49 protein-coding genes, 9 tRNA genes, 3 pseudogenes and 1 riboswitch (2 of these 62 cut by a window edge) are annotated in these 57,671 nt (G+C 43.7%); of the genes and pseudogenes, 39 read left to right on the top strand and 22 right to left on the bottom strand.

The window, feature by feature from the left end; all coding sequences use genetic code 11:
- Positions 1–689, bottom strand: partial view of a PDDEXK-like family protein gene (locus tag Xish_RS02745; RefSeq protein WP_099116599.1) — the 5' portion only. It extends 427 nt beyond the left edge of the window; 689 of the gene's 1,116 nt are visible here — the first part of the coding sequence; its start codon is at positions 687–689; its stop codon lies off the left edge, out of view.
- A 129-nt stretch (positions 690–818) separates the two neighbouring features.
- On the opposite strand from Xish_RS02745, the gene Xish_RS02740 reads away from it, so the two are divergent.
- Positions 819–1,166: a transposase gene (locus Xish_RS02740; RefSeq protein WP_099116598.1), complete on the top strand. Its 348-nt coding sequence runs from the start codon at positions 819–821 to the stop codon at positions 1,164–1,166.
- Here Xish_RS02740 and Xish_RS02735 read toward each other — a convergent pair.
- The 6 genes and pseudogenes from Xish_RS02735 to cysZ form a co-directional block, all read right to left on the bottom strand.
- Positions 1,121–1,324 (bottom strand): annotated as a pseudogene (locus Xish_RS02735) (IS982 family transposase); the annotation flags it as partial. The gene Xish_RS02740 and the pseudogene Xish_RS02735 overlap by 46 nt on opposite strands.
- 123 nt (positions 1,325–1,447) lie before the next feature.
- Positions 1,448–1,957 (bottom strand): PTS glucose transporter subunit IIA, encoded by a 510-nt coding sequence (gene crr / locus Xish_RS02730; RefSeq protein ID WP_099116597.1) that lies wholly within the window; start codon positions 1,955–1,957, stop codon positions 1,448–1,450.
- Positions 1,958–2,002: 45 nt separating this feature from the next.
- Positions 2,003–3,730, bottom strand: a complete 1,728-nt coding sequence (gene ptsI / locus Xish_RS02725; RefSeq protein ID WP_099116596.1) for a phosphoenolpyruvate-protein phosphotransferase PtsI — start codon at positions 3,728–3,730, stop codon at positions 2,003–2,005.
- A 124-nt stretch (positions 3,731–3,854) separates the two neighbouring features.
- Positions 3,855–4,112: a phosphocarrier protein Hpr gene (gene ptsH, locus Xish_RS02720; protein ID WP_099116595.1), complete on the bottom strand. Its 258-nt coding sequence runs from the start codon at positions 4,110–4,112 to the stop codon at positions 3,855–3,857.
- A 442-nt stretch (positions 4,113–4,554) separates the two neighbouring features.
- Entirely contained in the window at positions 4,555–5,508 is a 954-nt protein-coding gene (gene cysK / locus Xish_RS02715) for a cysteine synthase A (protein ID WP_099116594.1), read from the bottom strand.
- A gap of 230 nt (positions 5,509–5,738) precedes the next feature.
- Entirely contained in the window at positions 5,739–6,506 is a 768-nt protein-coding gene (gene cysZ, locus Xish_RS02710) for a sulfate transporter CysZ (protein ID WP_099116593.1), read from the bottom strand.
- Between the two features lie 220 nt (positions 6,507–6,726).
- Between cysZ and zipA the strand changes: the two genes are divergently transcribed.
- From zipA to Xish_RS02690, 4 genes and pseudogenes are all read left to right on the top strand, one after another.
- Positions 6,727–7,662: a cell division protein ZipA gene (gene zipA, locus Xish_RS02705; protein ID WP_208614802.1), complete on the top strand. Its 936-nt coding sequence runs from the start codon at positions 6,727–6,729 to the stop codon at positions 7,660–7,662.
- Positions 7,663–7,723: 61 nt separating this feature from the next.
- Entirely contained in the window at positions 7,724–9,742 is a 2,019-nt protein-coding gene (gene ligA, locus Xish_RS02700; protein ID WP_099116592.1) for an NAD-dependent DNA ligase LigA, read from the top strand.
- A 171-nt stretch (positions 9,743–9,913) separates the two neighbouring features.
- Complete coding sequence (locus Xish_RS02695) at positions 9,914–11,104, top strand: NupC/NupG family nucleoside CNT transporter (protein WP_099118642.1); 1,191 nt, start codon at positions 9,914–9,916, stop codon at positions 11,102–11,104.
- 70 nt (positions 11,105–11,174) lie between these two features.
- A pseudogene (locus tag Xish_RS02690) lies at positions 11,175–11,350 on the top strand (putative quorum-sensing-regulated virulence factor).
- A 51-nt stretch (positions 11,351–11,401) separates the two neighbouring features.
- Here the strand turns inward: Xish_RS02690 and Xish_RS02685 are convergent.
- The 3 genes from Xish_RS02685 to gltX all read right to left on the bottom strand — a co-directional run bounded on the left by Xish_RS02685 (position 11,402) and on the right by gltX (position 13,236).
- A tRNA-Ala gene (locus Xish_RS02685) sits at positions 11,402–11,477 on the bottom strand.
- Between the two features lie 62 nt (positions 11,478–11,539).
- Positions 11,540–11,615 (bottom strand) — tRNA-Ala (locus Xish_RS02680).
- Positions 11,616–11,823: 208 nt separating this feature from the next.
- Complete coding sequence (gene gltX, locus Xish_RS02675) at positions 11,824–13,236, bottom strand: glutamate--tRNA ligase (RefSeq protein ID WP_099116591.1); 1,413 nt, start codon at positions 13,234–13,236, stop codon at positions 11,824–11,826.
- Positions 13,237–13,516: 280 nt separating this feature from the next.
- Between gltX and Xish_RS02670 the strand changes: the two genes are divergently transcribed.
- From Xish_RS02670 to Xish_RS02640, 7 genes are all read left to right on the top strand, one after another.
- Positions 13,517–13,592, top strand: a tRNA-Val gene (locus Xish_RS02670).
- 35 nt (positions 13,593–13,627) lie between these two features.
- Positions 13,628–13,703: transfer RNA gene (locus Xish_RS02665), tRNA-Val, on the top strand.
- 45 nt (positions 13,704–13,748) lie between these two features.
- A tRNA-Val gene (locus Xish_RS02660) sits at positions 13,749–13,824 on the top strand.
- Positions 13,825–13,870: 46 nt separating this feature from the next.
- Positions 13,871–13,946, top strand: a tRNA-Lys gene (locus tag Xish_RS02655).
- A 30-nt stretch (positions 13,947–13,976) separates the two neighbouring features.
- A tRNA-Lys gene (locus tag Xish_RS02650) sits at positions 13,977–14,052 on the top strand.
- A 30-nt stretch (positions 14,053–14,082) separates the two neighbouring features.
- A tRNA-Lys gene (locus tag Xish_RS02645) sits at positions 14,083–14,158 on the top strand.
- Between the two features lie 22 nt (positions 14,159–14,180).
- Positions 14,181–14,256 (top strand) — tRNA-Val (locus Xish_RS02640).
- A 112-nt stretch (positions 14,257–14,368) separates the two neighbouring features.
- On the opposite strand, the gene Xish_RS02635 is transcribed toward Xish_RS02640, so the two are convergent.
- Positions 14,369–14,740 carry a YkgJ family cysteine cluster protein gene (locus Xish_RS02635; RefSeq protein WP_099116590.1) on the bottom strand — a complete coding sequence of 124 codons (372 nt, stop codon included), beginning with the start codon at positions 14,738–14,740 and terminating at the stop codon, positions 14,369–14,371.
- A 614-nt stretch (positions 14,741–15,354) separates the two neighbouring features.
- Here Xish_RS02635 and Xish_RS02630 point away from each other — a divergent pair.
- The 7 genes from Xish_RS02630 to Xish_RS02600 are packed head-to-tail and all read left to right on the top strand — an operon-like array spanning position 15,355 to position 21,294.
- Positions 15,355–16,650 (top strand): D-tagatose-bisphosphate aldolase, class II, non-catalytic subunit, encoded by a 1,296-nt coding sequence (locus Xish_RS02630; protein ID WP_099116589.1) that lies wholly within the window; start codon positions 15,355–15,357, stop codon positions 16,648–16,650.
- On the top strand, positions 16,647–17,807 hold the full coding sequence (locus Xish_RS02625; RefSeq protein ID WP_099116588.1) for an SIS domain-containing protein: 1,161 nt from the start codon (positions 16,647–16,649) through the stop codon (positions 17,805–17,807). The genes Xish_RS02630 and Xish_RS02625 overlap by 4 nt, the downstream gene beginning before the upstream one ends.
- Positions 17,808–17,830: 23 nt before the next feature.
- The gene (agaV, locus tag Xish_RS02620) at positions 17,831–18,313 is read left to right on the top strand and encodes a PTS N-acetylgalactosamine transporter subunit IIB (RefSeq protein ID WP_099116587.1); all 483 of its coding nucleotides are present in this window, start codon (positions 17,831–17,833) and stop codon (positions 18,311–18,313) included.
- A 10-nt stretch (positions 18,314–18,323) separates the two neighbouring features.
- A complete protein-coding gene (agaW, locus tag Xish_RS02615) occupies positions 18,324–19,103 on the top strand; it encodes a PTS N-acetylgalactosamine transporter subunit IIC (RefSeq protein WP_099116586.1) in 780 nt (259 codons plus the stop codon).
- The gene (locus tag Xish_RS02610) at positions 19,093–19,986 is read left to right on the top strand and encodes a PTS system mannose/fructose/sorbose family transporter subunit IID (RefSeq protein WP_099116585.1); all 894 of its coding nucleotides are present in this window, start codon (positions 19,093–19,095) and stop codon (positions 19,984–19,986) included. The genes agaW and Xish_RS02610 overlap by 11 nt, the downstream gene beginning before the upstream one ends.
- A 9-nt stretch (positions 19,987–19,995) precedes the next feature.
- Positions 19,996–20,430, top strand: coding sequence for a PTS galactosamine/N-acetylgalactosamine transporter subunit IIA (agaF, locus tag Xish_RS02605; RefSeq protein WP_099116584.1), 435 nt, complete (start codon positions 19,996–19,998; stop codon positions 20,428–20,430).
- A gap of 9 nt (positions 20,431–20,439) precedes the next feature.
- Positions 20,440–21,294 (top strand): tagatose bisphosphate family class II aldolase, encoded by an 855-nt coding sequence (locus Xish_RS02600; protein ID WP_099116583.1) that lies wholly within the window; start codon positions 20,440–20,442, stop codon positions 21,292–21,294.
- A 225-nt stretch (positions 21,295–21,519) separates the two neighbouring features.
- Here the strand turns inward: Xish_RS02600 and modE are convergent, their stop codons facing one another.
- A complete protein-coding gene (gene modE, locus Xish_RS02595) occupies positions 21,520–22,311 on the bottom strand; it encodes a molybdenum-dependent transcriptional regulator (RefSeq protein WP_099116582.1) in 792 nt (263 codons plus the stop codon).
- A 177-nt stretch (positions 22,312–22,488) separates the two neighbouring features.
- Between modE and Xish_RS02590 the strand changes: the two genes are divergently transcribed.
- From Xish_RS02590 to modC, 4 genes are all read left to right on the top strand, one after another.
- Entirely contained in the window at positions 22,489–22,623 is a 135-nt protein-coding gene (locus tag Xish_RS02590; RefSeq protein WP_099116581.1) for an AcrZ family multidrug efflux pump-associated protein, read from the top strand.
- Between the two features lie 220 nt (positions 22,624–22,843).
- Entirely contained in the window at positions 22,844–23,614 is a 771-nt protein-coding gene (gene modA, locus Xish_RS02585; RefSeq protein ID WP_099116580.1) for a molybdate ABC transporter substrate-binding protein, read from the top strand.
- Positions 23,615–23,630: 16 nt separating this feature from the next.
- The gene (modB, locus tag Xish_RS02580; RefSeq protein WP_099118641.1) at positions 23,631–24,323 is read left to right on the top strand and encodes a molybdate ABC transporter permease subunit; all 693 of its coding nucleotides are present in this window, start codon (positions 23,631–23,633) and stop codon (positions 24,321–24,323) included.
- Positions 24,317–25,381 carry a molybdenum ABC transporter ATP-binding protein ModC gene (modC, locus tag Xish_RS02575; protein WP_167383279.1) on the top strand — a complete coding sequence of 355 codons (1,065 nt, stop codon included), beginning with the start codon at positions 24,317–24,319 and terminating at the stop codon, positions 25,379–25,381. Before modB ends, modC begins: the two co-directional genes overlap by 7 nt.
- A 93-nt stretch (positions 25,382–25,474) precedes the next feature.
- Here modC and Xish_RS02570 read toward each other — a convergent pair whose 3' ends face one another.
- Positions 25,475–26,290 (bottom strand): pyridoxal phosphatase, encoded by an 816-nt coding sequence (locus Xish_RS02570; RefSeq protein ID WP_099116578.1) that lies wholly within the window; start codon positions 26,288–26,290, stop codon positions 25,475–25,477.
- Positions 26,291–26,438: 148 nt separating this feature from the next.
- Here Xish_RS02570 and pgl point away from each other — a divergent pair, with 148 nt between their 5' ends.
- Positions 26,439–27,425, top strand: a complete 987-nt coding sequence (gene pgl / locus Xish_RS02565) for a 6-phosphogluconolactonase (protein ID WP_099116577.1) — start codon at positions 26,439–26,441, stop codon at positions 27,423–27,425.
- Positions 27,426–27,544: 119 nt separating this feature from the next.
- On the opposite strand, the gene Xish_RS02560 is transcribed toward pgl, so the two are convergent.
- A complete protein-coding gene (locus Xish_RS02560; protein ID WP_099116576.1) occupies positions 27,545–28,117 on the bottom strand; it encodes a hypothetical protein in 573 nt (190 codons plus the stop codon).
- Positions 28,118–28,332: 215 nt separating this feature from the next.
- Positions 28,333–29,601 (bottom strand): adenosylmethionine--8-amino-7-oxononanoate transaminase, encoded by a 1,269-nt coding sequence (gene bioA / locus Xish_RS02555; RefSeq protein ID WP_099116575.1) that lies wholly within the window; start codon positions 29,599–29,601, stop codon positions 28,333–28,335.
- 95 nt (positions 29,602–29,696) lie between these two features.
- On the opposite strand from bioA, the gene bioB reads away from it, so the two are divergent.
- The 5 genes from bioB to uvrB all read left to right on the top strand — a co-directional run bounded on the left by bioB (position 29,697) and on the right by uvrB (position 35,931).
- Positions 29,697–30,737: a biotin synthase BioB gene (gene bioB, locus Xish_RS02550; RefSeq protein WP_099116574.1), complete on the top strand. Its 1,041-nt coding sequence runs from the start codon at positions 29,697–29,699 to the stop codon at positions 30,735–30,737.
- The gene (bioF, locus tag Xish_RS02545; RefSeq protein ID WP_099116573.1) at positions 30,737–31,888 is read left to right on the top strand and encodes an 8-amino-7-oxononanoate synthase; all 1,152 of its coding nucleotides are present in this window, start codon (positions 30,737–30,739) and stop codon (positions 31,886–31,888) included. Before bioB ends, bioF begins: the two co-directional genes overlap by 1 nt.
- Positions 31,872–32,645, top strand: a complete 774-nt coding sequence (gene bioC, locus Xish_RS02540; RefSeq protein WP_099116572.1) for a malonyl-ACP O-methyltransferase BioC — start codon at positions 31,872–31,874, stop codon at positions 32,643–32,645. Before bioF ends, bioC begins: the two co-directional genes overlap by 17 nt.
- Positions 32,635–33,318 carry a dethiobiotin synthase gene (gene bioD, locus Xish_RS02535; RefSeq protein ID WP_099116571.1) on the top strand — a complete coding sequence of 228 codons (684 nt, stop codon included), beginning with the start codon at positions 32,635–32,637 and terminating at the stop codon, positions 33,316–33,318. The genes bioC and bioD overlap by 11 nt, the downstream gene beginning before the upstream one ends.
- Before the next feature lie 585 nt (positions 33,319–33,903).
- Entirely contained in the window at positions 33,904–35,931 is a 2,028-nt protein-coding gene (gene uvrB / locus Xish_RS02530) for an excinuclease ABC subunit UvrB (protein WP_099116570.1), read from the top strand.
- A 137-nt stretch (positions 35,932–36,068) separates the two neighbouring features.
- Here uvrB and Xish_RS02525 read toward each other — a convergent pair whose 3' ends face one another.
- Complete coding sequence (locus Xish_RS02525; RefSeq protein ID WP_099116569.1) at positions 36,069–36,977, bottom strand: gluconeogenesis factor YvcK family protein; 909 nt, start codon at positions 36,975–36,977, stop codon at positions 36,069–36,071.
- A gap of 220 nt (positions 36,978–37,197) precedes the next feature.
- On the opposite strand from Xish_RS02525, the gene Xish_RS02520 reads away from it, so the two are divergent.
- From Xish_RS02520 to Xish_RS02495, 6 genes and pseudogenes are all read left to right on the top strand, one after another.
- Entirely contained in the window at positions 37,198–38,082 is an 885-nt protein-coding gene (locus Xish_RS02520) for an IS982 family transposase (RefSeq protein WP_099116568.1), read from the top strand.
- A gap of 171 nt (positions 38,083–38,253) precedes the next feature.
- A riboswitch (molybdenum cofactor riboswitch) is annotated at positions 38,254–38,410 on the top strand.
- Positions 38,400–39,379 (top strand): annotated as a pseudogene (moaA, locus tag Xish_RS02515) (GTP 3',8-cyclase MoaA). (Overlaps the previous riboswitch by 11 nt.)
- A 33-nt stretch (positions 39,380–39,412) precedes the next feature.
- Complete coding sequence (gene moaC, locus Xish_RS02510; protein ID WP_099116567.1) at positions 39,413–39,892, top strand: cyclic pyranopterin monophosphate synthase MoaC; 480 nt, start codon at positions 39,413–39,415, stop codon at positions 39,890–39,892.
- Complete coding sequence (gene moaD, locus Xish_RS02505; protein WP_099116566.1) at positions 39,889–40,134, top strand: molybdopterin synthase sulfur carrier subunit; 246 nt, start codon at positions 39,889–39,891, stop codon at positions 40,132–40,134. Before moaC ends, moaD begins: the two co-directional genes overlap by 4 nt.
- A gap of 2 nt (positions 40,135–40,136) precedes the next feature.
- The gene (moaE, locus tag Xish_RS02500) at positions 40,137–40,595 is read left to right on the top strand and encodes a molybdopterin synthase catalytic subunit MoaE (RefSeq protein WP_099116565.1); all 459 of its coding nucleotides are present in this window, start codon (positions 40,137–40,139) and stop codon (positions 40,593–40,595) included.
- Between the two features lie 205 nt (positions 40,596–40,800).
- Positions 40,801–41,511, top strand: coding sequence for a Bax inhibitor-1/YccA family protein (locus tag Xish_RS02495; RefSeq protein ID WP_099116564.1), 711 nt, complete (start codon positions 40,801–40,803; stop codon positions 41,509–41,511).
- Between the two features lie 94 nt (positions 41,512–41,605).
- Here the strand turns inward: Xish_RS02495 and Xish_RS02490 are convergent, their stop codons facing one another.
- The 5 genes from Xish_RS02490 to Xish_RS02470 form a co-directional block, all read right to left on the bottom strand.
- A complete protein-coding gene (locus tag Xish_RS02490) occupies positions 41,606–42,712 on the bottom strand; it encodes an ABC transporter permease (RefSeq protein WP_099116563.1) in 1,107 nt (368 codons plus the stop codon).
- A gap of 12 nt (positions 42,713–42,724) precedes the next feature.
- Positions 42,725–43,885, bottom strand: a complete 1,161-nt coding sequence (locus tag Xish_RS02485) for an ABC transporter permease (RefSeq protein WP_099116562.1) — start codon at positions 43,883–43,885, stop codon at positions 42,725–42,727.
- On the bottom strand, positions 43,882–45,618 hold the full coding sequence (locus Xish_RS02480; protein WP_099116561.1) for an ATP-binding cassette domain-containing protein: 1,737 nt from the start codon (positions 45,616–45,618) through the stop codon (positions 43,882–43,884). Before Xish_RS02480 ends, Xish_RS02485 begins: the two co-directional genes overlap by 4 nt.
- Positions 45,619–45,627: 9 nt before the next feature.
- Positions 45,628–46,620 carry a secretion protein HlyD gene (gene hlyD, locus Xish_RS02475; RefSeq protein WP_099116560.1) on the bottom strand — a complete coding sequence of 331 codons (993 nt, stop codon included), beginning with the start codon at positions 46,618–46,620 and terminating at the stop codon, positions 45,628–45,630.
- A gap of 168 nt (positions 46,621–46,788) precedes the next feature.
- Positions 46,789–47,475, bottom strand: a complete 687-nt coding sequence (locus Xish_RS02470; protein ID WP_099118640.1) for a transcriptional regulator — start codon at positions 47,473–47,475, stop codon at positions 46,789–46,791.
- A 363-nt stretch (positions 47,476–47,838) separates the two neighbouring features.
- Between Xish_RS02470 and rhlE the strand changes: the two genes are divergently transcribed.
- From rhlE to Xish_RS02450, 4 genes are all read left to right on the top strand, one after another.
- Positions 47,839–49,254 (top strand): ATP-dependent RNA helicase RhlE, encoded by a 1,416-nt coding sequence (gene rhlE / locus Xish_RS02465; RefSeq protein ID WP_099116559.1) that lies wholly within the window; start codon positions 47,839–47,841, stop codon positions 49,252–49,254.
- A 3-nt stretch (positions 49,255–49,257) separates the two neighbouring features.
- Positions 49,258–50,241: a tRNA dihydrouridine(16) synthase DusC gene (gene dusC, locus Xish_RS02460; protein ID WP_099116558.1), complete on the top strand. Its 984-nt coding sequence runs from the start codon at positions 49,258–49,260 to the stop codon at positions 50,239–50,241.
- Positions 50,242–50,963: 722 nt separating this feature from the next.
- A complete protein-coding gene (locus tag Xish_RS02455) occupies positions 50,964–52,028 on the top strand; it encodes a hypothetical protein (protein ID WP_099116557.1) in 1,065 nt (354 codons plus the stop codon).
- Between the two features lie 154 nt (positions 52,029–52,182).
- On the top strand, positions 52,183–57,264 hold the full coding sequence (locus Xish_RS02450) for an RHS repeat domain-containing protein (protein WP_099116556.1): 5,082 nt from the start codon (positions 52,183–52,185) through the stop codon (positions 57,262–57,264).
- A gap of 202 nt (positions 57,265–57,466) precedes the next feature.
- Here the strand turns inward: Xish_RS02450 and sseA are convergent, their stop codons facing one another.
- On the bottom strand, positions 57,467–57,671 hold the 3' end of the coding sequence (sseA, locus tag Xish_RS02445) for a 3-mercaptopyruvate sulfurtransferase (protein ID WP_099116555.1). 635 nt of this gene lie beyond the right edge of the window; the window shows 205 of its 840 coding nt (coding positions 636–840); its start codon lies off the right edge, out of view; the stop codon is at positions 57,467–57,469.

The raw sequence follows: 57,671 nt of genomic DNA, 5'->3' as shown, positions 1-57,671 counted from the left end.
GTTTCGAATTCTTTGAGCAAGTCTCTGGCTTTCAGCAGAAGGTTAAAATGTTCCTTAACAAAATTCTGGTTTTCCGTGTTCATTACCATTGTGTTATTCATCCCGCTTAGTTCATGCAAATGATTGAGAAATTCAGTGTAAAAAATGTTCCATTTACTGAATGGATCATGCACCTGATCTTTACCCAGACGATTTCTGGCTGTTGTAACCAACTGTGAATAATTGATTAATGGCCATTTATCTACTGGTAAGCTGGAAAGCTTGTCGGGAGCAAGGATACAGCGGTACACTATCTGATTGTTATCTATGAGGCTATTTAGGTGTTTATCGTAGCTTTCAAAGGGATTATTGATGGCTGAAATTGTTTTGTGTTCAATGCCGATGATGAAATCCTGATGCGAAATCAGTATATCCAGGTATTTTCCATCAGATGTTCTTGCTTCTCTGATCACTTCCAAAGAGGTAATATCCAATTCGTCGATATCGCAGTCTACGTTAAGGCATTGCATCAATGCTTTGAGTAACCAAGGCGGAACACCTAGCTCGTTTCCCATAAATAATGCTATCAAATCTGAAGTAGGATTTTCAAGATAGCCTGAGCCGCCCGACGCAAAGAAATTTATTTCTTTTTCCTCATGAGGTGTGATTTTTTTTAATTTATGAAAGAAATCACCCATTAATTTATTCATAACTGCAACATCCCAGAATGAGTTGAACTTCTATTATTGTCCACGCATTATAATACCTCTAGCAGTGTAGTGATATAAGATCTCGGACACCTCAAAAGCCTGCTAATGTTATTAACATGACAATGAGGTATGACAATGAAATTGAAACCGACCAAACGCCACTATTCCGTTGAATTTAAGCTGGAAGCGGTTCAGCAGGTTGTTCTCCATCATCAACGGGTTATTGATATCGCCCGTTCACTGGCCGTTGATGCCAGTACCTTGAGAAAATGGATCCGCCAGTATAAGGCCGAAATACAGGGGGTAACGCCTGCCGGTAAAGCCTTAACGCCCGAACAACGCCAGATACAGGCGTTAGAAAAACAGGTCAGGCGTCTGGAAGTGGAAAAAGAAATTTTAAAGCAGGCGGCCGTGTTGATGAGCGAGATACGCAGTGGTGCTAAAACCGAAGGCGCGATACTGACGAAACGGGTATAACTGAGTAAGGAGGGAAAATCGTTATGATGATTTTTCCAGATTCATTCCAAGTAGAAAGCTTTAAAGTTACGGCAATGTGACATGTGAAAGAAGATTAAAATGGTCATGATTTCACTGGGACACATATGACCTTGTCTGCGACGCAGATGGTAACCGGAAGGGGTTTGATACATATTAGGTTTACCGGCTTATAAAAAAACCGCCTTGTTTTATCAGATATTCTTATCTTTACCTGATAAAACAGAGGCGATCCACATACAGCTCATCAGTGATGTATTCAGCTACTTCTTGATACGCATAATAACAGACTCACCGACGACTACGGAGCCATTTACTTTAGATAACTCTTTAATTTCGTCCATGTTAGAAATAACAACAGGAGTTAAGGTTGATTTAGCTCTTTCTTCCAGAAATGCCAGATCAAACTCTAAAACTAAATCACCTTTTTGTACTCGTTGACCTTCTTCGGCAATGCGTTTAAAACCTTCACCTTTCAGTTCAACGGTATCAATACCAAAATGAACGAATAGCTCAATACCACTATCAGATTCGATAGAAAAAGCATGATTAGTTTCGAAGATCTTACCAATGGTGCCATCAACAGGAGCGACAATTTTGTTGCCGGTTGGTTTAATAGCGATACCATCACCAACGATTTTTTCAGCAAAAACAACATCTGGAACATCTTCGATGTTGACTATCTCACCTGACAATGGTGCGATAATTTCAATACTGCCACTATTTTTTTTATCGTCTGAAACCAGAGATTTCAATTTATCAAGCAGACCCATGAATCTTCTCCTAATTGTTTAATGGGACCGTATTCTGGCTAATTTTTAGCAGAGTGTTTTTTCTCTGGTAAAGGTGTCAACCAAATCCATCAATTCCTTTGCTGTTGGCTGAGTTAAAGCCTGCTCTGCCAGAGCTTTTGCATCATCATAATTAGTATTACGGATGATCTTTTTAATGCGTGGAATTGATATTGCACTCATGCTGAACTCATCCAACCCCATGCCCAAGAGCAACAGCGTGGCGCGCTCATCACCGGCCAGCTCTCCACACATGCCAGTCCATTTACCTTCTGCGTGTGAGGCATCAATAACTTGCTTGATTAGGCTCAACACTGCTGGTGACATTGGGTTGTAAAGATGAGAAATCAGCTCATTACCACGGTCTACAGCAAGAGTATACTGAGTTAGATCGTTTGTCCCAATACTAAAAAAGTCAACTTCTTTTGCAAGATGATGAGCAATGGTTGCAGCAGCAGGTGTTTCCACCATGATGCCAACTTCAATCGATTCATCAAATGCTTTGTTTTCACTGCGTAATTGCTCTTTGAGTAACGCCAGCTCAGCTTTCAATTCCCTGATTTCTTCAACTGAAATAATCATTGGGAACATAATGCGAAGTTTACCAAATGCAGAAGCTCTTAAGATAGCACGTAATTGAGAATGTAAAATCTCTTTACGGTCAAGGCAAATACGGATTGCGCGCCAGCCAAGGAATGGGTTCTCTTCTTTTGGCAGATTCATGTAAGGTAAGTCTTTATCGCCACCAATGTCCATTGTACGAATAATAACAGCTTGATTACCGACAGCTTCTGCAACTGCTTTATAGGCCTCAAATTGTTCGTCTTCGGTTGGCAGAGAATCGCGATCCATAAACAGGAATTCAGTACGGTATAAACCAACACCTTCGGCACCATTGCGCTCAGCGCCAGCAATGTCGCGTACTGTACCGATATTGGCGCAAACTTCAACTTGATGACCATCCAATGTGATGGCAGGTAAGTCTTTCAGCTTCGCCAGTTCGGTTTTTTCTGTCAGATACTCGCTTTTCGCTGTTTTCAGTTTCTCGATTTCGGTATCAGATGGGTTCACATAAATGTGATTATTGACGGCATCCAGAATCAGGTAGCTACCATTTTGGATTTGTTTGGTCGCATTGGTTGTACCAACAATCGCTGGTAATTCCAATGAGCGAGCCATAATGGAAGTGTGAGAAGTCCGGCCACCAAGATCAGTGATGAAACCTAATACCTTGTCCAGATTGAGTTGTGCGGTTTCTGATGGCGTCAGATCACTGGCAACCAAGATGACTTCTTCTTCAATGGAACCCAAGTCGATAATTGGCATATCCAGAATATTTTTCAGTAAGCGCTTACCAATATCACGAACATCGGCGGCTCGCTCTTTCAAATACTCATCATCCAGCTCTTCCAGTGCCTTAGCCTGATCTTCAATAACGGAATGAACGGCTGCATCTGCTGTTAACAGATTTTTTTTAATAAGCGTGATAATTTCCTGCTCTAGCTCTTCATCTTCCAGCAACATAATATGGCCTTCGAAGATTTCGGCCTTTTCTGCGCCCAGGTTTTTTTCGGCTGTTTCTCTAATTATCTCTAATTGTGCGGAAGATTTGTTACGGCCTTGCTTAAAGCGGGAAATTTCTTGTTCGACGTGTTCAGGAGTAGTTTTTTTATGATTGATAATGATGGGATCTTCTTTCAGTAATAACGCTTTACCGAAAGCAATTCCTGGTGATACTAAGATGCCTGAAATCATATTATATGACCTTACTGCGGGTGATTATCTTTCATTAAGACTTAGGAGATACCCTAAATATCCCCGGATTTTATTGGTCCGGGGATAAGCTGAATGAAATAGATTGGCTTGATTGAGCGGACGATTATTCCAATTCACCCATCAATTTAACTAAATGTTCAACAGCCTGTTGTTCATCCTCGCCTTCAGCAGAAATCGTTACGACTGTACCTTGAGTCAACCCTAGCGTTTGTAATTTGAACAGACTTTTTGCGCTGGCAGACTTGCCCCCAGAAATCAGGGTGATGTCAGAAGCAAAACCTTTTGCTTCTTTGACAAATTGTGCCGCAGGGCGAGTGTGGAGACCGTTTGGTGCAGTAATAGTAACTTCTTGCTGGAACATAGTATTTCCTCAATAACTTAAATATTTATTGGTAAACCAAGAGAACTCTATTGGATATAGCTGAATTCACTCCGGCTTATACAACCGTTAAAATGATAATGAAGTAAAGCGTGTTCCCTTCGCCTTTCAAGTTATTGCTCTGTTAATTTTAACTTGAAATTTAGTGGGATTATAATAATCATTATCAAAAAATTAACATACTTGATGCGCTCAATTGTTGATTTGGTGTTAATACACGCTATCCGAAGAATGGTTTAATTGAATAACCTTTTTTTGCCGCCTGATTGGCGATTAATTTTGCGCATCAAAATAATTACTGGTTAAATACTAAAGCTACTTGAATAAATCACCTAGGAAAGCTTTAAACTTTGATCTGATGCACAAAAAAGCACCCTGTAGATGCTTCTTTGTCAATATAGTGGAAAATTCTATAGAGTGATTTTTACTCACTGAGTAAGTCAGCAAACAGTCCTGTACTGAGATAACGTTCCGCTGACGAAGGCAAAATCACCACGATATTTTTATCCTTGTATGCATCTTCTTGCGCTATTTTGATGGCTGCCGCAACCGCCGCACCCGAAGAAATTCCGGCAAGAATTCCTTCTTTTTCAGTGATTTCACGTGCTATTTGCATCGCTTCTTCGTTGCTGATCTTAAATACGCGGTCAACTAATGTTAAATCTAAGTTATCAGGAATGAAACCCGCGCCAATTCCCTGAATTTTATGTGGGCCTGGTTTAAGTTCTTCACCCGCCAATTTTTGGCTGATAACAGGTGAACCTTCTGGTTCTACCGCAACGATGGTAACTTGTTTGCCCTGCGTATTTTTTAAGTAACGAGCAACCCCCGTGATTGTACCGCCAGTTCCTACGCCAGCAACAAAAACGTCTACATTACCGCCAGTATCTTCCCAAATTTCAGGGCCAGTGGTTTTTTCATGAATTTCAGGGTTGGCGGGATTACTGAATTGTTGCAGAAGAATATAACGATCAGGGTTACTTTCACGGATTTCGTTAGCTTTCTCAATGGCACCTTTCATGCCTTTTGCACCTTCGGTCAACACCAAGTTTGCGCCTAGTGCTTTCAGCAGTTTACGTCGTTCAAGGCTCATTGTTTCAGGCATGGTCAAGGTTAGTTTATAACCACGAGCCGCTGCGACATAGGCAAGTGCAATCCCTGTATTACCGCTGGTTGGTTCGATAAGTTCTTTATCTTTGGTCAGAATGCCACGTTTTTCAGCATCCCAAATCATATTGGCACCAATGCGGCATTTTACACTGAAGCTGGGGTTACGGGATTCTATTTTCGCCAGGATACGACCATTTGCGAAATTTTTTAAACGTACTAGCGGAGTGTGACCAATAGTCAATGAATTATCTTCATAAATTTTGCTCATTATTCGATTACCCCTAACATACCGTAAATACTGATTAACCATACGCTAACATCATATTTATGGAAATAAGGTTTCAGTCTATTCTTATTATATAAAAGAATAATTGATGGTCATTTTATATTCTTTGGATTATTTAAGGCTAGCATAATTTTTTAACAAAGCCCCCTGACATACTTGTCATTTGTCAGGGGCTTTGTTGCTGTAATAGGCAGAGGATAGTAAGCAGAAAATTAGTTTGATGATGTGCGATTCAGGGCGTGTTGAGCACGGTAGCGATCAACCCACATTGCAGTGGCTCCACAAACAGCAACGGGCATGATAAACAGATTCACGATCGGGATCATAGTCAGTATGCTTACTGCTGCGCCAAATTGCAGGTTATCTATTTTGTTTTGGCGCAAGGTATTACGCATAGTGGTAAAACTGACTTTATGGTTATCAAACGGATAATCACAATATTGGATTGCTAGCATCCAGGCGCTAAAAATAAACCAAAGGAGAGGTGCGATGGTTTGGCCTATTCCTGGAATGAAATAAAGTAACAAGAGGATCAGTGCTCGTGGAATATAGTAAAGAATTTTCACTACTTCGCGTTTCAAAATACGTGGCGTATCTTTGAGCAGGTCGATAACGCCAGTATCTGGTGCTGGAATACCTGTTAAGTCAGCCTCCAGTTTTTCCGCCAGCAAGCCATTAAATGGTGAAGCGATAAAATTAGCGAGTGTGCTGAAAAAATAAGTAAAAAACAATAAGATAGAAATAACGGCAAGTGGCCAAATTAAATAGCTTAACCATTGCATCCAGTCTGGTATTTTATCGAGGGTCCATTGTATCCAGTCATCCAGTTTATGATATAGCCACCAAAATGAACCGCCTAGTAATAAAATATTAGCCAATAAAGGTAATAGAACGAATCTCTTAATGCCAGGACGGGTTATTAGTTGCCAACCTTGGACAATATAGTGAAATCCACTCGCATGTTTTGTCGAATTCGTCATATTTTCTTATTCTCTCTTAGATGATTGAGGCGGTATGATATAGGCAGGATTTTCCACTGACCAGTCGTTTTATGAGTAAAAAACATCCGAAAAAACAGAGGAAATCTCTCATTATGGTAAGAAAAGTATGTAGAGACTTGCACTTGTCCTATTTGACAAATACTCTTATCTAAAGAATATTCCGCCGTAGTGGCAATTAATTTAAACAACAGAGATAGCAATGATGCAGGATTTGCGTCTGATATTAATCGTTGTTGGTGCGATAGCCATAATAGCTCTGCTATTACATGGGCTGTGGACCAGCCGTAAAGAGCGTTCATCACTCTTTCGTGATCGCCCAGTTAAACGTCATAAACAGGGGCATCAGGAAGAGCCAAAGGATGATGATGGTGATGAATTGTTTGATAATACGTCAAAATCGAATGTTCAGGAGTCGGCGAAACCGCATACTGAACATCGTGCTGAGCCGGTTATCGAACGTCATGCGTCTGAGTCGTTAGCCGTAGTGCCTGATGATGGTACAGATCCTTTACTTGCAAGGCATCAATCTGATGTTTCTGCAATCAAGGTGAACGCTGCTGATGATCAACAGGAAGAACCACAACTTGGGTTGTTCGATCCGATTGAATCTGTCGAATCGAAAGAAGCCAGGATAACAGAGTCAGATTCTGAAATTGTGGAAGGGCAGTCAAAGGCAGCGAAAAATGAAGCATTGTCTAAATCTGAACAGACTAAAAAAGAGACTGTGTTGGTATTGCATGTTGCCGCTCACCATGGGCAAGAACTGAATGGTGAAGTATTGTTCCAAAGCATTTTACAGGCAGGCTTCCGGTTTGGTGAGATGAATATTTTTCATCGCCATCTAAACCCATCGGGTAGTGGTGCTGTATTGTTCAGTTTAGCTAACATGGTAAAACCTGGCTCATTTGATCCTGACCAAATGGTAGATTTCACTACCCCTGGCATTTCCATATTTATGCTTGTGCCTTCATATGGTGATTCCAATCAGAATTTTAAACTGATGTTGCAGGCGGCACAGCGCATCGCTGCTGATGTAGGGGGCGTAGTTCTGGATGGTGAGCGCAAAATGCTGACACCACAGATGATAGAACTCTATAAAGCGCGTATCCGTGATACACTCAATGTCGGTGAATAACCCCCTTTTTTTAGTATCAAACCCCCGCTAGTCGGGGGTTTTTCATCTCTGGTGAGAAGTCATGGAAAATATTATCCAAAAAATTAATGAATTAAGAACAACATTACGTCATCACGAATATTTGTATCATGTTATGGATGCACCAGAGATCCCTGATGCAGAATATGATCGTTTGATGCGAGAATTAAAAACATTGGAAGAACAGCATCCAGAATTGGTTACTGCGGATTCTCCTACCCAGCGTGTGGGAGCGGCACCGTTAACGGCGTTTGAACAGGTACGCCATGAGATCCCTATGTTATCTCTGGATAATGTATTTGATGAAGAGAGCTATCTGGCATTTGATAAACGCGTTCGTGATCGTCTGAAAGACAATCAGGATTTGGTGTTTTGTTGTGAGCTAAAACTTGATGGTTTGGCGGTCAGCTTGCTGTATGAAAATGGGGAATTGGTACAGGCTGCGACCCGTGGTGATGGGACAACGGGGGAAAATATTACCGCCAACGTCCGTACCATTCGTGCTATTCCCTTACGTTTGAAAGGCGACAATATTCCCGCCCGCATTGAAATCCGTGGTGAGGTCTTTATGAAGCAGGCTGGATTTGAAAAATTCAACGAAGAAGCGCGCCGCACAGGCAATAAAGTATTCGCTAATCCCCGTAATGCGGCTGCCGGATCATTACGCCAGCTTGACCCTCGTATTACTGCCAAACGCCCACTGACTTTCTATTGCTACGGTGTTGGTATTCTGGAAGGTGGGGAGTTGCCAGCAAGTCACTACGAGCGCCTGATGCAATTCAAACGGTGGGGACTGCCTGTCCATGACAAGGTGAAGTTATGTCAGGGAACTCAGCGGGTGATGGATTTCTACCATGACATTGAGCAGAAGCGGCCGACACTGGGCTTTGATATTGATGGAATTGTAGTTAAGGTCGATTCCCTCGAATTACAAGAAAGGTTGGGTTTTGTTGCCAGAGCACCACGTTGGGCGACAGCTTTCAAGTTTCCGGCTCAAGAGCAGATGACTATCATCCGTGATGTCGAATTTCAGGTAGGGCGTACTGGTGCCATTACTCCGGTTGCTCGTTTGGAACCTGTATTGGTGGCAGGTGTTACGGTTAGTAATGCCACACTGCACAATGCAGATGAAATTGAACGTCTGGGGCTGCGTATTGGTGATACGGTGATTATTCGTCGTGCCGGAGATGTTATCCCGCAAGTAGTGGGAGTTGTTCATGAAAACAGGACAGCAGAAACTCAGGAAGTGATTTTTCCCGCTCATTGTCCAGTTTGTGGCTCAGATATAGAGCGTGTTGAAGGTGAAGCGGTCGCTCGTTGTACCGGAGGGTTATTTTGCGGTGCGCAGCGCAAAGAAGCATTGAAACATTTTGTTTCCCGTCGTGCTATGGATGTTGATGGCATGGGCGAGAAAATCATTGAGCAGCTTGTGGATAAAGAGTATGTCAAAACGCCGGCTGATCTTTTCCGGCTGACTGCCGGAAAATTAACTGGCCTTGAGCGCATGGGACCCAAGTCTGCGCAAAATGTTATTAATGCCTTGGAAAAATCGAAAAAAACTACCTTAGCTCGCTTTATTTACTCTTTAGGTATTCGAGAAGTTGGCGAAGCGACAGCCGTTAATCTGGTTTCTCATTTTGGCACATTAGAAAAATTACGAGCAGCGGATATTGACGCTCTGATTGCAGTACCGGATGTAGGAGGTGTTGTTGCTCGTCATGTCGTGAATTTCTTTAATGAGCCACATAATCAGGCAGTGATTGACGATCTGGTTGACAATATTGGTATCCATTGGGAATTGGCTGATAGCCTGAGCGTGGATGAGATCGATAGCCCCTTTACCGGCAAGACAATCGTATTAACTGGCTCATTGAATCGTTTGTCACGAGACGAAGCCAAAGATAAGTTGACAGCTTTAGGGGCAAAAGTGACAGGAAGTGTGTCTAAGAAGACAGATTTGGTCATTGCCGGTGAAGCCGCTGGCTCCAAATTAGCGAAAGCCAATGAATTGGGAATTCCTGTTATCGATGAGGAAGAAATGCTTCGTTTATTGGGTGAATAATTCGTATTCCACTTTAAGGATGTGATGATTAAAGTGTGATCAGATTGGCTAAATGGGAAGTAATTATTCTAATAATAAAATTATGTGATAATAATCAAACTTTACTATTGTGCGTTACATAGAATACAGACATAAATTTGCACAGAATCGTGTTTGGAGCTCTTCTTTATGATGTCTCATATTTTTCATTTTATCCTCGCGTTGGTCGTGATTGGCGGCCTGGCTATTTTGGCTAGTAACAGCCGGAAGAATATTAAGTTCCGCTATATAATTCAGTTGCTTATAATCGAACTCTTTCTGGCATGGTTCTTCCTGAACTCTAATGTGGGTTTGGGGATAGTGAAAGGATTTGATAATTTATTTATCCATCTTTTGTCTTATGCAGCAAAAGGCACCAGCTTTGTTTTCGGTGGCATGATAGAAGCGAACCTGGCTTTTTTCTTCCTGAATGTCTTGTGTCCTATTATCTTTATCTCCGCCCTGATTGGGATTTTGCAGCATATCAAAGTGCTGCCAATTGTCATTCGTGTGATCGGTACAGTACTGTCTAAAATCAATGGCATGGGGAAGCTGGAATCATTTAATGCGGTGAGTTCATTGATTCTGGGGCAATCAGAGAACTTTATTGCTTATAAAAATGTGTTGGACAAAATGTCTGAACGCCGGATGTATACGATGGCGGCAACGGCAATGTCTACGGTATCTATGTCTATTGTCGGCGCTTACATGACGATGCTGGATGCAAAATATGTGGTTGCTGCATTGATCCTCAATATGTTCAGCACGTTTATCATCTTGTCTCTCATCAATCCTTATTCTGTTGAGAATGAAGAAGAAATCCGTATGAGCAACCTCCATGAAGGGCAGAGTTTCTTTGAAATGCTGGGTGAATACATTCTGGCGGGTTTCAAAGTTGCCTTGATTGTCACTGCGATGTTGATAGGTTTTATTGCTTTGATTGCGGGAATTAACGCAATTTTCCATCTGATATTTGGGATTACCTTCCAAGAGTGCATGGGATATGTGTTTTATCCGTTTGCATGGATCATCGGTATTCCAAGTGATGAAGCGCTGAAAGTAGGCAGTATCATGGCAACCAAGTTGGTTTCCAACGAATTTGTGGCGATGCAGAGCCTGCAAGAGATCTCTGCTCAGCTAAGTGAACATTCGAAAGGTATTCTGTCCGTGTTTTTAGTCTCTTTCGCGAACTTCGGCTCCATCGGAATTGTTTCTGGTGCTATTAAAGGGCTGGATGAAAAACAGGGTAATACTGTTGCGCGTTTTGGAATGAAATTGTTGTTTGGCTCAACGCTGGTGAGTTTCCTCTCCGCAGCAATTACCGGATTGATTTTGAGCGTCTAATCTATTAACCGAAAGTGGCGTCTTGGCAGGCGCCATTTTTTTATATTTGTCGGAAATAGCGAATACAGCTATGCCATCTGGTAAATATAAGGACGAATGTTAATTGATTTGCCGGAAGAGTATCTACTTTGGTTTGCTCGCAAGGGGGAGTTCCCACAGGGAAAGCTGGGCGAGTTGATGGAAATGACGTTAATATCTTACGTGAATAGTCATCCAATGAAACGTATGCAAGTAGATAAACAGTAGCATAAAAGCAAAAAATCCCTGAAAATTTTCATTTTCAGGGATTCAGAATTTTGGTGGAGCTAAGCGGGATCGAACCGCTGACCTCTTGCATGCCATGCAAGCGCTCTCCCAGCTGAGCTATAGCCCCACAAATGTGGTTCAGGTTTTGAATACCAAATACTGATTACCTTGATGAGTAAGATAAATATTTGGTGGAGCTAAGCGGGATCGAACCGCTGACCTCTTGCATGCCATGCAAGCGCTCTCCCAGCTGAGCTATAGCCCCAAATCAAAATCCTGTGGAACGGGGCGGATCATATGAAACCCAGAGAATTCTGTCAATGAATTCATTAATGTTCTCTGTGTAAACGCTGAAAAAGCCGCCAAAAACCAAGTTTGGAGAGCAAATTAAAGGCACTGCATAAATTGAGTGCCTTTATTATTCACATTATTTACGCCACTGTATTGACGCAACATCGGTAAATGACGATTTATTATGCTTCACGCTGAGCAATATAATCCAGGGCCTTATCAATACGCGCTAATGAACGTGCTTGGTTAATCGCGTGGATTGTTACATCAACACTCGGCGACTGGCCAGCACCGGTTACAGCAACACGCAGTGGCATACCAACTTTACCCATACCTACTTCCAGTTCGTCAGCCGTCGCCTGAATAGCGTGATGGATATTCTCAGGTGTCCATTCAGTAATCGCTGCCAGTTTCGTACGGGCAACTTCTAATGGCTGGCGAGCTACCGGGCGAAGATGTTTTTTCGCAGCATCCGCATCAAATTCGGCAAACTCTTCATAGAAGTAACGGCAAGATTCAGCCATTTCTTTTAGTGTCTTGCAGCGTTCACCCAACAGTTTGATCAAATCAACCAGTTCTGGACCTGTGCGAGTATCAATACCTTGCTGTTCAATATGCCATGCTAAATGTACAGCAACTTTTTCTGCTGGCAGGGTATTGATGTAATGATGGTTCAACCATTGCAATTTTTCTGTATTGAATGCACTGGCGGATTTGCTGATAGCATCGAGGCTAAACAGTTCAGTCATTTCTTCGACGCTGAAAATCTCCTGATCGCCATGTGACCAGCCCAGACGTACCAGATAGTTCAACAGCGCTTCTGGCAGATAACCATCATCACGGTATTGCATTACGCTGACTGCACCGTGGCGTTTGGACAGTTTTTTACCATCATCGCCGAGGATCATAGAAACATGGGCATATTCTGGAACAGGGGCACCGAGTGCTTTCAGGATATTGATCTGACGTGGGGTATTGTTGATATGGTCTTCACCACGAATAACATGGGTGATTTCCATATCCCAATCATCAATTACCACACAGAAGTTATAAGTTGGTGAACCGTCGGTACGGCGAATGATCAAATCGTCCAGTTCTTGGTTACTGAATTCAATCGGACCACGGATGCTATCATTAAAAATAACAGAACCTTCTTGTGGATTGCGGAAACGTACAACGTGTGGCTCATCGTGACTATGCTGGCACTCGCTATCACGGCATTTCCCGTCATAGCGAGGTTTTTCACCATTCGCCATCTGAGTTTCACGCAATTGTTCCAAATGCTCTTTAGAACAATAGCAACGGTAAGCAGTACCTTGATCCAACATTTCATCAATAACTTGGTTGTAACGGTCGAAACGTTTGGTCTGATAATAAGGGCCTTCATCCCAATTCAGATTTAACCAGTTCATTCCGTCCATAATTGCGTCGATGGCTTCTTGAGTAGAACGTTCCAGATCGGTATCTTCGATGCGAAGAACAAATTCACCTTTATTGTGGCGACTGTATAACCAGGAATAAAGAGCAGTACGCGCACCACCAACATGCAGATAGCCAGTAGGACTTGGTGCAAAACGGGTTTTAATTTTACTCATCAGGAATTGCCTTAATTACGTTTCTCTATTAGAGAGCGTGTTGGATGATTGATGTAACAATTGAAGTAACAACAGTGGGGGTTATTTTATCACTGCACCTTAATTCCTCAATGGCGTTAACGGTAGGTTATTGAGAAAAGCTAAAATAAGCAGCTTAAATGATACCATTGCGTGATTATAATTGTTTCATTCTGTTTAATTTTACGACGAACGATTGTTTTAGTGATAAAAAGCGTTGACTCACTTCGAACTATCCCTATAATGCGACTCCATCACGACGGGGCGATTAGCTCAGTTGGTAGAGCATCTCCCTTACAAGGAGGGGGTCATCAGTTCGAATCTGGTATCGCCCACCATATCTCTCGTAGTGATAAAAAATGATTTTATGATTGGGCGATTAGCTCAGTTGGTAGAGCATCTCCCTTACAAGGAGGGGGTCATCAGTTCGAATCTGGTATCGCCCACCAATCATAAATCAGTGGTATTGATGTCGTTAATAGTCATCGTGAAGTGGGCGATTAGCTCAGTTGGTAGAGCATCTCCCTTACAAGGAGGGGGTCATCAGTTCGAATCTGGTATCGCCCACCACTTCATCGGGTTGTTTCGTATCTAGTATCACACTGATATTTAGAATGGGTCGTTAGCTCAGTCGGTAGAGCAGTTGACTTTTAATCAATTGGTCGCAGGTTCGAATCCTGCACGACCCACCATTCAAATATCAAAATCAAAATTATCTAATTGGGTCGTTAGCTCAGTCGGTAGAGCAGTTGACTTTTAATCAATTGGTCGCAGGTTCGAATCCTGCACGACCCACCATTTAGATATCAAAATCAGAATTACCTAATTGGGTCGTTAGCTCAGTCGGTAGAGCAGTTGACTTTTAATCAATTGGTCGCAGGTTCGAATCCTGCACGACCCACCATTTAGGTATCAAGATATGAAGTGGGCGATTAGCTCAGTTGGTAGAGCATCTCCCTTACAAGGAGGGGGTCATCAGTTCGAATCTGGTATCGCCCACCACTTCACTCCAAAATTTCTTATCAAACTCCGCTTACCTTAGAACAATATCTCCTGAATACTATCTGAGTGAAATATTCTGTTTTTTATTCGACTACTATCAAACGAGTATCAACTATGTTTGAGGTTTTGGCAGAGGGGGAAGGCCATAAGCAGCTCTGGCACGATCACAACTTTCATTATAATTTTCCCTTTCCCAGGCTTGGGGAAATTCTCTGCAAGGAGAAGGTCTTTTATCATAGATAGAACAGGAAACCGATTTACCAATTTCACCGCATAAATTGATACATCGGGGATGAGCTTCGTTTGTGCCTTTCATGCAGCGCATGAAATCATTTAATTTTTCGGTCATAGATACGGGAACTGTACCGCCACCATCCTCAGCTTCAGCCCAATAAAATGAAACACGAAAATATGCACAGCAAGCACCGCAGTTAATACAGGGATTGTCTTGTAACTTAGATTGAAAAATTAACGTTTTACCCATACCAGAGTCACTATCTGATGTTTAAAATATATACTTAGGTAAAATAACCTTTCCTCAAAAGCCCACTTTCCAATGGAAAGCAAGCCTCCTTAAAAATAAATTATGTTGTCAAATCATATCTATTTTCAAGATAAATTTATATCTTTTGGATGCAATAGAAGTTATTGAATAGATTACTCCTTTAGCAAAGAAAATATAGCTGGATAAACTTTACCTAAAGTGATCTCAGTCACTTCATATGTGAATCCAAGTGTTATTTCTATATTTATTCCTGCATCTTCCACTTGTTAATTCCTTTAATTCCAGTTCCTGACCGTCTTTAAGTATAAAAATGAATAAGCTGAATGAAAGGCCATACTTTCAATTTGAATGAAAATGAAATGATTTTCGGAATAATTTTTCTTTAAAAATGAATTTTAATAAGGATCACATTTTCAGTATCCCTACTCTGCTGTAATTGTTTCCTAGGGAAATAGTTTTGACTTTGAAGCTGGGGTTATCGTCGGATACTGATTGTCTTTGGTGGCGACGTTATTGTGGTTGATGAATAGGAAATATCTATTTTAATTAAAAACGTAACGTTTTTAACCATATCTAAATAGACTGGAGATATTATGCAGCCACTATTACAGTTGATCCGTCGCCACAAATCAGGCGAGAACGTTGGGATTTACTCTGTTTGTTCGGCTCATCCTTGGGTGCTGGAAAGTGCAATTCGCCTTGCCAAAGAGCGAAATTCCTCGGTACTTATTGAAGCAACTTCTAATCAAGTTAATCAGTTCGGTGGATATACCGGAATGCAACCGGCAGATTTCCGTGCAATGGTCTGGAAAATTGCTGACAAAATAGAGCTTTCCCGCGAAAGAGTCTGGCTCGGTGGTGATCATCTGGGACCTAATGCATGGCAAAACCGTAGTGCACAAGAGGCTATGCAGCTCTCTGAAACACTGATTTACGATTATGTTGCGGCAGGTTTCAAGAAAATTCACCTCGATTGTTCAATGCCCTGTGCTGATGATGCGGTACCGCTTAGTGATGAAATCGTGGCATCCCGTGCAGCGAAGTTGTGTCAGGTTGCCGAGCGCAGTTGGAGCGAGCATGGTGGTGAACGACCTGTTTATGTGATTGGCACTGAAGTTCCTGTACCGGGAGGTGCCAGGGAGTCAATGGAAGGGATGCAGATCACTTCACCTCAGGCAGCAGAAACGACGCTGAAAGTTCATCAACACGCGTGGCAAGAACACGGTTTAGCGGATGTCTGGCCGCGGGTTATTGGCTTGGTGGTTCAGCCTGGCGTCGAGTTTGATCATCATCATGTTGAACATTACAACTCAGCGAAAGCACAAACATTAAGCCAGTTTATCGAAACTGTCCCCCATTTGGTCTATGAAGCTCATTCTACAGATTATCAGACTCCGCGTGCTTACCGTGAATTGGTGCGTGACCACTTTGCCATTCTAAAGGTAGGGCCTGCGCTGACGTTTGCCCTGCGTGAGGGGTTGTTTGCTCTCGATAAGCTAGACCGTGAATGGAATGGTGAGCTGAATGCAGCTCACCTGCACAGTACGCTGGAGCAAATCATGTATGAACAGCCTCAGCATTGGAGTCCTTATTACAAAGGCAGTGCGCATCAGCGATATATCGACCGCCAATATAGTCTTAGTGACCGCATCCGTTACTATTGGGCAGAGCCAGAGGCAGAAACAGCAGTCAGTAAGCTTTTGAATAACCTGCGTACTAATCCAATACCTCTGTCGATGCTGAGCCAATATTTGCCTGAACAGGCCAAAGCTGTAAAAGAAGGGCGTCTGGAACATGATCCGAAAGTGTGGGTGATGGATAAAGTAAGAAGCGTTTTGCTTCAGTACGCGCTAGCGTGCGAAGAACTGAATGAAGGGGCTGTGGCATGAGGACAATACTGTCATATTCACAATCATGGCTGGAAAAGCACAATGCACTTTTTACCGCAGAGGAGATAGTCCATCAACCTCGTTTATGGCGTGAACTCTATCGTGAACTAGAGTCCAGCGCGGTACAGTGGCAGCCTTTTTTGTCTTCCTTGTTAGTTAAGCCTGATTTACAGATTATCCTCTGTGGTGCCGGTTCTTCCGCTTTTGTCGGTAAGGCGATGGCTCCGTGGTTACGTGAACATTGTGGGTTGAATGTCTGTGCCTATGCGTCAACGGATATTGTGCCGGCACCGTGGCAGTATCTTGAAAAACAGCGGCCGACCTTACTGGTTTCCTATGCTCGTTCTGGTAACAGCCCTGAAAGTGTTGGTGCAATTGAGCTGGTGGATCAGTTGGCAGATGATGTTTATCACTTGATACTGACCTGTAATCCCGATGGTGCGCTTGCCCATTATGCAAAGGTCAAGCACGCAGAGGGCAAAAACAATGCCTGTTCGCTGATTATGCCTAAAGGTTCTCATGATCGTAGCTTTGCAATGACATCCAGCTTTAGTTGCATGATGTTGGCGACATTGCTACTGCTTGGCAAACTGGATTTTGCACGAGCCGGTAAGTTAGTCGAAAAGATGGCAACTCTTTGTGAAAAGTGTTTTTCAGAGTGGCTACCGCTGGTTCAGAAAGTATCACAGTCCGGTTTCAGCAGAATGGTAGCATTGGGTTCCGGCTGTTTTACCGGTATCGCGGAAGAAGGTGCCCTGAAGATGCTCGAACTGACAGCCGGTAAAGTGGCAACCCGTTTTGACTCTACACTCGGTGTACGTCACGGGCCTAAATTCATGATCGATGAAAATACCTTAGTTGTCGTGATGCTGTCGGCTGAAACGTATTGCCGCCGTTATGATATCGATCTGCTCAATGAACTGAAACATGATGAACGGGCAAAACAGATTATTCCGCTTAGCAGCCTGCCATTATCGGGAGCAGTTGAACTAAATGGCGAACTTTCTGATATTTGGCTAATGTTTCCATATCTTATCTTTTTCCAGTTGTTGGCCTTCAATACTTCGTTGTCACATAACTTATCACCCGATAATCCTTGCCCGACAGGGGAAGTTAATCGGGTTGTAAAAGGTGTCCAATTATACCCTTACCAATAGACTAAATGATAATAGGAGTGAGTATGTCTGCCCCAAACATATTAATGACCCGAATCGATAATCGTTTGATTCATGGTCAGGTTGGCGTGACCTGGACAAATTCACTGGATGCGAATTTGGTTGTGGTGGCAAATGATGAAGCAGCCGCTGACCCTGTTGCCCAATCTTTAATGGATATGGTGGTCTCTGACGGTGTGCAAACCCGCTATTTCACATTGCAGAAAACAATCGATGTAATCCATAAAGCGGCGGACAGGCAGAAAATTTTTATTGTCTGCAAAACACCTCAGGATGTACTGACTCTGGTTAAAGGAGGTGTTCCTATCAAGTTTGTCAATGTCGGAAATATGCATTTCTCGGAAGGAAAAAAACAGATCCACAAAACGGTCTCTGTTGATGATGCTGATGTCAATGCATTCCGTGAGCTGGATAAATTGGGCGTCATTTGCGAAATCCGTCGGGTGCCGGATGAAACGGGTGAAGTCGTCTCTAAGCTGATTAGCTGAGGAGGTCAGTATGCTTACTGACGCATTGTTTATAGCCTTATTGGCAGGGATCGCAGGTGTTGATCTGTTCAACGGATTGACTCACATTCACCGTCCCGTGGTGATTGGTCCTTTGGTTGGCCTGATTTTAGGGGATGTACAGACCGGTCTGCTAGTTGGCGGAACGCTGGAACTGGTCTGGATGGGACTGGTGCCGCTGGCCGGAGCACAGCCGCCTAATGTGGTTATTGGCGGAATAATTGGGACAACGTTTGCGATCATGACCCATGCCGATCCGAAAGTAGCGATAGGGATAGCTGTGCCATTTTCGATAGCCGTACAGGGTTGTATCACACTGCTGTTTACTGTCTATTCGCCTATGATGCACAAGTGCGATGAAATGGTGAAAAAACTGAACTGGCGTGGTGTCGAATGGGTTAACTATTTCGGTATGCTCATTCTGTTCTTTTTCTACTTTATTGTTGCTTTCCTGCCTATCTATTTCGGTGCAGATGCGGCAAGTACAATGGTTCAGAAAGCGCCACAATGGTTACTTGATGGCCTTGCGGTAGCAGGGGGAATGATGCCTGCGATCGGTTTCTCATTACTGATGAAGTTCATGATGAAAAAAACCTATGTGGCTTACTTCATCCTGGGTTTTATTTCTGTGACTTTCCTGAATATGCCGATTATTGCAGTAGCACTCGGCGCATTCGCAATCGCACTGATTGATTTCTTTAATCGTACCCGCAACGACAATCAGAGTGTTGGCTCTCAGACCACCACACAGGAGATGAACGATGGCATTTAATGACTCAGATGAAGCGCTGGCGGCAAAAGCGGAACAGAAAGTGGCTCATGCCATAGCAACCAGCCAGGTTGATCGGGATGACTATATTGATAGTGAGTCCAGTCCCGAACTGACAAACCGCGATATTAACGTAATGGCGCTGCGCTCACTACTATTACAGGCATCGTTTAACTATGAACGTATGCAGGCAGGGGGTTGGCTATATACCCTGATACCCGCACTGCGTAAGATCCATAAAAACCCACAGGACTTATCCAACTCCATGAAAATGCATATGGAGTTTATCAATGTCCATCCCTTTGACGTCACTTTTTTGTCTGGGCTTGTACTGGCGATGGAAAGGAGCAAAGAGAAGGTGTCTACCATCCGTGCTGTGAAAGTTGCATTGATGGGACCTTTAGGCGGAATTGGTGATGCTTTATTCTGGTTAACACTACTACCTATTTGTGCCGGTATTGGTGCCTCTCTGGCACTACAGGGCAGTTTATTCGGACCCATTATTTTTTTGCTGATGTTCAACATCGTACATTTTGCCCTGCGTTTCGGACTCGCGCATTACGGTTACCGGACGGGAATCAAAGCGATTGCTATGCTAAAAGCGCACACCAAGAACATCTCTCATGCGGCATCAATTGTCGGTATGACAGTAATAGGTGCGCTGGTGGCTTCCTACGTTCATCTTTCCACCCCGTTAGTTTTAAAAGCTGGTGAGGCAAAGCTCGCTCTACAGACGGATGTACTGGATAAAGTGATGCCTAATTTGCTGCCTCTGGCTTTTACTTTGTTGGTTTACTGGCTGATGAAGAAGGGAGCATCACCTGTGAAATTGATTGGTATCACAGTGGTATTCGGGCTTGTTGGTAAGTTAGTCGGTTTTCTATAAGGAGCGCAGATGTTAGGTGTAGTGATAACCGGACATGGCGGTTTTGCCAGCGGTTTGTTGCAGGCAGTAGAGCAGGTTATTGGCCCGCAAATGCAGTGCGTAGCGGTGGATTTTCCAGAAGGCATGTGTACTGAGACACTGAAAAAAGCACTGGAAGCTGCGTGCTGCCAATGTGATCAGGGTGAAGGGTTGGTTTTTCTCACTGACTTACTCGGCGGCTCTCCGTTCAGACAGGCTGCGCAGATGGCATTAAATCATCCTGCATATCAGGTCATTACTGGCACCAATATGCAAATGGCTGCGGAAATGATGCTTGAGCGTGATGGTATGACAGCCACTGAGTTTCGTGACATGGCACTGGAATGCGGACATCGTGGGCTGACTAGCCTGTGGCATGAGCAGCAGCGTGAAAGACAGGCATCACAGGGTATTGATGGTATCTGAGGAGATAGCATGTATCTGATTTCTAACCGGGAAATGCTGAAAAAAGCGCAGCGGGGCGGATATGCTGTACCTGCCTTTAATGTCCATAACCTTGAAACAGTGCAGGTGGTGGTAGAAACCGCCGCCGCACTGTCATCACCGGTGATATTGGCGGGAACACCCGGCACCTTTACCTACGCAGGGTTGGAATATATGGTGTCTATCTGTCGTGAAGCGGCGCATATTAACCATCTGCCGGTAGCACTGCATCTGGATCACCATGAAGAGTATGATGATATCTGTCATAAGGTGCAGTCCGGTATCCGTTCTGTAATGATTGATGGTTCACATTTGCCTTTTGAGCAAAATATCGAGGTGGTATCCCGTGTGGTTCGGTTTTGTCAGAACTACGATGTTAGTGTTGAGGCAGAATTAGGCAGGCTCGGTGGGCAGGAGGATGACTTAGCTGTTGATAGCAAAGATAGCTTCTATACTGATCCTATAGTTGCGAAAGAGTATGTTGCCCGTACAGGTATTGATTCACTGGCGGTTGCGATAGGTTCAGCGCATGGCCTATATCACGGAGAGCCACACCTCGATTTTGATCGTCTGGCCGCTATCAGGCAGCAGGTTGATATTCCTCTGGTACTGCATGGCGCATCGGGTATTCCTGAAGAGATGGTTCGGCGTGCGATTAATTTCGGGATCTGTAAGGTGAATGTGGCGACAGATCTGAAAATTGCTTTTGCTGACGCGGTTAAAGCGTACTTTGCTGAACACCCGGATGCAAACGATCCGCGCAAATATATCACACCGGGTAAAGAGGCAATGCGCAAGGTGGTTGAAACTAAAATTCGCATTTGCGGTAGCGCAGGAATGATGTAATCACAAATTAGGGGAGCCGCCCTTTATACTTTGATGACGATTTTTGTGGTGGGTATAAGGGGCACCCTTTATGGAGCCTGTATGAATAGAATATAGGTATTAATTATTTGATTCTGGCAACGCATTACATGATGAACGAGTACACTGACGTAATCGTGCTAGATTAATTGCTGATGCCAGGGAGGGACAAACGGCACTTTAGTTCCCTTCTTAGATTTAATCGAGTTAACATAAGGTGGCAATAATCACCTTGTCGGCATTGAAAAGAGCCGTAACAGGATCGTGGGGCTGGAGCTGCAAACGCGCCACGTCTTGGTTAGATAACGTAACACAAAGGGACTCACCGCCATCAAGTGTCAGAATAATTTCACTGTATTCTGTTCCTGTTTCAATATGTCTAACCTGGCTGGACAGGATATTTTCGCATGAAACAGCAGGAGCCAGATCTTTGGTTAAAGTTATCCACGGCGCTTTAATCAATACCAACACTTCTTTTCCGGTGACTAAATTCAGCCGATTGGCACTTTGTTCCGTTACAGCCGCATAGATTGATGTTTTACCATCTGCCAGCAAAACCCGAACATGTTGTTGAATATTGGCGTGGCTACGTCCAGTGATCGTACCAAAAAATTGATTGCGGGCGCTGGTTTGTAATGAAAAACGAGATATAGCCGCGAGCAAGCTGTCTAAGGGCAGAGAATCCTCTTTCAGGACATCAAACGCTTTTTGTTGAATTTTCTCCAATAAGTCATAAAGTTGCAACAGACGTTCACCATAATGGGTCAGTTGGGCACCACCACCGCCTTTTCCACCCGTTGCGCGTTCCACTAAAATCTCATCGGCGAGTTGGTTCATTTCATTGATGGCATCCCAGGCACTCTTGTAGCTAATCCCAGCCTGTTTTGCACCTTGGCTAATAGAACCAGTGACTTTAATGAGTTTAAGCAACTTAATGCGCCGGGGATCAGCGAACAGACGTTGTTGCAATTTCAGTGTTAACAATATTTGGGCTTGCATAGTGATTTATTTAGGGCAACTATTTGAAAGTTTTTTACAACATAATCATAAGAATCGCACGTTTCGGCGGTTACTGTTACTGTTTTATTGTCTAGAATAACGAAATTAATGTCTGTGTTGTGTCAGTTTCAGATATGACTCAGTTAATTTGTTAGTCACTCAGGATATGAGGTTAACATGTTTGAATTGCTTAAAAGTATGGGGTTTGCACTGATCATGGTTCCCGTAGTGATGGCTGCTATTTTGGCATTGATTTACGTGCTTGGGGGATTATTCAATAGGATCTCCAAAACAGAAAATACCAGTCAATAGTCTCAATCTTTACAATTTCTATTACCCGGTTATCCGGGTAATCATCAATTCCTACCTTCTCTTCATATCTAACTTTTCATATGTAATTGTTGCATTGAGATCAATATAAAAGCTAAAACTGGCTCACAACTTGCCGATTAATCTAAGAATAGCGTTTTCATTTAACGTTGTATCTTGTTATATACAACGCACCATATTGATTAACTTAGGTGAGTATAAAATGAAGAATAAAGTTTATCAGTTGCTGGCAGGAATAGTGGTCACTTTTGCGTTTGCCGGAAATGGTTGGGCAGCAGATAAAGTGACGGTGTTTGCGGCGGCTTCTTTAACTAATGCGTTGGATGAGATTGCTGTACAGTATAAAAAAGAGAAACATGGCGATATTGTTGCCTCCTATGCTTCATCGTCGACATTGGCGCGCCAGATAGAACAGGGAGCACCTGCGGATATTTTTATTTCTGCCGATCAACAATGGATGAATTATGCGTCTGGTAAACAATTAATTGTCGGAAATACTCGTCATACTTTATTGGGTAACCGGCTTGTCCTGATTGCGCCTAAAGAGAGTCACTTGAATCAAGTGGAGATCAACCAAAAAACAAAATGGAAATCTTTGCTGGCAGGCGGGCGGTTAGCGGTTGGCGATCCTGATCATGTGCCCGTTGGTATTTATGCTAAAGAATCGCTGCAATATTTGAATGCATGGGATACGGTTAATCCACTGATAGCACGTACTAACAATGTGCGCAGCGGTATGGCGTTGGTAGAACGAGCCGAAGTTCCGCTGGGCATTGTTTATGGTTCTGATGCAGTTGCCAGCAATAAAGTGAAAGTTGTGGGTGTTTTCCCACCAGAAAGCCATAAATCGGTGGAATATCCGATAGCAATAATCAAAGGCCATGAAAAGCAGGCTGTTCGTGATTTTTATGATTACCTTAAAACCCCTGAAGCTGCTGCGATTTTTAAACGTTACGGTTTTAATCCACTGTAGGAACTGAACTTTGGAGATATTAAGTGAATATGAATGGCAGGCAATTTTACTGAGCTTAAAAATCTCAGGGATTGCGGTGTTATTCAGTTTGCCATTCGGGATATTAATGGCATGGATACTGGCTCGTTGCCAGTTTTTTGGGAAATCCCTGCTTGACAGCATGATCCATCTGCCACTGGTATTACCACCAGTGGTGGTAGGGTATTTGTTGCTCATTAGTATGGGGAGACGTGGAGTCATTGGTGAATACCTTTATGACTGGTTTGGCGTCAGTTTCGCATTTAGTTGGACAGGTGCGGCATTGGCGTCGGCTGTGGTGGCTTTTCCGCTGATGGTCAGGGCTATTCGGTTATCACTGGAGAGTGTCGATCGGCGCCTGGAGCAGGCGGCACGTACATTGGGAGCAGGTGCATTTAAAGTCTTTTTCACCATTACTCTGCCGTTGTCACTACCCGGCATCATTGTTGGTGCGGTATTAGCGTTCGCACGGTCACTGGGGGAATTTGGTGCCACCATTACCTTTGTTTCAAATATTCCGGCGGAGACGCGAACCATTCCTCTTGCCATGTATACATTGCTAGAAATGCCAGGTGCTGAAACAGCCGCTGCTCGTCTGTGCGTAATTGCAATTGCATTGGCACTGATTTCATTGATGCTTTCCGAATGGCTGACACGTTGGGGCAGAAAACGTTTGGGGGCAGCATGTTAGAACTGGATTTTGAGCAGCGTTTGGGTGAGCTGCACATGCAGGTTAACACCACTTTACCAACAGACAGCATTACCGCCATATTTGGGCTTTCAGGGGCAGGAAAAACCTCATTGATCAATGTGATTGCGGGGTTAAATCATCCACAAAAAGGTCGCATTGTTTTAAACGGCTCTACCTTAGTGGATACCGAACAAAATATCTTTTTGCCACCAGAAAAGCGCCGGATTGGTTACGTTTTTCAGGATGCACGCCTTTTCCCGCATTATCGCGTGCAAGGAAACTTACAATATGGCATGGCATCTGAGATGAAACCGCAGTTTGACAGCATCATTGGCCTGCTAGGGATTGAACATTTATTGTCACGTTTTCCCATTACGTTATCTGGCGGAGAAAAACAGCGGGTAGCCATTGGCCGTGCATTACTAACTGCCCCTGAAATCCTGCTGATGGATGAACCATTGGCATCATTGGATTTACCACGTAAGCGTGAGTTATTGCCTTATCTGGAAAAGTTGTCCGAAGATGTCAAAATTCCGATCCTCTATGTGAGTCACAGTTTGGATGAAATTTTACGGCTGGCAGAGAATGTCATTGTCATGGACAAAGGAAAAATCAGGGCAACAGGAACCCTGGAAGAGGTTTGGTCGAGTAGTGCCCTGCGCCCGTGGCTGCAAAAGGAGAGTCTGGGTAGCATACTGAAAGTTTCTGTTATGGAACATCATCAACGTTATCAAATGACCGCAGTAGCCGTGGCTGACAAGCTCCTTTGGTTGCCACAAATTAATGCTGCTCCGGGGACTGATCTACATATCCGCGTTGATGCATCAGACGTTTCCTTAGTTTTGGAACCGCCAAAAACCAGCAGCATCCGTAACACCTTGCAAGTAAAAGTCATGGAGTATTTTGAAGATAATAATGGCCAGGTTGATGTTAAATTAGCACTAAGTGAACATAGCTTGTGGGCGAGAATTACGCCTTGGGCGCGGGAAGAGCTTAATCTGCGGGCAGGGCAATGGCTATATGCACAGATAAAGAGTGTTTCGTTGGATCGTCACTGATAAATATGTAGGAAGCAGGGAGCACAGCAGTGAACTGATTTGCTCCCAGTGAATGGATGCCAAAAGGTAATTACACAAACTGATGTACAAGCTCTACAGTACGTATTTTCTCAGGACTTCAGCGATACCGGGTTGGGTATTATCCCGCGTGACAATATCTGCCCGCTCTTTGACGGCATCAACCCCATTACCCATAGCGACGCCCAGTCCGGCGCTTTCCAGCATACTGAGATCGTTATAATTATCACCAAAGGCAATCACATCTTTCATGCTCATGCCTTGCGATTCCACCCATTGTTGTAACCGCATGCCTTTACTATTGCCTTTTTTGGCGATATCGACCTGATCAAACCATGACCATTCACACTCAAGGCCAACATTTTCCTCAATTTGTTCACTAATCTCACGCAATTTCGCTAAATTGGGTGAGCTGGTGGCAAATTTCCAAATCGCACTGACATTGTGGATTGCGTCTTGAAAACTCCCTGTTTGCTGGAGATTCGGACGCTGATGCTCAGGCAGAGAATCCGACCATGCAAGGGTTCGGACTACAGTGTGAGGAAATTGATATAAAATGGCATCATCAACATACATCAGATGCTGAATTTCTGTATCTTGCAGATAGGAAAGTGCTTGAGAGGCTTCATGGATGGAAAGTGGGTTAGAAGCCAAAATTTTCTTTGCATGATAATCATAGGAATAAGTTCCATTGCAACAGATGGCAGGTGTATCAAGTCGCAGCGCTTGATAGAAAGGATGGATGGCAACATGATGACGTCCGGTTACAATCAAAACTTTGATACCTGACTGGCGGGCTTCATTTAGGGCAGCCAATGATTCTGGCAGAATACGTTTTTGTGGATCGAGCAGTGTTCCATCGAGATCCAGCGCGATAACGCGATATGACATGGGTTAGCCTCAGATTGTTTATGATATAAACAAAATATTATACGTTAGTTGAATATAGTTAAACCGTTGTACAGGCAGTTTAGCAGTTAAAGTTTTTCCATAATCGTTACAGATCAATGAAATGGCAATGAAGTATTAAGGAGAGAACATGAAACAGGTGGTTTATACAGCCAGCCCAAACAGCCGACAAATTCACGTATGGTCGCTTAATGTGACAGGGGAGCTTTCGCTTCTCCAGACCGTAAATGTACCAGGTGAAGTACAGCCAATGGTTGTCAACCCTGATGGCAAACACTTATATGTGGGAATTCGTCCTCAATTTAGTATCGTAACTTATGCTATTGGGGAAGATGGCAGCCTTGAACAGCAAGCCATTGCACCATTGACGGGTAGCCCGACCCATATATCTACTGACAGAACAGGGCGTTTTTTATTTTCTGCCTCTTACAGCTTCAATAACTTAAGCGTTCATCCTATTGATGAAAATGGGATCGTTAAAGCCTCAAGCCAAATTGTAGAAGGTCTGCAAGCGCCACACTCTGCTAATATTGATCGGGAAAATCGTCAACTGCTGGTTCCCTGTTTGAAAGAAGATCATATTCGTATTTTCAATTTGGATGAGCAAGGTTATCTGACAGAAAGCCGGACAGATGAAATTACGACAGCAGCAGGTGCAGGCCCGCGCCACATGGCATTCCATCCGAAAAAACAGGCCATCTATTGCATTAATGAATTGGATTCAACCGTTGATGTTCTGCGCCAATGGGAAAAATATCGCATTGTGCAATCAATTGATTCGTTGCCAACAGATTTTTCCAACGTTCGTTGGTCAGCGGATATTCACATTACACCGGATGGCCGACACCTTTATACCAGCGAGCGTTCAGAAAGCCTGATCAGCCATTTCCGCGTTTCAGAAGATGGTTATCACCTGACATTAGTCGGGCATTATTCGACAGAGACCCAACCGCGTGGTTTCGCCATTGATCATAGTGGTCATTTCCTGATTGCATCGGGGCAGAAATCGGATCATATTTCAGTATCACGTATTGAACCATATTCAGGGGAATTGACCCAACTGGCGTGCTATCCAGTTGGTGAAGGTCCGATGTGGGTGACAATATTGGCAATATAGGCATAGCAATATTTGCGAATATAAACCGTGATCACGCCAGCCATATAGTTTGGCTATGTGACTGGCGAAAATACTTATTTGCCAAAAATAAGATAAAAAATTAACGCGATTAATTGATATTAAATCAAATTAAACGTCCCTACACCCGGTAAAACAATAGGATATGTGATTAATATGTGATTCTGTTGTACAGAATATAAATCCCCCAAATAAACATTTCCTTTTAAAAGACGTAAGATAATATTTCTTGGATAAATATAAAGTTGAATGTTTAATGGTGTATTAATAATGGAGTAAGGATATTTGACTACGCCTCCAAGATGAATATTATTAAAATTCAATATTGGTGTGTTATATACACCATTAATATAGCCATTGAAATTCGTCTTTTTTCCTATATTGGGATCGTGCCCAATAATCGTGGAGTTAGAAGATATTTGGGTAAAGGGTAAACCGCCATATTGATAATATGTGTTAATGTTAAAATACCCACTAACAAATTCTGTTTGGTTCAGAGTTGGGCTGGTTAATGAATCTGGTTGGGTATTTTCAACAAACAGGTGAGCTAATTCAGGTTTTTCTTTTACCAAAGCTTCATAATGCGAAATTTCTTGCTCATAACTATTTTGAGATAGTTCAAAGACATCTTGTGTTTCATTATTGGGGGATGTGAAAAAATTTTCTCTATTCATGTTGTTTTCCTCTTTGTTTAAATAAGCGTGGTTTCATCATGAATATATCAAATAATTTATTTTTAGGTGATGTAATAGCCCCTGTTTTAGTAATTAATATTTGTCAGGGATTGACGTTTGGTAATGCATTTAATATGATTTGTTTTTTGTTAGAAATATAATGAATCTATTTGTTTCAGTCATATAAATGGATATATGACTGAATATATTCTTCTTTAATTTATTGCACCCGCAATGGCATTTGTCAGCCTCGTTAACTGTTCTGGTTGAATAATATAAGGTGGCATCAGATAAATTAATCGACCAAATGGTCTGATCCATACCCCTTGTTGAACAAAATGGCGTTGCAATGAAGCGACATTGACGGGTTGTTTCATTTCAACCACGCCTATCGCGCCCAAAACCCGAACATCTTTGACTAAACTGTATGACTTGAACGGAAATAATTCCGCTTTTAATTGATTTTCAATTGATTGAATACGTTGTTGCCATGGGCTGTCAGCAAGTAATTTCAGGCTGGCACTGGCGACGGCACAAGCCAGAGGATTTCCCATAAAAGTTGGGCCATGCATAAAACAGCCTGCTTCACCTTGGCTGATAGTTTCGGCAACGTGGCGGGTAGTCAGTGTTGCGGATAATGTCATATATCCTCCCGTCAATGCCTTGCCTAAGCACAATATATCCGGCTCGATTTGCGCGTGTTCACAGGCAAATAGCTTGCCAGTCCGTCCAAATCCGGTCGCAATCTCATCTGCAATTAACAAGATCTGATATTCATTACAAAGCTGGCGAACCTGTCGCAGATACTCAGGATGGTAAATCCGCATCCCGCCGGCACCCTGAACAATAGGTTCTAAAATGACAGCGGCGATTTCATCATGATATTGCAACAATAATCGTTGCAAAGAATTGATATCTTCTGCTTGCCACTTATCACCAAAATGGCATTGCGGGGCATCGGCAAACAGATGATTGGGGAGATAGCCTTTGTACAAATTATGCATAGAGTTGTCTGGATCGCAGACAGACATGGCTCCGAAAGTGTCACCATGATAACCGTGGCGCAGGGTCAGGAAACGATGGCGTTTTTTCCCTTTGGCTTGCCAATATTGCAATGCCATTTTCAGGGCGACTTCTACGGCGACAGAGCCAGAATCCGCCAAAAAAACACACTCTAAAGAATCAGGTGTTATTGCCACCAATTGCTTGCACAGTTCAATTGCAGGAGGGTGAGTTATGCCGCCGAACATAACATGGGACATCTTATCGATTTGTGATTTTGCTGCCTCATTGAGGGCAGGATGATGATAACCGTGGATAGCGGCCCACCATGAAGACATACCATCAATCAATGTACGCCCGTCTGATAAAACCAGCTCCACACCGGTGGCTGATACGACAGGATAGGCAGGAAGTGGGTCTGTCATTGAGGTATACGGATGCCAAATATGGCGCTGGTCGAATTCAAGATCTGAAGGAGTCATAACAACTTTAATGTAAACCTTTTATCATTCATTTTGGTTGACATGATAATGGTGTTATTTAAACTGACAACATTTTTTACATCGGAGATGTTATTGTGAGCGAGCGTCAACAATGGACAATCAGTCAAGCACAGAAATTGTTTGATAAACCTTTTTTCGAATTATTATTTCAGGCACAACAAGTACACCGCGAATATTTTGATCCACAACAAGTACAGGTCAGTACACTGCTTTCGATAAAAACAGGGGCTTGTCCAGAGGATTGCAAATACTGCCCACAAAGTTCCCGCTATAAAACTGGCCTGGAAAAAGAGCGGTTGATGGAAGTGGAAAAAGTCATTGAATCAGCGCGCAAAGCGAAAAATGCGGGTTCAACCCGTTTCTGCATGGGGGCGGCCTGGAAAAACCCACATGAGCGTGATATGCCGTATTTGGAAAAAATGGTTAACGAAGTCAAATCACTAGGGATGGAAACCTGTATGACGTTAGGCATGTTGAATCAATCTCAGGCACAGCGTTTGGCGCAGGCAGGCCTGGATTATTACAACCATAATCTGGACACTTCGCCAGAATTTTACGGCAATATCATCACCACTCGTAGTTATCAGGACAGACTGGACACTTTAGGTAATGTCCGAAATGCAGGGATTAAAGTCTGCTCTGGCGGTATCGTTGGTTTGGGTGAACAAATTCGCGATCGGGCAGCATTATTGGTGCAATTGGCAAACCTGCCTAAGCCGCCGGAAAGTGTACCGATTAATATGCTGGTAAAAGTCAAAGGAACGCCATTGGAAGACAATGAAGATGTCGATCCTTTTGACTTTATTCGCACCATCGCTGTAGCACGGATCATGATGCCAAAATCTCACGTCCGCTTATCCGCAGGACGTGAACAGATGAATGAACAAACTCAGGCACTGTGCTTTATGGCAGGGGCTAATTCCATTTTCTACGGCTGTAAATTGCTAACCACACCAAACCCGAATGAAGATAAAGATCTGCAACTGTTCCGCCGCTTGGGTATCAATCCTCAACAGACAAAGACGGCATTTGGTGACAATCAACAACAGCAGAACTTGACGGAAGCCATTATTCATAATGCTGATAACGAACAATTCTATAATGCGGCAATATGATGAGCTGGTCAGACTTTCTTTCCCTGCGTTTGGCCGAACGTCGGGGCACCCCGCTATGGCGTAACAGGCAAATCCATCACGGCGCTGATGGGCGTTTATTATCCACTGCGGATGGCCAATATCTTAATTTTTCCAGTAACGATTATCTTGGCTTGAGCCAACATCCCCAGATTATTGCTGCCTGGCAGCAAGGTGCCCAACAATATGGTGTGGGCAGTGGCGGCTCAGGGCATGTTACGGGTTACACTGCCGCACATCATGCGCTGGAACAACAGCTTGCAGAATGGCTGGGATATTCTCGTGCTTTACTTTTTATTTCCGGTTATGCCGCTAATCAAGGGGTGATTGCGGCCTTGATGGAAGGGGAAGATCGTATTATTGCTGATCGACTGAGTCATGCGTCGTTGCTCGAAGCAGCAATACACTCTCCCGCACAACTTCGGCGTTTTCTGCACAATAATATGGGTTCTTTGCAGCAACATTTGGCAAAAACGTGTACCGGTAAAACGCTGGTGGTCACGGAAGGTGTTTTTAGTATGGATGGGGATTATGCACCACTTAATGCTATTGCCCAGCAAGCACAATCGACGGCAAGTTGGTTGATGGTGGATGACGCCCACGGTATCGGCATTCACGGTGATGAAGGGCGCGGCAGTTGCTGGATGCAAAATGTTAAACCGGAGATTCTGATCGTCACCTTCGGCAAGGCATTTGGATTGAGTGGAGCCGCAATGTTATGTGATGAACAAACCGCAGAATATCTGCTCCAATACGCCAGACATCTGATTTACAGCACCTCAATGCCACCTGCGCAGGCAGTGGCACTTTCCGAAGCAGTACGACAGATCAGGGCTGGGGATGAATTGCGTCAGCGGTTGCAAAACAACATCCGTTATTTTCGTCGCGAAGCACAGCATCTGCCTTTTGCATTGCTGAATTCAGAAACGGCTATCCAGCCATTAATCGTTGGTGACAATGAGCGTTGTACCGCATTGTCTCATGTACTTAAACAAAAAAAAGTGTGGGTTAAGGCAATACTTCCACCCACAGTTTCCCCTGACAGTGCGCGGTTGCGTATTACGTTGACAGCAAGCCACACACGGTATGACATTGATGCATTACTGGAGGCGTTGCATGGATCTGGTTGTTAAATCTGTTGACAAGAGGGCGATTGCTGGTGCTTTTGGACGTGCGGCTGCCAAATATGACACGGTGGCTAAGTTACAACAACAAACCGGTGAGTATTTGATGGGATTGGCACAAGCGGAAAATATCGGTATGCAGGTATTGGATGCTGGGTGTGGAACCGGTTTTTTTAGCGCTCGTTGGAAACAGCAGGGTAAACAGGTTACCGCACTGGATTTGGCTTCCGGTATGTTGGGCCATGCAAAAAGGCAGCAAGTTGCTGACTATTACTTGCAAGGGGATATCGAACATTTGGGGTTAGCGGATAACAGCGTAGATATCTGTTTCAGCAATCTGGCGGTACAATGGTGCAATGATTTGTCATGTGCATTGCGCGAATTTTATCGTGTTACCCGTAGCGGTGGTCTTATCGTATTTTCTACCCTTGCACAGGGTTCACTGAATGAATTGGCAACCGCTTGGGCGCGAGTGGATGATTATCAGCATATTAATCAATTTCTGCCATTGCGAACAATTACTCAGGCATGTCAACCCTATCGGTATAAAGTCATTAACCGGAAATATTACCAGCGCTACCCACAACTGTTGCCTTTACTGAATTCCCTAAAAGGGATTGGCGCAACACACCTTCATCATGGTCGCCCGCAGGGATTAATGACGAGAAAACGTCTCAATGCTCTTGCAGAAGCCTACCCACGAAACAATGGGGATTACCCATTAAGCTATCAAATTGTTTTTGGAGTCATTTATTGTGACAAGTAAATACTTTCTTACAGGAACTGATACAGAAGTAGGTAAAACAGTGGTGAGTTGTGCCTTGCTGCAAGCGGCTAATGAGAAGGGATATTTGACTGCCGGTTATAAACCTGTGGCATCAGGAAGTGAAATGACATCAGAAGGAATACGTAATGGCGATGCGCTGGCCTTGCAGCGTAATAGTACGGTGCCACTCACTTATCGGGAAGTGAATCCGCTGGTATTTATGGAACCGACATCGCCACACATTGTAAGTGCGGAACTTAATCAACCAATAGATTTTTCCGTTTTATCGGAAGGTTTGGCAGTACTGGTAAAAAAATCTGACTGGGTTTTGGTTGAGGGCGCAGGAGGATGGTATACACCATTATCGGAAAATACGACTTTTGCCGATTGGGTGATTCAGGAGAATTTACCGGTAATTTTGACAGTTGGTGTCAAATTGGGCTGTATCAACCATGCTGTATTAACCGCAAAGGCAATTCAGCATGCAGGGCTAAAGTTAGCAGGCTGGGTTGCCAATGAAATTGAACCCGCCGGCAAACGTCAGGTTGCTTATTTGAAGACACTGGAGCGCATGATCCCCGCCCCTTTATTGGGAATCATTCCTTATCTGAATGAATCATATGATAAAAATAACACAGGAAAATATATTGCAATTGATTCTTTGGTTAACTAATTGTTTATTTTGGGTTAGTTAAAATTCATACTTAGGATTGTGCTTTAATCGATGGTATGACGTAGAAGGTATTTTATTTCAACAACGATTGCGCCATTTTTGATCAACAAATAACGTGGATCAATCCTAAAGCAGCATAAAAATATTCCACTATTGAAAAAATGTATAAGTGGGGATAACTCTGCAACCGCCTATGCTTAATAGGTTTTGCTGAGTTATCCACTATTCCTGTGGATAACCTTGTGTATTAGTTTTAGAAAAGTATCCTCGAGCAAGGCAATACGCGGCTTGCGCCAGATTTGATGTTATTCTCTACTTGGATTTTTTTATAATCAATATCAATGTGTTAAATAAAATCAATTCCTTTTTGTATCACTTTGCTATTCAGTGTCTTATCATTTCCGTCGTTAATACAAAAATAGGAAAAAGCAAGATCATTATCTGGGGATAAAAATAGTTACCTTTGATGTTAAGCAAAGGTTAATAACATCCAAGCAATAACATTATTTTGCCAACTTACTTGAAGCTGGTTTTTTATCCAGTATGATAAAAATAATTTTGTCAGTGTATGGATGGCGTGGGGAAATGAGCAAAGAAACGAATAAAGTATTTAAGTTACACTCTGATTTTAAACCGGCAGGTGATCAGCCATCGGCTATCAGACAGTTGCAGGAAGGGTTAGAAGATGGACTGGCTCATCAAACACTTCTGGGAGTAACGGGATCGGGTAAAACTTTCACGATTGCCAATGTTATCGCAAACTTAAATCGACCCACCATGATCCTTGCTCCCAATAAAACACTGGCGGCACAGCTCTATAGCGAAATGAAAGCGTTTTTCCCTGAGAATGCAGTGGAGTATTTTGTTTCCTATTACGATTATTACCAACCAGAAGCCTACGTACCCAGTTCCGATACTTTTATCGAAAAAGATGCTTCAGTGAATGAACATATTGAACAGATGCGACTGTCCGCAACGAAAGCTTTGCTGGAACGCCGTGATGTCGTCGTAGTAGCTTCTGTTTCCGCGATTTACGGTTTAGGTGATCCTGATAGCTATTTGAAAATGATGCTTCATTTAACTGAGGGCATGTTAATTGACCAGCGCACTATCTTGCGTCGTTTAGCGGAACTGCAATATACCCGTAATGATCAGGCATTCCAGCGCGGAACATTTCGGGTACGTGGTGAAGTCATCGATATTTTTCCCGCAGAATCGGATGAACGTGCTTTACGCGTAGAATTGTTTGATGATGAAGTCGAACGCCTTTCCCTGTTTGATCCGCTGACGGGACAGATAGAGTACCATGTGCCGCGTTATACCATCTATCCCAAGACCCACTATGTGACACCGCGTGAACGTATCCTTCAGGCGATGGAGGAGATTAAGATTGAGCTGGAACAACGGCGCAAAATCCTGTTGGCGTCAGATAAATTATTGGAAGAACAGCGTGTCACCCAGCGAACACAATTCGATCTCGAAATGATGAATGAACTGGGCTACTGCTCTGGTATTGAAAACTATTCCCGTTATCTTTCTGGACGTTCTGCCGGTGAACCACCTCCAACGTTGTTTGACTACCTGCCGGCAGATGGTTTGTTGGTGGTGGATGAATCCCATGTCACCATTCCACAGATTGGTGGAATGTACCGAGGGGATCGCTCCCGCAAGGAAACATTGGTGGAATATGGCTTCCGTTTGCCGTCAGCGTTGGATAACCGTCCATTACGGTTTGAGGAATTTGCGGCTCTGGCGCCGCAAACCATTTATGTTTCAGCCACACCTGGCAATTATGAACTGGAGAAAGCGGGCAATGATGTTGTTGAACAAGTTGTGCGTCCGACGGGGCTAATTGACCCTGAAGTTGAAGTTCGTCCTGTGTCAACCCAAGTGGACGATTTATTGTCTGAAATTCGTATCCGTGCGGCAAAAAATGAGCGGGTGTTGGTCACAACTTTAACCAAACGCATGGCGGAAGATTTAACGGAATATCTGGAAGAACATGGTGAGCGAGTACGTTATCTCCATTCTGACATTGATACCGTAGAGCGAGTGGAAATTATCCGTGATCTTCGCCTCGGTGAATTTGATGTTTTGGTTGGCATTAACTTATTGCGTGAAGGTTTGGATATGCCGGAAGTTTCCCTTGTAGCAATTTTGGACGCGGATAAAGAGGGTTTCCTTCGTTCAGAGCGCTCACTGATCCAGACCATCGGTCGTGCAGCACGTAACCTGCATGGTAAGGCCATTTTATATGGTGACAAAATTACAGATTCGATGGCAAGAGCTATTGAAGAAACAGAACGTCGTCGTGCTAAACAGCAGGCATTTAACCAAGAGCACGGCATCGTACCGCAAGGTTTGAAGAAAAAAATTGGTGACATCCTGAAAATTGGTCAGCCGGTTAATGGCAAAGGGAAGGCCAAAGGAAAAAGTAAAGTTACCTTGGGTACAGATGATTACCGCAACCTGTCGGCAAAAGGGCTGGAGAGAAAAATCCGTGAACTGGAAGAAAAAATGTACCAACATGCACGGGATCTTGAGTTTGAACAGGCGGCCAATATTCGTGACCAGATTCAGTCATTGCGGGCGCAATTTATTACTAATTCCTGAATACTGGTCTTGAAAGGGATGGCTGTGAGGTTTTGGCTATAATGTATTGATAATACGAAGTCAATTTGGGATGGAGAGCGAATGCCTCACTCTCTATTCCTATCTAATCTATGGATATTGCTACCCAACCAGAAATGCTAACCCAATTTTTGCAGAGTATGCTCAATTGCCTGACGCAATAATTCACGATCGTGACGGTAAGGGATATCCTGCGCTTCCAAAATCTGTTGTGTCACAACGCGGTCACTGAAAGGGTTAATATCGGTACGCGGGCCGACAATAAGCGCATTAATCATCTTGCGGCCAATCTTGTCCTCCATGATGGCAAGTTTATCTGCTAATGATAGATTGGCAGCCGCGTGGCTGAGTTCTTTGCCTAAATTACCGATATAAATCATATTCGCATTACTGCGTCGCAGGGATTGCGTCAAATCATCCAGTAACAACAAGGGCATCAGGCTGGTGAAAAAGCTGCCAGGGCCGATCAAAATCAAATCTGCTTGCTCAATCGCATCCAATGCTTCTTTAGTGGCATTGACATGGGGATAAAGCGATAGCTCCTGTGGTACACAATTGAGCTGATCGATATTCACTTCACCATAAACGGTATTACCTTGATCATCGATTGCCATTAAATCAACTGACTGTTCTGACATGGGAATTAACTGTGCATTAACTTTCAGTAGATTGCGGATCAGGTTAATCGCCTCAAGAGGACGGACACTTAAATGATCCAGCGCTTTTAACATCAAATTACCCAAATTATGTCCGGCTAATTCGCCATTGCCATTGAACCGATATTCAAACATGGCAGAAGCAATGGTAGGCTCCGTGATTAACTGATTGAGGCAATTGCGCATATCTCCCCATGCAATCCCGCCTTCCGAACGCCGTATTCTGCCGGTTGAGCCTCCATTATCCGTTGTCGTTACAATGCCTGTCAGGCGGGCGCCAAGGGAAGAAAGGGAAGACATCACGCGTCCAAGTCCATGACCGCCACCGAGGGCGACAACGCGATCCAAGTCAGCTAATGTGCGATTTCGCATAGGATTCCTGTTACTGGCTAAACGTAGGGGCTTTAATAAATCTCATATAATTTATCATAAAACAGGATACTTTCAGAAATTGAGGTGATTTTGTGCGATCTTTGCGTGAAGTTTTCGAACGATAGCTTAACCCGAATTCTGGATAAGAAATTGACGAGAAGCCTGTTCCAGGAGCAAAGTTTTGGTGCACACCGAAAACAACTCCGAGGGGGAACAGGCTATGGACAAGTTAGTTGAAATTTTCTGTGATGTCGATGATTTTTGCCGTTTTTTCATTCCTCAATGGGAACAATTTTGCCTTGAGAGTGGGCATCGTTTACGCCGCCGACAAGGTCATATGTATCCCAGTGAAATCATGACCATTTTGATCCTTTTTCATATGTCGCATTACCGTGATTTTAAAAATTTTTATTTGAAACATATTTGGCAATACCACCACCGCGACTTCGCCACTTTACTCAGTTATACCCGTTTTATCAGCGTTGCCCCTTCCGTTTTGGTGCCATTATGCAGCTATCTGACTCAATTAAAAGGGAAACCCACAGGCATTGCTTTTATTGATTCCACCAGTTTGAGTGTCTGCCATAACATTCGCATCCCTCGACATAAGGTCTTTGCGGGGATCGCACAGCGTGGAAAAAATTCAATGGGATGGTTTTATGGTTTCAAATTACACTTGGTTGTCAATCATCAGGGGGAAATTCTCGCGCTTAAAGTCACGGCCGGTAATGTGGATGATCGGGAACCGGTTCGCGAATTAACCACAGAATTAATGGGTTCTCTTTACGGCGATAAAGGTTATCTGAGTCAGGAATTGGCGGACGATTTAGCCAACAGCGGTGTCACTTTCATCACGAAAAAACGGCGTAACATGAAAGCCCGTATGCAAGCTGAGTGGGATAAGATAATGTTAAAAAAGCGTTTTATCATTGAAACGATTAATGGACAATTAAAATTAATTTCTCAGATAGAGCACTCTCGCCACCGAAGTATAAGAGGATTTATGTTGACCGTTTTAGGTGGACTGATCGCTTACTGCCTTAAATTGAAAAAACCATCACTGAAAGTTTTCTACTCAGAAGACGCTGTTCCAATGATGGCTTAAGCAGAATTCGGGTTAGCTTAGAAATATCGCAGGAGACGGTTGTTATAACAATTAGCTAACTCGTTGTGTAATAAGATATATATCGAATATGACATTCGCTTTTTGTTACCTTAAGCGTTAGAATTTTCGGCAAGCACATCGCTGCTCGCACCTATATTCATATAAAAATTTAACTGATATTAACTCCTAGCCTCTGTGTCTAAGTCGCTGTTCTATCAAATGGATACCACATTGATATGATGCTTTGGCCGTGGCTCCTGAGTCACCAGGATGCAAGGCAGAAATGCCGGTATCTCCCGTACTTGGAAGGTGTTATTGTGGAACAACTTGTAGATGCATTTTCGCGTAAGTTCTATTACTTGAGGTTGTCTATTACCGATGTGTGTAACTTTCGTTGCACCTATTGTCTGCCTGAGGGATACCGGCCTCGTGGTCATCAATCATTCCTTTCCCTGCCAGAAATTCGTCGTGTCAGCCGAGCATTTGCTGAACTTGGCACAGAAAAAATTCGCCTAACGGGGGGGAACCTACCATGCGCCGTGATTTTTGCGACATCATCGCTGCGGTTCATGAAAATCCACAAATCAAAAAAATTGCAGTCACAACTAATGGTTACCGTATGGAACGGGATGTCTCCCAATGGAAATCGGCTGGTTTGACAGCAATTAATGTGAGTATTGATAGTTTAGATCCCCGTCAATTTTACGCTATTACCGGACAAGATAAATTTTTCCAGATTATGCGTGGCATTGATACCGCTTTTGAGGCGGGATTCACCACAGTGAAAGTCAATGTCGTGTTGATGAAGAATGTGAATGATACCAACCTGCCCGCCTTTCTTGATTGGATTAAACACCGTCCTATCCAGTTGCGTTTTATTGAATTGATGGAAACGGGAGAAGGTCGTGCCATTTTTCATCGTCATCATCTTTCTGGAGAAGTGATCCGCCGTCAATTGCTACAGAAAGGGTGGCAACAACAGCAACGTGCGCGCAGTGATGGGCCGGCTCAAGTTTTCCGCCACTCCGATTATCAGGGCGAAATTGGCCTTATCATGCCGTATGAAAAAGACTTTTGCCAAAGTTGCAACCGCCTGAGGGTATCCGCAATTGGCAATCTTCATTTGTGCTTGTTTGGCGAACAGGGCATTCCATTGCGTGATTTATTGTCTGATGACGCATCACTGGATGCCCTGAAACTACGTATTCAAGGTGGGTTGCGCCATAAGCGTGAAACCCACTTTTTACATCAGGGGGACAGCGGTATCACCCCGAACCTTTCTTTTATTGGCGGTTAGCTTAGTTGCAAGATTTATTTTCAGGAGCAAAGAATGTCTCAATTAACCCATATCAACACATCGGGTGAAGCGCATATGGTGGATATTTCTGCCAAATCAGAAACAGTGCGTGAAGCACGGGCAGAAGCTTTTGTTGAAATGCAGGCGGAAACTTTGGCCATGATTATCGCGGGTGATCACCACAAAGGAGATGTTTTTGCGACCGCCCGTATCGCAGGTATTCAGGCGGCGAAGCGGACGTGGGAGTTGATCCCGCTGTGCCATCCTCTGCTGCTTAGTAAAGTGGAAGTTCGGCTGGAAGCGCAAACAGAACACAATCGTGTCAGAATCGAATCCTATTGCCGCCTGACAGGAAAAACGGGTGTGGAAATGGAAGCTTTGACAGCGGTATCTGTGGCCGCTTTGACCATTTATGACATGTGCAAAGCGGTACAAAAAGATATGGTCATTGGGCCTGTGCGTTTGTTGGAAAAAAGTGGCGGTAAATCAGGGGATTTTAAGGTGATCGCATGATAACGGTACTATTTTTTGCTCAAGTCCGTGAGCTGGTAGGAACGGATTCACTTGAGCTACCTAATGAATATCCAACGGTAGCGCATCTTCGTCATGCCCTGACTGAAAAGGGAGAACGATGGGCATTGGCATTGGAAGAAGGCAAAGTGTTGTCTGCTGTCAATCAATCTTTTGTCCACGCTGAACATGCCTTGAATGATGGTGATGAAGTGGCTTTTTTCCCGCCTGTTACGGGGGGATAAAAATGGAAAATACGCGGATCAGTATTCAACGGGAGACATTTGATGTTGGTGAAGAATATCGATGGCTCTCGCAGTGTGATGAAGATGGCGCAGTTGTGACTTTTATCGGAAAAGTTCGTAACCATAATTTAGGGGACACCGTTAAAGCACTGGTATTGGAACATTATGCTGGCATGACAGAAAAAATGTTGCAGAAAATTGTTGACGAAGCCCGCCAACGTTGGTCATTGCAACGCGTCAGCATTATTCATCGTATTGGTGAATTGTACCCGAAGGATGAGATTGTATTTGTTGGTGTCACCAGTTCTCACCGTAACATGGCGTTTACGGCGGCTGAATTTATCATGGATTATCTGAAAACTAAGGCACCATTTTGGAAAAAAGAGTCTCTTGTGGAAGGAGAGCGCTGGGTAGAGGCAAGGCAGAGCGACCAGGATGCGGTAAATCGCTGGTCACAATAATGGGTAATCAGGCGGCAAAACAGCATTTGGTGATTCGTTCTGCGGACTATCTTGAAAACGGGATAAATAAATAATATGTCACTGAAATTGCCATTAATTGGCGGATGGTTTTATTAATGTTCTATGCTAATGTATAACTTTTGAATAGATTGTTTATTTTTAAACATTCTTAATCCCTAAACATTATCATGAAAAGGTAATCATCATGGATCGATATCAACGTTCTAATGATTCGATTGTCCAGAAAACTGGTTCTGGTATACAAACTTACATGGCACAAGTCTACGGTTGGATGACTTGTGGCTTGCTGTTAACCGCATTTGTTGCATGGTATGTGGCAAATACCCCTGAAATTTTATACGCCATTTTCAGTAGCTCTATTGTTTTTTATGGCTTAATCATCGCACAGCTTGCGTTAGTATTTGTGCTGTCTGGTTTGGTTCATAAAATGAGTGGGGCAATGGCGACAGGGCTGTTTATGTTGTACTCCATGCTAACGGGGTTGACACTTTCCAGTATCTTTATAGCTTACACCGCCAGTTCTATTGCCAGTACATTTGTCGTTTCAGCGGGTATGTTCGGTGCATTGAGCCTTTATGGTTATACCACTAAGCGTAGCCTGAGTGGTCTGGGTAGTTTCCTGTTTATGGGGCTAATTGGTATTGTTCTGGCTTCTTTGCTAAATATCTGGCTGAAAAGCTCAGCGTTAATGTGGGCAATCACCTATATCGGTGTTGTCATTTTTGCTGGCTTGACAGCATACGATACCCAAAAACTGAAAGAGATGGGTGAACAACTGGATGTCAATGATAAAGAGAACCTGCGCAGATACTCGATTACTGGCGCCCTGACTCTGTATCTGGACTTCATTAACCTGTTCCTGATGTTGCTGCGTATTTTGGGTGATCGTCGATAGTCACTGATATATTGAATTATTGTTTGATATAAAAACCCTGCTTTGTCAGGGTTTTTTAATAGTTCGTTGTCTTATCGGATCCACTTTACATTGATCAGGCAATCTTACTCCGAAATAGCCGATAAGCGATCCCTCCAGTTGTTGCAGTAATCACCAATAAAGGCCATAAGTTTGGCCAAATAACGGATAAATCAGCCCCTTTCAAATAAATCTGCTTGGTAATATCTGTAAAATGTCGGATTGGGTTAACCCAAGTGATGTTTTGTAACCAAACGGGCATGTTTTCGACCGGAGAGATATAACCAGAAAGCAAAATAGCGGGCATCATAAACACAAATACACCAATAAATGCTTGTTGCTGGGTGGAACAGACAGCAGAAATCAGCAAACCGAAACCCACTAGGGATAAGCCATAAATCATCATACAGCCATAAAATAGCAGCAATGAACCTGCGAAAGGAATTTGATAGAACAGCGTTCCAATCAGTAAAACAATGCTTGCTTGCATCGTCGCCACAACGAGTGCCGGAATGGCCTTGCCAAGGAAAATTTGCCAGGTCGCCAGTGGAGAAACCAGCAACTGATCCAGCGTTCCTTGTTCCCGCTCACGGGCGACTGACAACGCTGTGACAATCAGAACGCCAATCGTAGTAATCATGGCAACCAGCGACGGCACTACGAACCACTTATAATCCAAATTGGCGTTATACCAGTTACGAACAATAAGCTCACTGTTATTGAAATTAGGGACATTTCCCAACAGTTGTTTCTGGTAATTCATCACAATCTGCTGGATATAGTTGGCTGCGATTTGGGCACTGTTTGAATTACGCCCATCCAACAGAATTTGGATTGATGTCGGATTATGGTTGGCGAGATCGGCACTGAAATTTTGTGGAAAGCGCACCAGTAATAGTGCCTTGCGGTTATCCAGAGTCGGGCGGATCTCCTGCGAACTGGTTAGCAAAATAACATCAGGAAATGCTTTTGATTTTGCCAGCCTTTGAGTTAACTCAATCGATGCCTGTCCTTTATCCTCATTATAAATAGCGATGGTGGCGTTTTTGACTTCCAGCGTTGCGGCCCACGGAAACAGGATCATTTGTATAATCACGGTCAAAATCAAAATGTTCCGTGTTTGCGGTTCTCTCAAGAGAGACTGCAACTCTTTCATGATGAGTGTATACAGACGATAAAACATGCTCTTTCCTTTTTAATCCAGATGTCGACGGGTTTTCCACGCGGTCAGGCCGATAAAGACGATGGAACTGGCAATCAGCAAGAGCAGGTTTGTAATCAATACAGTGCCAATGTTCCCCGCCAGAAAGAGCGTCTGTAGGCTGCTGACAAAGTAACGTGCAGGAATGACATAAGTCGAAGCCTGAATAAGCACAGGCATACTGTCTATCTCGAAAACAAAACCAGACAACATAATGGCAGGCAAAAAAGCTGCATTGAGAGAAATCATCGCCGCATTGAACTGATTACGTGTCAGGGTGGAAATCAGTAATCCCATACCCAAAGCGGTAGCGAGATAAAGGCTGGAGACGAGTGCTAATATCCAAAGTGAGCCGCGATAGGGAACTCCCAGCACAAACACCGTGAATAGCATGCAAAGTACCATAACAAAAGACCCCAGCATTTGATAGGGCAATAATTTGGCGAGCAGCAATTCGGTACGGGTAACCTGGGTTGAAAGTAGCGCTTCCATGGTTCCACGTTCCCATTCACGGGCAACCACGAGTGAGGTAAGAATTGCGCCGACTACAGTCATAATAATTGAAATAGCGCCCGGAATAAGAAAGTGGCGGCTAATGGCGGCGGGATTAAACCAATAGCGGATTTGAGTATCAATCAAGGGGGGTGTTGCAACCCCACGATTTTGCCCTCGCTGCTGTAACCAGATTTGCCAGATGCCTTTGGTATAGCCCTGCACAAAATTAGCGGTGTTAGGTTCACTGCCATCGGTAATTACTTGAATGGGAGCGTGGCCATCTGTGCGGGCAAGTTGGGCATCAAAATTGACAGGGATGACGATAATGCCGCGGATTTGGTTTTCCTGCATTTTTTTGATTAAGAGCTGGCGGTTGTCGCTAATGGTGGCATCAATATAGGGCGAACCGGTAAAAACATGCACCAATTCACGGGCATCTTCGCTCTGTTGCTCCATGAGAATACCAAGGCGAAGCTTGCTGGAATCCAGATTAATGCCGTAACCAAAAATAAATAGCAACATCAAAGGGATAACTACGGCAATCAACGCACTGCTGGGATCACGGACAATTTGCTTAGTCTCCTTGATACAGAGAGCTTTCAATCGACGCCATGAGAAACTGACCGCTGGCTGGGACGTTACTTGTTCAGGGTGACTCATTGCGGCTCCTTATCGTAGTTCAACACGAGGTCGATAAAAGCATCTTCCATAGAAGGGTTAGGGAACTTATCCGTGGCGACCAGTTGTTTCAGTTCATCAGGGGTTCCGGCTGCAATCAATTTGCCTCGAAATACCAGCCCGATACGATCACAATATTCTGCTTCATCCATAAAGTGGGTTGTGACCATTACGGTAACTCCTTTGTCTACCATACCATTGATATGTAGCCAAAATTCGCGGCGGGTTAACGGATCAACACCCGAAGTGGGTTCATCCAAAAACAGAATATCAGGTTCGTGCATCAATGCGCAGGAAAGGGCAAGTCGTTGCTTAAATCCAAGCGGCAGGCTATCCGTCTTTTGATATAGGATTGGCTTGAGATTGAACGCTCGGATCATACCAGCCATCTTTTCTTGCTGATGACGGCCTTTCAGGCCATAAACACCGGAGAAAAACTTAAGGTTTTGCTCAACCGTCAGGTTGCCATAAAGTGAGAATTTTTGGGCCATATAGCCAAGGTGTTGGCGTGCTTTGCCTGAACCGGTTTTTAAATCCACATCCAGAACCAGCGCTTTGCCTGAAGTGGGGATCATTAAACCACACATCATTTTGAAGGTAGTCGATTTTCCGGCTCCATTTGGTCCCAATAGGCCGAATATTTCTCCCCGTTTCACCTGAAAATCGACATGATCAGTGGCAGCAAAATCGCCAAACTTTTTAGTCAGGCTACGGGCTTCTATCACGGTTTCCGTTGGGTTTGGCGGGATTTGGGGCATTATCTCTGCCAGTTCGGAACGATGGGATGGGCCGCCACCCAATAAATCGATAAATGCATCTTCGAAACGTGGTTCGGCCTCGAAGAGACTGGCTTCAGGCAACCCCATTTGTTGGCATAACGTATTTTTATCCGCCTCTTCTTTTAAGATCAGGCGAACATATTTTCCCTGAATGACACCATCAGTCACTTGGGGCAAGGTGAGGGCATGTTGCAACATTTTGCGCCGCGCATCTTGTTTGACATCAAGCAAAAAAGATCGACCCGCAATCTTTCGGGTTAAATCTTGTGGCTGGCCACGATAGAGCAGCTTACCTCGGTTCATAAGCAAAACATCACGACACAATTCAGCTTCATCCAAATAAGAGGTGCTCCACAGGATAAGCATGCCATCAGAGGCGAGTTCATGAACCATTTGCCATAATTCACGACGAGCGATGGGATCAACGCCTACACCAGGTTCATCCAGCAATAAAACCTTCGGGCTACCCAACAAAGTACAAGCAAGCCCCAGTTTTTGTTTCATGCCACCGGACAATTTTCCTGCTAACCGTCCGGTAAAACGGGTTAAATCTGTGAAGGTGAGTAATTTCTGAAATGTTGCTTTGCGCTCTTCGCCAAGTACACCACGCAAATCGGCATATAAAGTGAGATTTTCCATTACAGTTAAATCTTCATATAAGCCAAATTTCTGTGGCATGTAACCGAGTTCAGAACGTACTTGAACACTGTCCTTGATGGGATCAAGTCCCATAATTGCTATATTGCCGCCATCAGGCTTCAATAATCCGGCTAACATTCTTATCAGCGTGGTTTTTCCAGCACCATCTGGACCAACAAGACCCGTCACTGATCCGCCCTGAATTTCTGCTTGCAGATGGGATACAGCAGGAACATCCAATCCTGGAAACGTTTTCTCCACGCCGTTCAGTTTTATTGTATAAGCTGAACTGGTCATGTTATCGCCTTAGTTATTTATTTCAGCAAAGCGTAAAGTGACGGGCATTCCTTGTTTCAGTCCCTCATCGGGATCAAGGACAATGATGCGCAGGCGATACACTAAGTCTGTTCTTAAATCCGGTGTTTCAACATTTTTTGGGGTAAATTCGGCTGTGGGAGAAACAAAGCCGATTTTGCCATGATAGGGCTGATTTTTTCGTCCATCGGTATAAATCAGGACCTCCCGTCCGGCGATAGCCTGATTGAGATTAGGCTCATCAATATAGGCTCTGATCCAAACAGGGTGAGTGAGTGACAGGATAAAAACCGTGTTGCCCGCTGCCAACATGGTGCCTGGCTCAATGGCTCTGGTCAGAACCATTCCTGCCGATGGTGCAGTGAGTTGAGTATCGTTTAGATTGAGTTCAGCTTGTGCTACCGTCGCTTCTGCTTGGGTAAGCTGAGCTTTTGCTGCCGCAATTTCTTCTATGCGATAACCCGTCTCGAACTGCCGCAATTTATCTTTTGCCGCCTGGTAAGCGGCTAGTGCCTGATTGCGTGCGGTTCTGGCGTTTTCCAGTTCATTGGCAGAAATGGTTTTACTTTGCCACAAGCCTTGCTGACGTTTCAGGAAACTATCGGCAAAACGGAATGCTGACTCTTTTTGAGCTACTTCAGCACGTACCTGGGCAATTTCTTCACTTCGATAACCCGTTTCAGCTTTGGCAAGATTTGCCTTGGCGACATCACGCGCTGCCTTGGCTTGATTCAAGGCATTAATAAAGGGGGCATTATCAAGGCGGCCAAGTGTCTGACCCACAGTAATAACATCACCTTCATCCACTTGTAGCTCAGCCAGTTTACCTGCAACCCGAAAACTAAGATTGACTGTTCTGACATCGACATTGCCATACAGGGTTAGCTCCCTGCTATTTTGTTCCTGATAGTAGTAGATACCAACAATTGCACCGATAACAACAATGAGCGCCAATAGGGCAAGAGCAAACTTTTTACTGTTCATACTATCCCTTATGCCTTGTTCGATTTATACCCGCACTTATTTTATGTGGTGGCTTCGTTGGTTGTGCCACGGCTTAAGAGCGATTGGGTATATACATTTTTAATGTCTGTTTTTCATACCTGGTACTACTTATAGTTTATTAAATTGATTATTCATTAAATTAACTGATTACTGAAATAGCTTATTTCTTAACCCATCAAGCAATAAATTGATGTGTTGGGATAAAACCTGATTGATTAATTCGTATTCTTTGGCGCCAATATTATCCCATCCTGTCTGGCGCAGTAAGGCTTCACGAGCCAGACGGAAAGAGAGAATTTCACCCAATAAGGCATGGGTGTGGATTTGGGTTGAAATCTGGCGTTCATCAGCACCGATGTAATTAGCGATGAGTTTATTCATCCGAGAATAAATGGGAGCCAGCCCCTGTTCATGCATGACACTGTAAGCTTCTGTCGGCGTCAATTGCTCATGGGACATGATCCGGCTGATATTGATACTGCTTTTCTCAAAAATCAGGCGGTTATAGCTCACCATTCCCTGATGAATCAATGCCAATATTGGGGCTTTTGGATAGGGTTTCGGTGTCTTCTCAAAAAAATGATCAATGGCTTCAATAAGAGGGGAAAACTCTGCTTTGAGTTTATCGGCAATATGCTGCACGACCGCGAGGTATAATCCTTCTTTGGAACCGAAATAGTATGCGATAGCTGCGATATTTTGTTGTGCATGTTGGGCAATGTTGCGGGTAGTGGCTCCGTCCAGACCTGATTTGCCAAAAATTTCTATTGCTGCTTCTAAAAGTTGCTGTTTGGCTTGTTCGCCTCGTAATGTCTGAGCCGTCTTCGCTGCCATGTTAATGTCTTTCCTGTGAAAAGCATTTTCGGAAATGCTGAAAAATATATCAATCGTATGATTAACTTTAAGACCAAAGTCATTTGATGTAAAGCTGACACAAATTGTCTTTTTAATAGACATCCATAAAAAATAATCTTCCGGTTTTGACCTAATTCCTGCTTCTAATGAAATCGAGTCAATTTTTTGTCTTGATTATTGGCTTCTTTAAGTCTGTGTAGAAAGACATATCTGTTATAATGCCGCAGTTATGGTACATTGCAGTTTGTATAATTTCTTTGCGTGTTATCGCGTCTTTTTCTTCCCATAAAACTGCCCCTGAATTGATATCAGGAATGGTGAAGTCTGGAGTATTTCTTATTTATGAATTTTGAGTCACTCGGCTTAAAGGCTGATATTTTGCGTGCCGTTGAAGAACAAGGCTACGTGGAACCTACCCCTATTCAGCAGCAGGCCATCCCTGTTGTGTTATCCGGTAAAGATCTATTGGCCAGTGCCCAGACAGGTACGGGAAAAACAGCCGGTTTTACCTTGCCTATCCTGCAACGCTTAAGCGAATCCCCGATTCAGTCGAAAGGCCGCCGTCCGATCAGGGTATTGATTTTAACGCCGACGCGAGAACTGGCGGCTCAGGTGGGGGAAAATGTACGTAATTACAGTAAATACCTCAGATTACGCTCGTTTGTGGTATTCGGCGGGGTCAGTATCAATCCGCAGATGATGAAATTGCGCGGTGGTGTGGATATTCTGGTAGCAACGCCAGGGCGTTTGCTGGATTTGGAGCACCAAAATGCGGTAGATCTTTCTCACGTAGAGATTTTGGTTTTAGATGAAGCTGACCGCATGTTGGACATGGGCTTTATTCACGATATTCGTCGAGTATTGAATAAACTACCGGCAAAACGCCAAAACTTACTCTTTTCTGCGACGTTCTCTGATGAAATTAAAAGTCTCGCCAATAAATTGCTGAAAGAGCCAGTAAGCGTAGAAGTTGCACGACGTAATTCGGCCTCTGAACAGATTGAACAATCAATCCACTTGGTAGACAAAAAGCGCAAGGGTGAACTGCTCTCTTATATGATAGGTAACCAGAACTGGCAACAGGTACTGGTATTTACCCGCACCAAACATGGCGCAAACCGGCTGGCGGAACAGTTGAATAAAGATGGTGTGGCGGCGGCTGCGATCCACGGTAACAAGAGTCAGGGAGCAAGAACCCGTGCACTGTCTGATTTCAAGACAGGGAAAATCCGTGCATTGGTGGCAACGGATATCGCTGCCCGTGGGCTGGATATTGATCAATTGCCCTATGTGGTCAACTATGAGTTACCAAATGTTGCCGAAGATTATGTGCATCGAATTGGCCGTACTGGGCGTGCAGAAGCTACTGGACAGGCGATATCTCTGGTGTGTGTCGATGAACACAAGCTCCTGAAAGACATTGAACGTTTATTAAAGCGGGAAATTCCACGCATTGCCATTCCGGGTTATGAACCAGACCCTTCTATCAAGGCCGAACCTATCCAAAACGGCCGCAATAGCAATGGACGAGATAGCAATGGAAGAAATGGCAATGGACGCAATAGCCGTGGTAACCACTCTCACGATAATCATTCTTCTCGTAAAAGTGCCAAACAAGGCCATACCAAGCAGAATCAGGAACATCAAGATCGGGCAAATAAAGGCGGTGATCGTCCACGCAATCAAGGTGCACCATCGCGTCAACGCCATCAGCGTAAGACAAACAAAAACCCACGCGCTTCGGTAGCAGGAGAATAATCCATGCGCGTTTTGCTGGCACCGATGGAGGGTGTTTTGGATTCTCTGGTTAGAGAATTGTTGAGTGAAGTCAACGATTATGACCTGTGCATTACAGAATTCCTGCGTGTGGTTGACAGCTTACTGCCGGTAAAATCCTTTTACCGGTTGTGCCCTGAATTGCATCATCAGAGCCGTACTCCATCGGGAACGCCCGTCAGGGTTCAACTTCTTGGGCAATATCCAGAATGGCTGGCAGAAAATGCGGCCAGGGCGGTTGAGTTGGGATCATGGGGTGTCGATTTAAACTGTGGTTGTCCGTCCAAGGCGGTAAATGGTAGTGGTGGAGGCGCTAGCTTATTAAAAGATCCCGAACTCATTTATCAGGGAGCTAAAGCCATGCGTGAAGCCGTGCCTGCACATTTGCCGGTAACAGTAAAAGTACGTTTGGGATGGGATTCTGCTGCACGCCAATTTGAGATTGCGGATGCCGTCCAGCAGGCTGGTGCAACTGAACTGGTTGTGCATGGACGCACCAAAGAAGAGGGTTATAAAGCAGAACGCATTAATTGGGAGGCGATCGGCGAGATCCGGCGTCGCCTTTCTATTTCTGTTATTGCCAATGGTGAAATTTGGGATTGGCAAAGCGCTCAAGCGTGTATCAAAACGACGGGATGTAATGCCGTGATGATAGGCCGTGGTGCCCTGCATATGCCAAATTTGAGTCGTGTCATTAAATATAACGAACCAAAGATGCCGTGGAGTAGTGTACTCAAGCTATTGCAAAAATATACTTATCTGGAAAAGCAAGGTGATACGGGGCTTTATCACGTTGCCCGTATCAAACAATGGCTGGGGTATTTGCGCAAAGAGTATAATGAAGCGAATGAGTTATTTACGCAAATCAGGGTATTAAAAACATCTGCTGAGATCGCTAACGTCATTTCTTCTGCTGTAGATAAATGTTTACTGCGGCCTTTCATCAAAGGATCTCAAATCTTCTGTTAGCCTTATTTATTCCCTCCAGTGATATAGTGACATCGCATATTATATATAGTGCTATATAGCGTCTCTATATTTCTGGGAGGAATGTATGTTCTTGCTCCCATGCTATGAATTGAAATTTATCAGGTATGAATAAAATACATATTTTTTTTATAAATTATGTTTAATGTATATCAAGTTCAATTTGCATTGGACATAATTTCTTATGTTTTTATCAGAATGGTATGGGGGTAATTTGACTTTATGTCTAATTATAATGGTGATAAATAAAGTGGCTCATCGCAGGATTTTATTTTTATTTAAATAAAATTATGTATCCGTTATTTGTATGAAGTAATGAAGGTGAATTATATTTATGGTTATGAAAAATTATAACCTAAGTCATGCATAGATAAGTCAGACATAAGATAAAGATTATTTTTTCGCTAGAAAATCTGGATATTTGGGCTATATTGTTATTGTGAAAGTCATTATGCTGGCACGTTCTTCAATTTTTAATGGAAAGCAATGAAAAAATATAAATGTATTTAAATATTTTTTCATATGTGGTTATTATCTGAATCTAAGTGTTAAGTGATTAAAAAAATTTAATTAATATAATGCGTTTTATTTATAAGTCAAATGATAAATTTCAAGTGCTCATTTTTATGTTTTTTTAATAACCCATTGTTTTGATAGCGGTTCTAACTTTAGAAATGGTTTGATATAACTTATAGGAAAAATATATGAACAATTTTCATGATAACGATCAGCCTTCATCTTGGTATGGGCTATCTGAATTGAAGATAAAACTACGTCAGATAAGTAATGAGTCCGACATCTTTGCTAACGGAAGAAATAGGGTGGCTGTCGATATTTATATTCAAGGAACTGATTCTGAAAATAGACAGGTATTAGTGCCAGATAATACATTTTGGATGCATACTTGGCTTATTGACTATAATACAGGAGAAAAACTTAGCTGGAATAGAAATGAAGAAGACGATTTTACATGGTGTTACACATATGAACCTAATGAATTTACTAAAACACCTAAGCCTGCTATAGCGTCAGAAATTTCATCTTTTACTAATAATAAAGAAGAATATGGGGATGCTCTCAATCTAAGCAGGTTAACCTGTTATGTATACTGTTCACCTGAAGCAGTAAATGAAACCAAACAAATCGCTGTATTGGTAGTGGCACCAAATGAACATGAATACTCGTCAGGTTATGGAAAAGTATATGATTCATTCATCCAGCTTAATTCGAAAGCTGAAACAATTTATAAGTTTTCTAATAAAAATATAGCAATAGGGAAAGAAAAATTAATCAATGATTTTTATGATAAAAAGACTAGGTTTAAATGGAGGCAGTATAATGTATCAGTAGCACTGAATCTAGAGGATAAGTATGGAAAACGATATATCGTAAAATTAGAACCGGATGACGACTACGTTAATATTGCTCATCAGCTTTATCATGAAGATAGGCCCTTTGAAGGTTATTCTGGTTATTATGCGCATTTTCTTTGGTCTCTGGGAAAGTTTAAGACAGTTTCCATAGGTAAAACTCATTGGTTTGACCTGCCCATTGATTATGATTTATTTATAGATATTAGAGAGGAACCTAATACCATTTGTTTTACTGTAATGAGTGTCACGATTCCCAATTATCCTATAGTACAGGATCAGTGGATAGATTTAACTATTAACATTTATGACCAATATGGAAATTCAGGAACATTTTTGATTGAGCCAAGGAATGATAACAACGAAGAAAAATCAAAAGTCCACCTTAAGGATATTTAATGGTGATTCTCAAAGGACTACAGCGTAAAAAATGAGGATGTTTACTCTAATATATAATGTTTTGTCAGTCATCATAGTGAGTTTCTCTTGAGCATCCTCCAGTTATGAAACGAGAATAATCATTTTTCATAAAATAAAAACGAGAGGCGCCAAAATGCAGAATAATTTTTTCTCCCATGCCCACAATTTTCAAAGTGCAGCCATGGGTAGCGTTGATCCCCGTACTGGCCTGTTTACTTATGCGATGTTGGTGGCTCAGTTAACCTGTAATAATCATCTCGGGCCGACCCAAACGATAGCACTATCGTATAACCCACTCTATGCCGACAACCTGGGGTTTGGCATCGGCTTTTCCTTGGGGCTGACCCAGTATGACAGCCAGCAACGGTTATTAAGTCTCTCAACCGGTGAACGTTATAAAGTGGATGAGTACGAGGACACCGTCTATCTGAAACAGTATAAGCAGGACGTTGTGCGGTTTGAAAAGGACTTAGCTCAGAATGTCTATCGGGTGATCCATAAATCTGGCATGGTTGAAGTATTAACCGGACCGGACAATGCCTATCGCCTCAAAGTACCCACCCAGATATTTACCCCCCTTGGTCATTCCCTGAAGCTGGACTGGGATAGTGATTTCGGTCCAGTCCTGTTCCTGACGACAATCACGGATGATACAGGGCGGGTGTTGTTAAAAGTGCACTATGAGCATGGCAGTTATACCCGTTTCACGGTCTGGCCAGGTACGACTGAAGCTTATGAGATTCAATTATTGTTCTCTAACGACTATGTGACTCAGGTTCAGAAAGATACCACTACCGGCAAAGCGTTAATTTGGAAGATAGGTTATGACACAGATAGTCGATTTTTGAAACGGGTTGTTTCCCCGACAGGGTTGGTTGATCAGGTGATTTATAATTCTAACGGGCACCGGTTTCCTGACGGCGCTTTCTTGTCCTCCTTGCCCTATGTCACTAAATACACGCAATCGCCCGGTCACGGCCCAGATATTGTACGAACCTATCAATATACCGTGGCGAACTTTCTAGGTTACGGGGTACAGGGTCGCTGGCATCCGGATGAAGACTATCTCTACGGTGCCCTGAGTGATTACCAGTATGGTTCGACTGAGCGATGGGACAATGGGACAACGCAACGCCATATTACCCGAAAGTATAATAAATACCATCTATTGGTTTCCGAAACTACGGAGCAAAATAGGCGTAAGCGGGAACATAAGACCGGTTATTATGCTCAGGTGGGCAATTCGTTTGAAGAACAACCCTCACAGTTTCAAATGCCGAAAACGGCAAGTATCAGCTTTAATGATGTATCTGACGTGGAGGTTGTCCAGACTGAATTTGATGAAGCGGGTAATCCGACGATGCAGATTGCCCCGGATGGCACCCGAACTGACTGGGTCTATTATCCGGCCAAAGGGGAAGCGGGGGCCTGTCCGGCTTCTCCGCATGGTTTCGTGCGTTTTGTCAAGTCCAAGACTGTCACACCGGGCAAATCCTCTCCTGAAGGCGCTTATGATGATGCGCCGATACATCAAGCGGTTTATCGTTATGATTCATTACCTACACTCGAAGGTACACTCAGTACTTATGCTGTGATTTGCACCTATCAGGGCTGGTATAGTGCCGACCAGTTGTTGTATGAAAGTCAGACTAGCTATGTGAATGATGTGAATTCCCCCGATCATGGGCGCATTCAGCGTATTGATGAGACGATATATGCCATATCAGGAGAGGAACTTGCTGCCGGCAAGAAATGGACAAACCAGCAAATATTCAGCTATACCCTGCAAGATGAGGCTCTGGTGAGAAGTACCCAATGGGTCGGGCATGATCAGCTTAGCTTCACGACTCAGGTCACTCAATCGCGGGTCAGCGACAAGTTATGGCGTGAAGTGGATACACAGGAACGGACGGCCGATTATGTCTATGATGATATTGGACGTATCTCAAAGCATATCAGTAATGCCTATACCGATTATCACCAAATGGTGCAGTATGATTATGCCATTGAAGAGATCGGGGCGATGACGACAATGAAAACCGATGTGTGGGGCAATCTGGCGCGTATCCGCTTTAATGGGTTGGGGCATGCCTATCAGCAGGAAATATTGGAAAAGGGGCAGTCCGATCAGCACTGGCAGTTAATGTCTGAAATAGAGAGGGACAATTGGGGACGTATGGTGACCCAAACGCGGCATGACTGGCTGCCCGTGGAAAATGGAACTGACAAAGCATCCAGTGTGGTTCAGGTTTCCTCCCATCAACGTATTGAATATGATGACTGGGGAACACCACATCGAATTACCCAAGATATCGGCGGGAGCATCCAACACAATTATGATCCGGTGACCCGCACCGCACAGATCATCCGGCAGGCTGAGGGGCTAACTTTTAGTCACTGTACGGTGGAATATAATAAACGTCATCAACCTGTCACGATGACGCTTTACGATAGCCAGGGCAAGCAATATAGCCAGCAACACCACCACTATGATGGTCTGGGACGATTACGCGCCACCTTTGACGCATTGGGGCAGAAAACCGAGTACACCTACGATTTATTGGGGCGAATGTTGACGATGAGTCATAGTGATGGCACCGTTGTCCGAAAATCCTATGCCCCGTTCACGGCAGACAGTTTAGTGACGCAAATTGAAGTGGACAATGAGGTATTGGGGACTCGTTGCTTCGACAGTCTGCACCGCCTGATTTCAACCACCAGTGGCGGGCGTACCTACCGTTCGTCCTATCAGGGGAAAAACCCCTATCCCAGCGAGGTCACTGATCCGTTGGGACAAACGACGAGGTATACCTATGAGCCCTTGCTTGGTCATGCCTTGACACAGGTGGAGGCGGGGGAGATACAGCAGCGCTTTACCTATGATCCCAAGACTGGAATGATGACGGGAGCTAGTGCCGCACAATGGGCTACGCATCGTATGGAATATACCGCTTCCGGCCGTTTGCAGCGGGAAACTTTCCGTTTTGAGGATGCCAAGGCTGGGGCAGCACGGGAGGCGCACTATACTTATTCCCCTGTCGGCCGGCTGATCGCCTATGAGGACGTGACAGGAAAAAAATGTCATGTCAGTTTTGATGAGTTTGGCCGTCCTATTGCCACGCAGGATGCTGATATTGATGTGGTATTGACCTATGATGCTGCCAGCCGGATCAAGCGTTGGCGTGTCCACGATAAACAGCATAACCAAACATTAACTACCACGCTCAGTTTTGATGATTTTCAGCGTGAGATCCAACGCCAAATCCAGACAGAAACGGATACGCTGACGCTTGAACAGACTTATATAGTCACGGGACAAATAGCATCACGCATGACCCGTTCACAGAGTGCTGGCTTGCTACGTCAGGAAACCTATACATATGATCCCGCCCGTCATTGGCTGACAGAATATCTCTGTACTGGCTCAGAGTGCCCCCGTGATGCTTATGGCTTTAGTATTATCCGTCAGCGTTTTACCTATGATCATTTGGGTAACATCCTCACTTGTGTGACGACTTTCAATGATGGAAGCTGTGATACAGCGACATTTACCTACAACCCATCAGATCCCTGTCAGTTGCATACCGTCACCCATACGCACCCGGATTATCCGGCCACGATCACTCTGGTGTATGACGCTGCGGGTCGCCTGATACACGATGAGGCAGGCCGTTGTTTAACTTATGATGTCCTGGGGCGGCTGACTTCTGCCAGTTTCAGTGACACTACCAGTACCTATGCTTATGATGCGACCAACCGACTGGTGTTGCAGCAGATGGGAACAGACAAGACCCATGAACTTTATTATCGAGGGACGATGCGCGTGGCCGAAATCCTGCGCGAAAGTGGCACGGCGACGCGGTTTTTACGTACCCAGGAGGGACTCGTTGCGACCATTACGGATACCCATGCGAATTTATTGGGCATTGACAGCCATAGCAGCGTGTTGGTGAGCCATCAAAATGATGGTACCCAAACCCGTTATCGTTATTCGCCTTATGGGCAGCAGGCTGCAGAGGAGCGCAACTCGGATATTCCGGCTTATAATGGTGAACGAGTTGATCCCGTGATGGGAACTTATCACTTGGGTAATGGCTATCGGGCTTATAATCCGGTTCTGATGCGTTTTAATGCGCCTGATAGCTGGAGTCCGTTTGGTGCAGGAGGGCTCAATACGTATGCCTACTGCTTCGGTGACCCCATTAATAGTATTGACCCTACTGGCCATCTGAGTCTGGGCAGCCTGTTTGGGATTATTGGCGGAGTCATCGGGCTGGTTGTTGGCTTGGCTATGGCCATTCCCACTGGCGGGGCATCACTGGCTGGCGATGCGGCCATTATTGCGGGGCTTATTGCCGATGCCACTGGGATTGCCAGTGCTGCCACAGAAGACAGTAATCCCCGTGCTTCGGCAACGCTTGGATGGATCTCTCTGGGGTTTGGGGCGCTGAGTCTGGGGGCTGGTGCCATTGGCGGTATTGTGACGGGAATGAGGAAAGCAGGTGGGAAGTTGATAGAAAGTTTTAGTCATGGATTGAGTGGAAGAGGAGGGCAGCGTGGCATGAACCTGGCTCTTTCAGGAGAAGGATCAGGACGTATAAGTAGTAGCAGCGATTATGTAATCGCATTTAGGAGTGCTATGAGACAAGGGAGGATCACGCGCGTTGAAAACCCTGCCGGGAGCGGTATTTATACTGTAGGACTCGAAACTCGAGGATTATTATCTACTGAGATAGAAGTGGAATACTTAAGAGGAGCATTCTTTAGACCAAGAGGAGATAATTCCAGTATAGAAATTCTTGATAATATCATTCCATTAGGAAATGGGGTTGAACGTCCGTTAGATATATCGAGTGAACAATTTGAAACATTATATCTGCATTTTATTAGAAATGGAATATTAGAGGTTAATAATATACCTGATCGTGTGGTTTCCTCTGTCAATACACTTCGCTTTATGGTGCAATCTCATATAGTAGGGTTGAATCCAATGACTGGCGGAACTATAAATGCGATGGAAAATTTATGGCGCGCAGCCGCATTTTCTCATTTTGATATCAATGACTGGCTGTATTATATGATACGACAGACATTTCCTAGCTTAGAATTCCCGTACAATATTTCATTAAATCATGGAGCATTTCAATTTTTTAATAATAATTTAATTCCAGATCTTAGGGTATTAATATTGGGAACACTAAGTAATTTAGCTTAATTTAACTATTGAGGGTTTAATTTTATTTTATGTTTCATACCATACCATAACAGGCCGAATTGTAATCGGCCTGTTTTCATTTATGGCAATTTTTACAATTTTCAATTCTTTTCGTTAGTGTATTAAATTAGGGGCTAGATTAATAACAAAAAAGGGCATATCATTTTGATGCCCTTTGTTGCTATTGATTCTTTCGAATAACCTATTTTTCTAATGGAAGTGAATCATCGGTTCCCCATTCAGCCCAGGAGCCATCGTATAATCTTGCTTCCTTATGACCAACCATATCAAGCCCCAGGACTAAAATAGCGGCAGTCATACCTGAGCCACAACTGGTAATAATAGGTTGGTTTAAATCAACACCCTGTTTGCGGAATATTGCCGCAATTTCTTCTGCTGACTTATAA

Source organism: Xenorhabdus ishibashii (assembly GCF_002632755.1).
In the GTDB taxonomy this organism is placed as follows: Bacteria; Pseudomonadota; Gammaproteobacteria; order Enterobacterales; family Enterobacteriaceae; genus Xenorhabdus; species Xenorhabdus ishibashii.
This window is presented reverse-complemented; position numbering and strand designations above follow the sequence as displayed.

What these genes read in the sequence shown, in the direction of transcription:
- Xish_RS02740 (WP_099116598.1), top strand. Translation starts at nt 819, where the DNA reads ATGACAATGAAATTGAAACCGACCAAACGCCACTATTCCGTTGAATTT.
- crr (WP_099116597.1), bottom strand. Translation starts at nt 1,957, where the DNA reads ATGGGTCTGCTTGATAAATTGAAATCTCTGGTTTCAGACGATAAAAAA.
- ptsI (WP_099116596.1), bottom strand. Translation starts at nt 3,730, where the DNA reads ATGATTTCAGGCATCTTAGTATCACCAGGAATTGCTTTCGGTAAAGCG.
- ptsH (WP_099116595.1), bottom strand. Translation starts at nt 4,112, where the DNA reads ATGTTCCAGCAAGAAGTTACTATTACTGCACCAAACGGTCTCCACACT.
- cysK (WP_099116594.1), bottom strand. Translation starts at nt 5,508, where the DNA reads ATGAGCAAAATTTATGAAGATAATTCATTGACTATTGGTCACACTCCG.
- cysZ (WP_099116593.1), bottom strand. Translation starts at nt 6,506, where the DNA reads ATGACGAATTCGACAAAACATGCGAGTGGATTTCACTATATTGTCCAA.
- zipA (WP_208614802.1), top strand. Translation starts at nt 6,727, where the DNA reads ATGATGCAGGATTTGCGTCTGATATTAATCGTTGTTGGTGCGATAGCC.
- ligA (WP_099116592.1), top strand. Translation starts at nt 7,724, where the DNA reads ATGGAAAATATTATCCAAAAAATTAATGAATTAAGAACAACATTACGT.
- Xish_RS02695 (WP_099118642.1), top strand. Translation starts at nt 9,914, where the DNA reads ATGTCTCATATTTTTCATTTTATCCTCGCGTTGGTCGTGATTGGCGGC.
- gltX (WP_099116591.1), bottom strand. Translation starts at nt 13,236, where the DNA reads ATGAGTAAAATTAAAACCCGTTTTGCACCAAGTCCTACTGGCTATCTG.
- Xish_RS02635 (WP_099116590.1), bottom strand. Translation starts at nt 14,740, where the DNA reads ATGGGTAAAACGTTAATTTTTCAATCTAAGTTACAAGACAATCCCTGT.
- Xish_RS02630 (WP_099116589.1), top strand. Translation starts at nt 15,355, where the DNA reads ATGCAGCCACTATTACAGTTGATCCGTCGCCACAAATCAGGCGAGAAC.
- Xish_RS02625 (WP_099116588.1), top strand. Translation starts at nt 16,647, where the DNA reads ATGAGGACAATACTGTCATATTCACAATCATGGCTGGAAAAGCACAAT.
- agaV (WP_099116587.1), top strand. Translation starts at nt 17,831, where the DNA reads ATGTCTGCCCCAAACATATTAATGACCCGAATCGATAATCGTTTGATT.
- agaW (WP_099116586.1), top strand. Translation starts at nt 18,324, where the DNA reads ATGCTTACTGACGCATTGTTTATAGCCTTATTGGCAGGGATCGCAGGT.
- Xish_RS02610 (WP_099116585.1), top strand. Translation starts at nt 19,093, where the DNA reads ATGGCATTTAATGACTCAGATGAAGCGCTGGCGGCAAAAGCGGAACAG.
- agaF (WP_099116584.1), top strand. Translation starts at nt 19,996, where the DNA reads ATGTTAGGTGTAGTGATAACCGGACATGGCGGTTTTGCCAGCGGTTTG.
- Xish_RS02600 (WP_099116583.1), top strand. Translation starts at nt 20,440, where the DNA reads ATGTATCTGATTTCTAACCGGGAAATGCTGAAAAAAGCGCAGCGGGGC.
- modE (WP_099116582.1), bottom strand. Translation starts at nt 22,311, where the DNA reads ATGCAAGCCCAAATATTGTTAACACTGAAATTGCAACAACGTCTGTTC.
- Xish_RS02590 (WP_099116581.1), top strand. Translation starts at nt 22,489, where the DNA reads ATGTTTGAATTGCTTAAAAGTATGGGGTTTGCACTGATCATGGTTCCC.
- modA (WP_099116580.1), top strand. Translation starts at nt 22,844, where the DNA reads ATGAAGAATAAAGTTTATCAGTTGCTGGCAGGAATAGTGGTCACTTTT.
- modC (WP_167383279.1), top strand. Translation starts at nt 24,317, where the DNA reads ATGTTAGAACTGGATTTTGAGCAGCGTTTGGGTGAGCTGCACATGCAG.
- Xish_RS02570 (WP_099116578.1), bottom strand. Translation starts at nt 26,290, where the DNA reads ATGTCATATCGCGTTATCGCGCTGGATCTCGATGGAACACTGCTCGAT.
- pgl (WP_099116577.1), top strand. Translation starts at nt 26,439, where the DNA reads ATGAAACAGGTGGTTTATACAGCCAGCCCAAACAGCCGACAAATTCAC.
- Xish_RS02560 (WP_099116576.1), bottom strand. Translation starts at nt 28,117, where the DNA reads ATGAATAGAGAAAATTTTTTCACATCCCCCAATAATGAAACACAAGAT.
- bioA (WP_099116575.1), bottom strand. Translation starts at nt 29,601, where the DNA reads ATGACTCCTTCAGATCTTGAATTCGACCAGCGCCATATTTGGCATCCG.
- bioF (WP_099116573.1), top strand. Translation starts at nt 30,737, where the DNA reads ATGAGCTGGTCAGACTTTCTTTCCCTGCGTTTGGCCGAACGTCGGGGC.
- bioC (WP_099116572.1), top strand. Translation starts at nt 31,872, where the DNA reads ATGGATCTGGTTGTTAAATCTGTTGACAAGAGGGCGATTGCTGGTGCT.
- uvrB (WP_099116570.1), top strand. Translation starts at nt 33,904, where the DNA reads ATGAGCAAAGAAACGAATAAAGTATTTAAGTTACACTCTGATTTTAAA.
- Xish_RS02525 (WP_099116569.1), bottom strand. Translation starts at nt 36,977, where the DNA reads ATGCGAAATCGCACATTAGCTGACTTGGATCGCGTTGTCGCCCTCGGT.
- Xish_RS02520 (WP_099116568.1), top strand. Translation starts at nt 37,198, where the DNA reads ATGGACAAGTTAGTTGAAATTTTCTGTGATGTCGATGATTTTTGCCGT.
- moaC (WP_099116567.1), top strand. Translation starts at nt 39,413, where the DNA reads ATGTCTCAATTAACCCATATCAACACATCGGGTGAAGCGCATATGGTG.
- moaD (WP_099116566.1), top strand. Translation starts at nt 39,889, where the DNA reads ATGATAACGGTACTATTTTTTGCTCAAGTCCGTGAGCTGGTAGGAACG.
- moaE (WP_099116565.1), top strand. Translation starts at nt 40,137, where the DNA reads ATGGAAAATACGCGGATCAGTATTCAACGGGAGACATTTGATGTTGGT.
- Xish_RS02495 (WP_099116564.1), top strand. Translation starts at nt 40,801, where the DNA reads ATGGATCGATATCAACGTTCTAATGATTCGATTGTCCAGAAAACTGGT.
- Xish_RS02490 (WP_099116563.1), bottom strand. Translation starts at nt 42,712, where the DNA reads ATGTTTTATCGTCTGTATACACTCATCATGAAAGAGTTGCAGTCTCTC.
- Xish_RS02485 (WP_099116562.1), bottom strand. Translation starts at nt 43,885, where the DNA reads ATGAGTCACCCTGAACAAGTAACGTCCCAGCCAGCGGTCAGTTTCTCA.
- Xish_RS02480 (WP_099116561.1), bottom strand. Translation starts at nt 45,618, where the DNA reads ATGACCAGTTCAGCTTATACAATAAAACTGAACGGCGTGGAGAAAACG.
- hlyD (WP_099116560.1), bottom strand. Translation starts at nt 46,620, where the DNA reads ATGAACAGTAAAAAGTTTGCTCTTGCCCTATTGGCGCTCATTGTTGTT.
- Xish_RS02470 (WP_099118640.1), bottom strand. Translation starts at nt 47,475, where the DNA reads ATGGCAGCGAAGACGGCTCAGACATTACGAGGCGAACAAGCCAAACAG.
- rhlE (WP_099116559.1), top strand. Translation starts at nt 47,839, where the DNA reads ATGAATTTTGAGTCACTCGGCTTAAAGGCTGATATTTTGCGTGCCGTT.
- dusC (WP_099116558.1), top strand. Translation starts at nt 49,258, where the DNA reads ATGCGCGTTTTGCTGGCACCGATGGAGGGTGTTTTGGATTCTCTGGTT.
- Xish_RS02455 (WP_099116557.1), top strand. Translation starts at nt 50,964, where the DNA reads ATGAACAATTTTCATGATAACGATCAGCCTTCATCTTGGTATGGGCTA.
- Xish_RS02450 (WP_099116556.1), top strand. Translation starts at nt 52,183, where the DNA reads ATGCAGAATAATTTTTTCTCCCATGCCCACAATTTTCAAAGTGCAGCC.